The organism is Synechococcus sp. PCC 7502, assembly GCF_000317085.1.
Lineage (GTDB): Bacteria > Cyanobacteriota > Cyanobacteriia > Pseudanabaenales > Pseudanabaenaceae > PCC-7502.
On sequence record NC_019702.1, the window covers coordinates 1,837,083 to 1,894,753 of the forward strand.

59 protein-coding genes, 2 tRNA genes and 3 rRNA genes (1 of these 64 only partly in view) are annotated in these 57,671 nt (G+C 40.6%); 33 read left to right on the top strand and 31 right to left on the bottom strand.

From position 1 onward, the window contains the following. The 6 genes from SYN7502_RS08990 to SYN7502_RS09015 form a co-directional block, all read right to left on the bottom strand. Window positions 1-1,194 carry the start of a hybrid sensor histidine kinase/response regulator gene (locus tag SYN7502_RS08990; RefSeq protein ID WP_015168524.1) on the bottom strand. Its footprint begins 2,985 nt before the window's first position, so only the first 1,194 of its 4,179 coding nucleotides appear in the window; its start codon is at window positions 1,192-1,194; the stop codon falls past the left edge of the window. A gap of 50 nt (window positions 1,195-1,244) precedes the next feature. Beyond that, window positions 1,245-3,689, bottom strand: a complete 2,445-nt coding sequence (locus SYN7502_RS08995) for a methyl-accepting chemotaxis protein (RefSeq protein ID WP_015168525.1) — start codon at window positions 3,687-3,689, stop codon at window positions 1,245-1,247. A 91-nt stretch (window positions 3,690-3,780) separates the two neighbouring features. Then, entirely contained in the window at window positions 3,781-4,326 is a 546-nt protein-coding gene (locus tag SYN7502_RS09000; RefSeq protein ID WP_015168526.1) for a chemotaxis protein CheW, read from the bottom strand. A gap of 118 nt (window positions 4,327-4,444) precedes the next feature. After that, window positions 4,445-4,816, bottom strand: coding sequence for a response regulator transcription factor (locus tag SYN7502_RS09005; RefSeq protein WP_015168527.1), 372 nt, complete (start codon window positions 4,814-4,816; stop codon window positions 4,445-4,447). Between the two features lie 47 nt (window positions 4,817-4,863). Next, complete coding sequence (locus SYN7502_RS09010) at window positions 4,864-5,967, bottom strand: response regulator (protein WP_015168528.1); 1,104 nt, start codon at window positions 5,965-5,967, stop codon at window positions 4,864-4,866. Then, entirely contained in the window at window positions 5,967-6,440 is a 474-nt protein-coding gene (locus SYN7502_RS09015) for a DUF1499 domain-containing protein (RefSeq protein WP_371257755.1), read from the bottom strand. Before SYN7502_RS09015 ends, SYN7502_RS09010 begins: the two co-directional genes overlap by 1 nt. Window positions 6,441-6,673: 233 nt before the next feature. Between SYN7502_RS09015 and SYN7502_RS09020 the strand changes: the two genes are divergently transcribed. From SYN7502_RS09020 to SYN7502_RS09030, 3 genes are read left to right on the top strand one after another with little or no spacing between them, the layout of a single operon-like run. Next, window positions 6,674-7,507 carry an ABC transporter ATP-binding protein gene (locus tag SYN7502_RS09020; protein WP_015168530.1) on the top strand — a complete coding sequence of 278 codons (834 nt, stop codon included), beginning with the start codon at window positions 6,674-6,676 and terminating at the stop codon, window positions 7,505-7,507. Continuing rightward, the gene (locus SYN7502_RS09025) at window positions 7,507-8,694 is read left to right on the top strand and encodes an MlaD family protein (protein ID WP_015168531.1); all 1,188 of its coding nucleotides are present in this window, start codon (window positions 7,507-7,509) and stop codon (window positions 8,692-8,694) included. Before SYN7502_RS09020 ends, SYN7502_RS09025 begins: the two co-directional genes overlap by 1 nt. A gap of 59 nt (window positions 8,695-8,753) precedes the next feature. After that, a complete protein-coding gene (locus SYN7502_RS09030; protein WP_015168532.1) occupies window positions 8,754-9,410 on the top strand; it encodes an L-threonylcarbamoyladenylate synthase in 657 nt (218 codons plus the stop codon). A gap of 65 nt (window positions 9,411-9,475) precedes the next feature. On the opposite strand, the gene rrf is transcribed toward SYN7502_RS09030, so the two are convergent. From rrf to bioF, 8 genes are all read right to left on the bottom strand, one after another. Next, window positions 9,476-9,592: ribosomal RNA gene (gene rrf / locus SYN7502_RS09035) — 5S ribosomal RNA — on the bottom strand. A gap of 86 nt (window positions 9,593-9,678) precedes the next feature. Further along, window positions 9,679-12,497: ribosomal RNA gene (locus SYN7502_RS09040) — 23S ribosomal RNA — on the bottom strand. Between the two features lie 203 nt (window positions 12,498-12,700). Beyond that, window positions 12,701-12,773 (bottom strand) — tRNA-Ala (locus SYN7502_RS09045). Window positions 12,774-12,805: 32 nt separating this feature from the next. Beyond that, window positions 12,806-12,879: transfer RNA gene (locus SYN7502_RS09050), tRNA-Ile, on the bottom strand. A gap of 120 nt (window positions 12,880-12,999) precedes the next feature. Beyond that, window positions 13,000-14,483: ribosomal RNA gene (locus tag SYN7502_RS09055) — 16S ribosomal RNA — on the bottom strand. The 16S, 23S and 5S rRNA genes sit together here with 2 tRNA genes alongside, the layout of an rRNA operon. 207 nt (window positions 14,484-14,690) lie before the next feature. Continuing rightward, the gene (locus tag SYN7502_RS09060; protein ID WP_015168533.1) at window positions 14,691-14,993 is read right to left on the bottom strand and encodes a DUF3181 family protein; all 303 of its coding nucleotides are present in this window, start codon (window positions 14,991-14,993) and stop codon (window positions 14,691-14,693) included. Then, entirely contained in the window at window positions 14,990-15,226 is a 237-nt protein-coding gene (locus SYN7502_RS09065; RefSeq protein WP_015168534.1) for a hypothetical protein, read from the bottom strand. Before SYN7502_RS09065 ends, SYN7502_RS09060 begins: the two co-directional genes overlap by 4 nt. A 29-nt stretch (window positions 15,227-15,255) precedes the next feature. Continuing rightward, a complete protein-coding gene (gene bioF, locus SYN7502_RS09070) occupies window positions 15,256-16,398 on the bottom strand; it encodes an 8-amino-7-oxononanoate synthase (protein WP_246828996.1) in 1,143 nt (380 codons plus the stop codon). A gap of 154 nt (window positions 16,399-16,552) precedes the next feature. On the opposite strand from bioF, the gene SYN7502_RS09075 reads away from it, so the two are divergent. From SYN7502_RS09075 to SYN7502_RS09095, 5 genes are all read left to right on the top strand, one after another. Further along, window positions 16,553-17,701, top strand: coding sequence for an NAD-dependent epimerase/dehydratase family protein (locus SYN7502_RS09075; RefSeq protein WP_015168536.1), 1,149 nt, complete (start codon window positions 16,553-16,555; stop codon window positions 17,699-17,701). A gap of 424 nt (window positions 17,702-18,125) precedes the next feature. Beyond that, the gene (gene hpf / locus SYN7502_RS09080) at window positions 18,126-18,698 is read left to right on the top strand and encodes a ribosome hibernation-promoting factor, HPF/YfiA family (RefSeq protein WP_015168537.1); all 573 of its coding nucleotides are present in this window, start codon (window positions 18,126-18,128) and stop codon (window positions 18,696-18,698) included. A gap of 109 nt (window positions 18,699-18,807) precedes the next feature. Next, on the top strand, window positions 18,808-18,990 hold the full coding sequence (gene tatA / locus SYN7502_RS09085; protein WP_015168538.1) for a twin-arginine translocase TatA/TatE family subunit: 183 nt from the start codon (window positions 18,808-18,810) through the stop codon (window positions 18,988-18,990). A 24-nt stretch (window positions 18,991-19,014) separates the two neighbouring features. Further along, window positions 19,015-19,320, top strand: a complete 306-nt coding sequence (locus tag SYN7502_RS09090; protein WP_015168539.1) for an NIL domain-containing protein — start codon at window positions 19,015-19,017, stop codon at window positions 19,318-19,320. Between the two features lie 34 nt (window positions 19,321-19,354). Then, window positions 19,355-21,178 (top strand): N-acetylmuramoyl-L-alanine amidase, encoded by a 1,824-nt coding sequence (locus SYN7502_RS09095; protein ID WP_246828899.1) that lies wholly within the window; start codon window positions 19,355-19,357, stop codon window positions 21,176-21,178. Window positions 21,179-21,181: 3 nt separating this feature from the next. Here the strand turns inward: SYN7502_RS09095 and SYN7502_RS09100 are convergent, their stop codons facing one another. Continuing rightward, window positions 21,182-22,558, bottom strand: a complete 1,377-nt coding sequence (locus SYN7502_RS09100) for an MFS transporter (RefSeq protein WP_015168541.1) — start codon at window positions 22,556-22,558, stop codon at window positions 21,182-21,184. 73 nt (window positions 22,559-22,631) lie between these two features. Here SYN7502_RS09100 and SYN7502_RS09105 point away from each other — a divergent pair, with 73 nt between their 5' ends. The 7 genes from SYN7502_RS09105 (at window position 22,632) to SYN7502_RS09135 (ending at window position 27,312) form a co-directional block, all read left to right on the top strand. Beyond that, window positions 22,632-23,333, top strand: coding sequence for a DUF1345 domain-containing protein (locus SYN7502_RS09105; protein ID WP_015168542.1), 702 nt, complete (start codon window positions 22,632-22,634; stop codon window positions 23,331-23,333). Window positions 23,334-23,570: 237 nt separating this feature from the next. Continuing rightward, window positions 23,571-24,335, top strand: a complete 765-nt coding sequence (locus tag SYN7502_RS09110) for a hypothetical protein (protein WP_015168543.1) — start codon at window positions 23,571-23,573, stop codon at window positions 24,333-24,335. A gap of 90 nt (window positions 24,336-24,425) precedes the next feature. Beyond that, window positions 24,426-24,596, top strand: coding sequence for a YqaE/Pmp3 family membrane protein (locus SYN7502_RS18605; RefSeq protein WP_015168544.1), 171 nt, complete (start codon window positions 24,426-24,428; stop codon window positions 24,594-24,596). Window positions 24,597-24,629: 33 nt separating this feature from the next. Beyond that, entirely contained in the window at window positions 24,630-25,016 is a 387-nt protein-coding gene (locus SYN7502_RS09120) for a phage holin family protein (RefSeq protein ID WP_015168545.1), read from the top strand. A gap of 13 nt (window positions 25,017-25,029) precedes the next feature. Further along, the gene (locus SYN7502_RS09125) at window positions 25,030-25,467 is read left to right on the top strand and encodes a hypothetical protein (protein ID WP_015168546.1); all 438 of its coding nucleotides are present in this window, start codon (window positions 25,030-25,032) and stop codon (window positions 25,465-25,467) included. Between the two features lie 31 nt (window positions 25,468-25,498). Beyond that, complete coding sequence (locus tag SYN7502_RS09130; protein WP_015168547.1) at window positions 25,499-26,005, top strand: hypothetical protein; 507 nt, start codon at window positions 25,499-25,501, stop codon at window positions 26,003-26,005. Window positions 26,006-26,199: 194 nt separating this feature from the next. Next, window positions 26,200-27,312: an ABC exporter membrane fusion protein gene (locus tag SYN7502_RS09135; RefSeq protein WP_015168548.1), complete on the top strand. Its 1,113-nt coding sequence runs from the start codon at window positions 26,200-26,202 to the stop codon at window positions 27,310-27,312. Between the two features lie 54 nt (window positions 27,313-27,366). Here the strand turns inward: SYN7502_RS09135 and SYN7502_RS09140 are convergent, their stop codons facing one another. From SYN7502_RS09140 to SYN7502_RS09150, 3 genes are all read right to left on the bottom strand, one after another. Next, window positions 27,367-27,798 carry an EamA family transporter gene (locus SYN7502_RS09140; RefSeq protein WP_015168549.1) on the bottom strand — a complete coding sequence of 144 codons (432 nt, stop codon included), beginning with the start codon at window positions 27,796-27,798 and terminating at the stop codon, window positions 27,367-27,369. A 5-nt stretch (window positions 27,799-27,803) separates the two neighbouring features. Beyond that, a complete protein-coding gene (locus tag SYN7502_RS09145) occupies window positions 27,804-29,387 on the bottom strand; it encodes a Ppx/GppA phosphatase family protein (RefSeq protein ID WP_015168550.1) in 1,584 nt (527 codons plus the stop codon). A 159-nt stretch (window positions 29,388-29,546) separates the two neighbouring features. After that, window positions 29,547-31,802, bottom strand: coding sequence for a RelA/SpoT family protein (locus SYN7502_RS09150; RefSeq protein ID WP_371257828.1), 2,256 nt, complete (start codon window positions 31,800-31,802; stop codon window positions 29,547-29,549). A gap of 281 nt (window positions 31,803-32,083) precedes the next feature. Here SYN7502_RS09150 and moaA point away from each other — a divergent pair, with 281 nt between their 5' ends. Together moaA and SYN7502_RS09160 are read left to right on the top strand one after the other, a co-directional pair. Further along, window positions 32,084-33,064 (top strand): GTP 3',8-cyclase MoaA, encoded by a 981-nt coding sequence (gene moaA, locus SYN7502_RS09155; RefSeq protein WP_015168552.1) that lies wholly within the window; start codon window positions 32,084-32,086, stop codon window positions 33,062-33,064. A gap of 21 nt (window positions 33,065-33,085) precedes the next feature. Then, on the top strand, window positions 33,086-33,469 hold the full coding sequence (locus SYN7502_RS09160; protein ID WP_015168553.1) for a hypothetical protein: 384 nt from the start codon (window positions 33,086-33,088) through the stop codon (window positions 33,467-33,469). A gap of 97 nt (window positions 33,470-33,566) precedes the next feature. On the opposite strand, the gene SYN7502_RS09165 is transcribed toward SYN7502_RS09160, so the two are convergent. Then, the gene (locus SYN7502_RS09165) at window positions 33,567-34,445 is read right to left on the bottom strand and encodes a prohibitin family protein (protein ID WP_015168554.1); all 879 of its coding nucleotides are present in this window, start codon (window positions 34,443-34,445) and stop codon (window positions 33,567-33,569) included. A gap of 177 nt (window positions 34,446-34,622) precedes the next feature. Between SYN7502_RS09165 and SYN7502_RS09170 the strand changes: the two genes are divergently transcribed. Continuing rightward, window positions 34,623-35,444, top strand: a complete 822-nt coding sequence (locus SYN7502_RS09170; RefSeq protein WP_015168555.1) for a dienelactone hydrolase family protein — start codon at window positions 34,623-34,625, stop codon at window positions 35,442-35,444. On the opposite strand, the gene SYN7502_RS09175 is transcribed toward SYN7502_RS09170, so the two are convergent. The 5 genes from SYN7502_RS09175 to SYN7502_RS09195 form a co-directional block, all read right to left on the bottom strand. Then, window positions 35,441-36,121 (bottom strand): Crp/Fnr family transcriptional regulator, encoded by a 681-nt coding sequence (locus tag SYN7502_RS09175; protein ID WP_015168556.1) that lies wholly within the window; start codon window positions 36,119-36,121, stop codon window positions 35,441-35,443. The two genes, SYN7502_RS09170 and SYN7502_RS09175, sit on opposite strands and share 4 nt — an antisense overlap. 7 nt (window positions 36,122-36,128) lie before the next feature. Beyond that, on the bottom strand, window positions 36,129-36,905 hold the full coding sequence (gene fabI / locus SYN7502_RS09180) for an enoyl-ACP reductase FabI (protein WP_015168557.1): 777 nt from the start codon (window positions 36,903-36,905) through the stop codon (window positions 36,129-36,131). A gap of 50 nt (window positions 36,906-36,955) precedes the next feature. Beyond that, a complete protein-coding gene (locus SYN7502_RS09185) occupies window positions 36,956-37,219 on the bottom strand; it encodes a YggT family protein (protein ID WP_015168558.1) in 264 nt (87 codons plus the stop codon). A 91-nt stretch (window positions 37,220-37,310) separates the two neighbouring features. Then, window positions 37,311-37,607, bottom strand: a complete 297-nt coding sequence (locus SYN7502_RS09190) for a ssl2009 family thylakoid membrane protein (RefSeq protein ID WP_015168559.1) — start codon at window positions 37,605-37,607, stop codon at window positions 37,311-37,313. Between the two features lie 61 nt (window positions 37,608-37,668). Further along, window positions 37,669-38,457, bottom strand: a complete 789-nt coding sequence (locus tag SYN7502_RS09195) for a thiazole synthase (RefSeq protein WP_015168560.1) — start codon at window positions 38,455-38,457, stop codon at window positions 37,669-37,671. A 110-nt stretch (window positions 38,458-38,567) separates the two neighbouring features. On the opposite strand from SYN7502_RS09195, the gene SYN7502_RS09200 reads away from it, so the two are divergent. Continuing rightward, complete coding sequence (locus SYN7502_RS09200) at window positions 38,568-39,014, top strand: RrF2 family transcriptional regulator (RefSeq protein WP_015168561.1); 447 nt, start codon at window positions 38,568-38,570, stop codon at window positions 39,012-39,014. A gap of 125 nt (window positions 39,015-39,139) precedes the next feature. Then, window positions 39,140-40,093 carry a cysteine synthase A gene (cysK, locus tag SYN7502_RS09205; protein WP_015168562.1) on the top strand — a complete coding sequence of 318 codons (954 nt, stop codon included), beginning with the start codon at window positions 39,140-39,142 and terminating at the stop codon, window positions 40,091-40,093. A 28-nt stretch (window positions 40,094-40,121) separates the two neighbouring features. Here the strand turns inward: cysK and SYN7502_RS09210 are convergent, their stop codons facing one another. Both SYN7502_RS09210 and pyrE read right to left on the bottom strand, forming a co-directional pair. After that, on the bottom strand, window positions 40,122-41,366 hold the full coding sequence (locus SYN7502_RS09210; RefSeq protein WP_015168563.1) for a DUF58 domain-containing protein: 1,245 nt from the start codon (window positions 41,364-41,366) through the stop codon (window positions 40,122-40,124). 68 nt (window positions 41,367-41,434) lie between these two features. Continuing rightward, window positions 41,435-42,004, bottom strand: coding sequence for an orotate phosphoribosyltransferase (pyrE, locus tag SYN7502_RS09215; protein ID WP_015168564.1), 570 nt, complete (start codon window positions 42,002-42,004; stop codon window positions 41,435-41,437). A 283-nt stretch (window positions 42,005-42,287) separates the two neighbouring features. Here pyrE and SYN7502_RS20600 point away from each other — a divergent pair, with 283 nt between their 5' ends. From SYN7502_RS20600 to SYN7502_RS09235, 4 genes are all read left to right on the top strand, one after another. Then, entirely contained in the window at window positions 42,288-42,791 is a 504-nt protein-coding gene (locus SYN7502_RS20600; RefSeq protein WP_210391277.1) for a hypothetical protein, read from the top strand. A gap of 21 nt (window positions 42,792-42,812) precedes the next feature. After that, window positions 42,813-43,397, top strand: a complete 585-nt coding sequence (gene coaE, locus SYN7502_RS09225) for a dephospho-CoA kinase (RefSeq protein WP_015168566.1) — start codon at window positions 42,813-42,815, stop codon at window positions 43,395-43,397. A gap of 86 nt (window positions 43,398-43,483) precedes the next feature. Continuing rightward, window positions 43,484-44,125 carry a ParA family protein gene (locus tag SYN7502_RS09230; protein ID WP_015168567.1) on the top strand — a complete coding sequence of 214 codons (642 nt, stop codon included), beginning with the start codon at window positions 43,484-43,486 and terminating at the stop codon, window positions 44,123-44,125. Next, window positions 44,122-44,529, top strand: a complete 408-nt coding sequence (locus SYN7502_RS09235; protein WP_015168568.1) for a hypothetical protein — start codon at window positions 44,122-44,124, stop codon at window positions 44,527-44,529. Before SYN7502_RS09230 ends, SYN7502_RS09235 begins: the two co-directional genes overlap by 4 nt. 319 nt (window positions 44,530-44,848) lie before the next feature. On the opposite strand, the gene SYN7502_RS18290 is transcribed toward SYN7502_RS09235, so the two are convergent. Continuing rightward, the gene (locus SYN7502_RS18290) at window positions 44,849-45,097 is read right to left on the bottom strand and encodes a hypothetical protein (protein WP_051023609.1); all 249 of its coding nucleotides are present in this window, start codon (window positions 45,095-45,097) and stop codon (window positions 44,849-44,851) included. A gap of 704 nt (window positions 45,098-45,801) precedes the next feature. Here SYN7502_RS18290 and SYN7502_RS20605 point away from each other — a divergent pair. Together SYN7502_RS20605 and SYN7502_RS20610 are read left to right on the top strand one after the other, a co-directional pair. Further along, window positions 45,802-46,302, top strand: coding sequence for a helix-turn-helix domain-containing protein (locus tag SYN7502_RS20605; protein ID WP_015168569.1), 501 nt, complete (start codon window positions 45,802-45,804; stop codon window positions 46,300-46,302). A gap of 2 nt (window positions 46,303-46,304) precedes the next feature. After that, window positions 46,305-46,862 (top strand): IS630 family transposase, encoded by a 558-nt coding sequence (locus SYN7502_RS20610; protein ID WP_015168570.1) that lies wholly within the window; start codon window positions 46,305-46,307, stop codon window positions 46,860-46,862. Window positions 46,863-47,175: 313 nt separating this feature from the next. On the opposite strand, the gene SYN7502_RS09255 is transcribed toward SYN7502_RS20610, so the two are convergent. Continuing rightward, complete coding sequence (locus SYN7502_RS09255; RefSeq protein ID WP_015168571.1) at window positions 47,176-47,622, bottom strand: nitrate reductase associated protein; 447 nt, start codon at window positions 47,620-47,622, stop codon at window positions 47,176-47,178. A 14-nt stretch (window positions 47,623-47,636) separates the two neighbouring features. Next, a complete protein-coding gene (locus SYN7502_RS09260) occupies window positions 47,637-49,706 on the bottom strand; it encodes a M3 family metallopeptidase (RefSeq protein WP_015168572.1) in 2,070 nt (689 codons plus the stop codon). 316 nt (window positions 49,707-50,022) lie between these two features. On the opposite strand from SYN7502_RS09260, the gene SYN7502_RS09265 reads away from it, so the two are divergent. Next, on the top strand, window positions 50,023-50,499 hold the full coding sequence (locus SYN7502_RS09265) for a hypothetical protein (protein ID WP_015168573.1): 477 nt from the start codon (window positions 50,023-50,025) through the stop codon (window positions 50,497-50,499). A gap of 2 nt (window positions 50,500-50,501) precedes the next feature. Here SYN7502_RS09265 and pheA read toward each other — a convergent pair whose 3' ends face one another. After that, window positions 50,502-51,341 carry a prephenate dehydratase gene (pheA, locus tag SYN7502_RS09270; protein ID WP_015168574.1) on the bottom strand — a complete coding sequence of 280 codons (840 nt, stop codon included), beginning with the start codon at window positions 51,339-51,341 and terminating at the stop codon, window positions 50,502-50,504. 102 nt (window positions 51,342-51,443) lie between these two features. Between pheA and SYN7502_RS09275 the strand changes: the two genes are divergently transcribed. From SYN7502_RS09275 to SYN7502_RS09300, 6 genes are all read left to right on the top strand, one after another. Continuing rightward, window positions 51,444-52,037 carry a nicotinate-nucleotide adenylyltransferase gene (locus tag SYN7502_RS09275; RefSeq protein ID WP_015168575.1) on the top strand — a complete coding sequence of 198 codons (594 nt, stop codon included), beginning with the start codon at window positions 51,444-51,446 and terminating at the stop codon, window positions 52,035-52,037. Further along, window positions 52,007-52,705 carry an NUDIX hydrolase gene (locus SYN7502_RS09280; RefSeq protein WP_015168576.1) on the top strand — a complete coding sequence of 233 codons (699 nt, stop codon included), beginning with the start codon at window positions 52,007-52,009 and terminating at the stop codon, window positions 52,703-52,705. The genes SYN7502_RS09275 and SYN7502_RS09280 overlap by 31 nt, the downstream gene beginning before the upstream one ends. Window positions 52,706-52,732: 27 nt before the next feature. Continuing rightward, window positions 52,733-53,683 (top strand): PhoH family protein, encoded by a 951-nt coding sequence (locus SYN7502_RS09285; protein WP_371257830.1) that lies wholly within the window; start codon window positions 52,733-52,735, stop codon window positions 53,681-53,683. A 457-nt stretch (window positions 53,684-54,140) separates the two neighbouring features. Next, the gene (locus tag SYN7502_RS09290) at window positions 54,141-54,665 is read left to right on the top strand and encodes a hypothetical protein (RefSeq protein ID WP_015168578.1); all 525 of its coding nucleotides are present in this window, start codon (window positions 54,141-54,143) and stop codon (window positions 54,663-54,665) included. Between the two features lie 402 nt (window positions 54,666-55,067). Beyond that, window positions 55,068-55,556 (top strand): hypothetical protein, encoded by a 489-nt coding sequence (locus SYN7502_RS09295; protein ID WP_015168580.1) that lies wholly within the window; start codon window positions 55,068-55,070, stop codon window positions 55,554-55,556. 314 nt (window positions 55,557-55,870) lie between these two features. Beyond that, window positions 55,871-56,194: a hypothetical protein gene (locus SYN7502_RS09300; RefSeq protein WP_015168582.1), complete on the top strand. Its 324-nt coding sequence runs from the start codon at window positions 55,871-55,873 to the stop codon at window positions 56,192-56,194. 322 nt (window positions 56,195-56,516) lie between these two features. Here the strand turns inward: SYN7502_RS09300 and gshA are convergent, their stop codons facing one another. Continuing rightward, complete coding sequence (gshA, locus tag SYN7502_RS09305; RefSeq protein WP_015168583.1) at window positions 56,517-57,644, bottom strand: glutamate--cysteine ligase; 1,128 nt, start codon at window positions 57,642-57,644, stop codon at window positions 56,517-56,519. Window positions 57,645-57,671: the final 27 nt, after the last annotated feature.

The window sequence follows — 57,671 nt, forward strand, 5'->3', positions numbered from 1 at the left end:
CCCAAGATCGTCATCGGAAAAGCCAGTTGAAATATCCTGCTCAGGCAAAGAAACTTCAGCAGTGTCGGTAATTGTATCCTGTAATAAATCCTCTAAGCCTAAGTCTTCAAATCCAGCATCTTGTGGTATGTCAGAAGACAAATTAAATGTTTCAAAATTAAAGTCAGCCGAGCTTTCTGGGCTATTAATTGTTTCAGTCTCGGTTATGGAAAGATCTCCTGTTTCTTCATCTGCGATCGCTGACACACTTTCAAATAAATCTGATAGATCATCAAAATCCGAATTGCTTTCGTTACTATATTCCAATCCAGCATCACTGAATAGGTCATCCATAGAAACATCAGATGAATCAAAGTCTGATATGTTATCCATAAATACAGTGATGTCATCATCATCATTAAAGGATGCGATCGGGGCTGTAGTTGGAATTAAAGCTTGAAGTTCTGGAGAGATAGTAATATCACTATCTTTGCCTTGCAATACTAAATCCTGTGCATATTTTGTATCTTTAATAATAACTGGGGCAAGTACTCGGTAGGAATTATCCTCAAAGGCGATCGCCGCTTTTGAGGTCAGAATTAGCTGAGACCAGTTATGCAAGTTTAAATTGTTTCCAATAGTCAATAAATCTGAGCAAATGTTTTCAAGCTCTCGTCTTGAGCCAGCAGTATCATCCTGCTTAAATAACTGAAGCATATCCCGCAACTTATTAGCAACCTGTGATTGAAAAGTCGATACCAAGTTATCACTACTATCAGCCGCGTCACCCTCAACCAATCGATTTAAATAGGACTCTAGTTCAATAAATATCGGCTTAACACTTTCTAAGGCAGAGCTAGCAAGCTCATCGGAAATCTTATAGTTAGTCTCTAATTGCTCAATAAGTTCCTGTAGGCGATCAAAGCCAGCCAAAAATAAGCTCTTTAATCTTTCGTCAACCTGAATATTATTATGCTCTTGAAGAATCTTAAAGTAATCTTCCAACCTGTGGGATATATGTTGCACACTCACAACACCCAACATTGCGGCACCACCTTTAATGGAGTGAGCTGCCCGAAACATCTCATTGGTCATTTCTGTATCCAGCAAAACATCCTGAAGATTCAGTACGCCTTGTTCAATAGTATTAAGGTGATCCTTGGCTTCCTCAATGAAGTAGCCCATAATACGTTGTTGCTGTTGTTCTGTGTTCATGGCGGGTTCTTCTTATAGAGATATATTTGTAAGGATTGAATGACTAAGGCTTAAGCCTTGCCTCCAGTTGTGTATTCAGAGTCAACTCGGAAACGTTCCACAGACTCTTGTAAGCTCCGAGCAACACCCACAAGATTTTGAAGTGAAGCAGACACCCTTTGTGACTCCTGAGAAGTCTCTTGGGCTGTAAGCTCAACTGATTGCATTACCTGCGCCACAGTTCTTGAGGTTTCGGTTTGCTTGATAGTATCTTCCGTGATTGATCTTACTAATCCATCAATTCTCTGTGACACCTGAATAATATCAACCAGTGATTGTTTTGCTTGCTCTGCCCGCTTAGTACCATCAATAACCTGTTGTGTACCTTTATCCATAGCCTGCTGCAATGAACCCGTATCACTTTGAATTTGTAGTACGATTTTTTCAATTTCCTTAGAAGCCTTAGCTGCTCTATCTGCAAGTTGCCTAACTTCATCTGCAACAATCGCAAACCCCCTGCCAGCATCTCCAGCCCTAGCAGCCTCAATACTAGAGTTTAATGCTAATAGGTTAGTCCGAGAAGAGATGGCAGAAATAAGTCCTACAATCTTAGAGATTTCCTGAGATGACTCACCCAGTCGTTTTACCTTACGAGTTGTTTCCGCAACTGTTTCTCTAATATCCAGAATACCTGACACCGTCCTTTCTACAGCCTCTCCACCCTTGAGTGCAGTTTGAGAAGCCAATTTTGCAACTTGCTCTGCCTCTCTAGCATTTTCTGCCACCCGTTGAATTGACTCCGTCATTACCTGAACTGAATTCAAGGTGACACTTAATTCTTCGGCTTGACGCAGCGCATCGGAGGATAAACTCCGAGCAAAGCTTTCATTTTCTTTAGAACCCTCGCTAACCTGTCGTGCTGCCAATTTTACCTGTTGAACAATTTCTCTTAGGTTTTGAATAGTTAAGTTAAATGAATCAGCTACTGCACCTAATACGTCCGCAGTTACCTCTGCCTGTACAGTTAAATCTCCTCTAGCAGCACCTTCTACATCATCTAGCAATCTAATTACCTGACGCTGTAAGTCTTCTTTTGACTGTTCTTGCTCTTCGGCTTTACGTTGTGCTTCAAGGGTACTATTCAATATAGATTGAATCATCTGATTAAAACTAGCTGCCAACTTACCAAACTCATCAGCGGAATAAATTACTGCTCTTGGATTCATATCACCCTTGATTACCAATTCAAATTGGGTTTGTAGGTTATCAGTGGTTCGTTTAACTAATCCTAAGGCTCTGAGGCTAATTAAGAGGGTAATTATACTACTGCTTAATCCGGCTGCTAAAGCCATTGTTAGGCTAAACTTAGTAACCCTAGAGATAACTTCCTGTTTGGGAATAGATGGCTGGTCTTCCTTGGTGATCAAATCAGTAACTGCAGAAGTCGCCACAAAAGTTATAGCAGAGACCGCCGCCAGACCTGACAGGAAAGAAATAAAGAGTGATTTACTCTTTAGGGGCATATTATCAAAAAAAGAAAATACACCTTTTTTACCATTATCAATAGGAGCAGAGATTGCAATGGGAGTTTTTGGAGAACCAGTACTTGAACTAAACGTTTTTGATGATTCCTTAATATCCAGCTGGTTCTTAGGCAAAGGCTTAGCACCGACATTAAAGCCACTAACCTCTCCACCTGTTACCATCTGGGTAGCTTCAGAGTCATCAAATGCACCAGGGAAACCAGAAACATCAGATAGGTTGTCAAAGTCGTCAAATTCATTGATAAATACAAGATTATTATCGTCTTTATCAACTGATTGGGCAGTTTTAGGTTCTGCAATCACTGCTTCAGTAATATCTGAATAGTCAATATCTTGATCAAGATCATACTGATTTGCTTCGTCGAGGGTTAAGCTGTTAAAGGTAAAATCATCGCTGTTATCAAAGCTATTAAACTCAACCCTAGATTCTCCAGCATAGGTATCCCCAAGTGATGATTCGGCTGCTTCGATCTCAAGCTTAGTAGGGTTAGCCTGAGAACTAGTGCGAGGACTAGACTGAATACTAGTTGCTTGGGTAATAAATTCATCTTGCCCAAGGGAAAATGGATCGTCAATCTCGTCATCAGGAAAATTATCAGCAAATTCATTAAATGCTTGATTAGGCTCTGGAAACTTTTCAGAGTTATCTGAATAAGAGTAAGATGGCTGTTCTTCTGTGTCATCTTCCTCATCTTGTCTTAGTCTATCTACTGCAGTCTCCATTCCCCAGTTGGCATTTTCGATGATTGCCATATCATTTGTAAGCTGTAGGACTATTTGGTAGTCATCAACTGCAGATTGGTACTTTTCCAAAACCAAATTAATATGCCCATTGAGTAAGCGATAAGTTGCATTATCAGGTGATTCTTTAACCAACTTTTCTGTCATTGCTGCCGCATTTTCATAGTCACCTTGCATATATGCTAAAGACGCTTTCTCGTAATCTTTTTGGTTTTGAATGCTAGGTGCCATTTACTTTCTCCTGAGTCTCATACCTATATACATATTAATTAAAATGCCCGAATTACTATAAGGTGTGTATTAACCATTATTCCCTATTATTTTAAGATGCCCAACGTGCTGAGCGTAAAATGCTAACTTGGTCTAAAAGTTTAAGGGAGTGATTGCCATTATCTATAATCCATTCTCCTTTAATAAAAGGTGCCATGCTGTCAGGGAGAGTTTTAGTAGCTTTAAGCTCGTCTGGATCAAGCCATGCTATAACTCCAATTTTCTCTATGGCTAAGCCCAGAATTAAACCTTGATCTTCTACAGCAATAATTGAAACATCATTACGATCAATGCTAAGAGGGGTTGATTCGCCTAGGAGTTGTCCCAGATCACCAACCCAAACTACTCTACCTCTTAAATTAATTGTGCCTAGAAGCATTGAAGAAACGTTAGGCATGGGATTAATTCGATCTGGAGAGTATTCCAATACTTCCTTGATTCCTACGGCGGGCAGAGCAAATTCGATACCAGAACCCACAAAAAATCGTAAGTGTAACTCTCCTTCTGGAACTTTAACTTCAACTTCTTCTGGAGCCTCAACTTCCTGAAATGGCGGTTTTTGGTCTTGATCGATCTCTAGTTCTGAATTTTCTACCATAATCTAAAAGTTTTATTGAACGATATTGGATTTGTAGCTATGACTTGAGGGATTTATTGAATAACCACTGCTAATATCTAACAGCAAGTAAATGATTAAATCAACTCAAATTAACTATTTAGTTTGAATTTCTTAGTAACTTTCTGACTGTACCCACGAGTTCCTGTGGTTGAAATGGCTTAGCTATATATGCATTAGCTCCTTGGCGTAATCCCCAATAGCGATCAAACTCTTCTCCTTTTGTCGAACACATAACTACTGGTAGTTCTTTGGTCTTAGGATTATCCTTGAGTCGGCGACACAGTTCATAACCATTCATTCGTGGCATAACTATATCTAAAACCACAATATCTGGGCAGTCTTGCTGGATTTGTTCTAATGCTTCTACCCCATCACTAGCTGAAGTCACATTTAAGCCACTATTTTTTAATAAGGAAGAAATCATTTCTCTTTGAGGTGGACTATCTTCAACTACTAAAACCTTACTCATATATCTTCTCCCAGATGCTGAGGCTAATTATGCCCAATATTTTAAGTTTACTTACTTATTGTAGATTTATTACTACCTAGGTATCTCTCAACCACAGTTAAAAGTTCTTTTTCTCGAAACGGTTTAGTTAAATATTCAGTGGCTCCAACCATACGTGCCTTAATCCTGTCAATAAACCCATCCTTACCTGTCAGCATAATAATCGGTATTTGTGAAAATGCAACAGATTTTCTAAGCATTGCACATAATTCATAGCCATCTAATTCAGGCATGGTAATATCACAAAAAATTAGATTTGGTTTTAGCTGAAAAACTAGGCTTAAGGCTCTAACTGGATTAGAAATTGATGTAACTTGATAGCCATTAGTTTGCAGAATGTACTCTACGGCGCGGCAAATAGTTATACTGTCATCTATACAAGTGATTCGTAATCCTGCTGAATTGTGTTGGTGATTTGTCGGTAATCCTGCTTGAGAGATAGCTAGATGACCTTGCTTTACCTCTGTAAAGATTATGGTGGCGATTTCGAGGGAAGTTTGGTTTAAGTAGCGAGCTATTTGTCTGATTGATGTTTTTCCGTCAATCCATTTAAATAAGCTTTCAGTTAAAGAGTGATTTACTAATAAATTAGGGTTAATAATTTTAGGAAATTGATCAGGGGATTGAATAAATTGATATAGTTGTTTCCACTGTTGAGTTTGCCTAATTATATCTCCAGAAATTAAATCAAATTTAATGTTTATTAGTTGAGGCGATAGGGCGATCGCCTGATTGAAGGTAAAAGTAGCTTCGGATAGGCTTGTTAGATCAGTTAGTACTTCATAAACCATATTGGTAAGAATCTTGATCGCTTGATTAGAAGTAAGTGTACCTGATTCCAGCAAAGCCCATATTTGTCCGTATTCTAGTAAGTTAAAACTAAAGTTCAATGGGTTTACCTGATTTAAAGCTTGATCAAGTCCTAGGGCTTGTAAGTACTGTCTCAGTCTTTGAGTTTCAGTGGAAGTAGCATAGACAATATTGCCATTGAGAAAAAATATGAACCAAGAAGTCCCAGTATAAGATTGCACTAGTAGTTCACCAGTACGTTGACCAAGTTCAATTAACTTGAGAATACTCCATAGGTCTATTTCTTTGAGGGTACCTTGCATCAGTTAAGACCATGAAATTTTAATCTAATTTGCTCAATTCGCTGACGATTAACACCAAGGTCGGACTCTCCTAGACGTGATGCCGATCGCACCTCAATTAATTGAGTATCAGGACGGAAGTAAAATTCTACATCATCAACAAATCCCATGAGTCGGCTGGTAGTTTGAGCATATATGTAATTATCAGTTTGAGCAATAATTTGAGTACGCTTCTGTGATTCTACTAATTGCTTGAGTTTACTGTAGGCTTCAGGATTAGAAGATTGATACTGAATTGGGGCTATATAGTGCTGTGGGTCGATCGCCTGACTAGATACACAATTGGGACTAGAAGGGCAGGCAGCTAATTTATTGTCATTGATGCCAAGATTAGTAGGTGTAACTCCAGTTAAGGCAAATAAAGGCTGATCCCCACTTGACCAAAATAGATATAAACAAGCGATTGCCACTAGAAATAACGAAACTATAGTCAAAGAGATTTTCATCATGTTGAGGTTTGATACTAAGATTAGCCGTATATCCCATAGGAATTTAACTATATCAAATTCGCAAGATCAAATTCGTAAGTAGTAGGTCAAGGATATGAAGCACAAGGTAAATTTATCTTAAGTTCTTTAGAAGTTCTTTAGAAGCCTAGTCTAATTGCCTAGGGTAATGTAAACTAAATTTCAAATTGTTCCCTGTAGATTTAAGTGAAGTAATTTAAGTGGCAGAGTCATCCTTAGATAAGCAATATCAGCAGTTAGATAACCTTTCCACTCCTATTCTAGAACTACAAGGTATTCATAAAAGCTTTGGTAATACAGTAATTCTAAATGGTATTGATCTAAAGATATATGACGGGGACGCTGTTGCCATAATTGGTCCTTCTGGTACAGGCAAGTCAACAATTTTGAGGATTATCACTGGTTTATTGGCTCCTGATTCGGGTCAGGTTTTGGTAAATGGTAAACCTTTGCATAGCATTGCTGGCACAGATGATGATGTTCATATTGGCATGGTATTTCAACAGGCTGCCTTATTTGACTCTTTAACCGTAGAGCAGAATGTTGGTTTTTCTTTATTTGAACATTCACATCTTTCCCATCGTGAGATTGCAGAGATGGTTCAGCAAAAGTTAGCATTAGTGGGTTTGCCTAATATTGGCGATCGCTATCCCAGTCAACTTTCAGGAGGAATGCGAAAACGGGTAAGCTTTGCTCGGGCAATTGTGGAAGACGCTACTGAAAAAGCTAAAAAGATTCTGCTCTACGATGAACCCACCGCAGGACTGGACCCTGTAGCTTCAACCATTATTGAAGATTTGATTCGTTCGTTAAAAACTGAACAACAGGTTTGTGATAGCTACATAGTCGTTACCCACCAAGAAAGCACTATTCGGCGTACTGCTGATCGAGTCATAATGCTATACGAAGGAAATGTGCGTTGGGAAGGAACTATTGATGAAATTGACAGTACAGATGATCCTTATGTGCAACAATTTCTAAGTGGCAGTAAAGATGGTCCAATCCAAATTATAGCTAAGGAGGTACAGGTATAATGCAAGCAAAGACTCTAAGAGAAGGCTCCCTCGGAATACTAATTTTAGTGGGGATAGGAGTATTTGGCGCAATTGTTCTATGGCTCAAAGGCTTTAGATTGGGAGAGACTGGCTTTACCTTTGCGATCAAATTTCCAGATGCCAGTGGACTCGATGTAGGATCAGCAGTGAGGTTTAGAGGCGTTCAGGTTGGTAAGGTACAGAGTTTAAATGTGCAGAACGATGGGGCAGTAGTAACCGTAGCAATCTCTAACCCCAATCTGATTATCCCTCGACAATCAATTATTGAGACTACTCAAAGTGGTTTTCTAAGTAGTACGGTCATTGATATTCTGCCTCAATCTGATCTAATGGCTAACAGTAGCAATAATCCTTTAAGTGAAAAGTGTAATAATCAAATAGTTGTCTGTAGTGGCAAAAGTATTGATGGTGCTGTGGGCGTAAGCTTTACCCGATTATTAAGACAAACATCGGCAGCATTACGGCAGGTCAATGACAGTAAATTGATTGAAACTCTAAGCAGTACCCTAAAAAGTACCACTGAAGCCGCAAAAAGTATTAAAAAATTATCTGATCGCGTAACCACAGTCGCCTCAGGAGTGGATAAGCAACTTGATCGCTTTGGTGAAACTGCAGGGCAAATTAGTAATGCCGCCGTAAGTGTAGGTAAAACCGCTAATACCGCCGAAAATTTTTTAACATCTAACCGTGAGAACTTAGCAAGTACTTTACAAAGTATCAGTAACACATCTAAAGAAGCACAGGCTTTATTGGCAAGTGCTAAGCCACTTTTGGCAAACGGAGAATTTATCGAAAATCTAAAAAAATTATCTGAAAGTGCAGCCGAAACTGCTAACAACCTTCGTATTGCCTCTAAGGAAATTAATAATCCTGAAACTATTGCCTCCCTCAGAGCTACTCTCGATGCTGCTCGTATCACATTTGCTAATGCTCAAAAAATTTCCAGTGACCTAGATGAACTGACGGGTGATCCTAAGTTTCGTTCTAACATTCGGACTTTAATTAATGGATTGACTGGTTTAGTATCTTCGGGTTCAACTCTGGGCACAACTTTAGAGTTTGCTGCTCAAAAAACTACTCCTAATAAGTCTGATGCGGAAAAATTAGTAACTCCAGAGCAGTTACGAGACAAAAAGATTGCGGCTGAGACTAAATCCGATAAGTAGTGGTTAGACCATAAAGATTATCCCCAGAATAGAATATTATTGTCATCCCTTTCCAATCCATGGCGGAAATATATAACCTCAATCCCGAAACACCACAAACTCGCACAGTTAATCAAATTGTATCGGAATTACGATCTGGGGCGGTTATGCTTTATCCGACTGATACTGTATATGCGATCGGGTGCGATCTTAACTCTAAATCGGCGGTAAAGAGGGTTAGGGAGCTTAAAAAAATTTCTAATGATAAACCTTTAACATTTTTATGCCCTTCGTTATCAAATATTGCCATGTACGCACAAGTACATGATGTTGCCTATCGATTAATGCGGAGTTTAATCCCTGGTGCTTATACTTTTATTTTACCAGCAACCAAGCTAGTACCAAAGTTGGTGATGAATCCAAAGCGTAAAACAACTGGAATTAGAGTACCTGATAGCCCTATTTGTTTAGCTTTATTAGAGTCATTGGGAAATCCAGTAATTTCTACATCTGCCAATCTGATTGAGGTAGAAATGGATAAATTTGAATCTTTAGATATTTCCAACCCTTCGCAAATTGAACTCTTTGATCATTTTAGTAAGTTAGTAGATGTGATTGTTGATAATGGGCTAGAACCAAGGTACAAAGTTTCAACTATTTTAGATTTAACTGAAGTTGAACCTAAAATCATCAGACAGGGATTAGGTAAATTACCTGATTATTTGAATATCCATTAAGTCTACAAAAGGAAAAACAGAAAAGAGGTAGTTATGTTTTACTACCTCTTTTCGTTAAATATTAAGCTTGGCACCGAGCTATTTTCCCATAGAGCTACCCCTAAAGTATCTTCACCGTAACAGCATTTCACACCTGAGTTCGGGATGGATCAGAGTGGTTCTACTGCACCATAAGCACCAAGCAAATCACTAAGGCTTAATTTACCCAAAACCTTAAAAGCTGCACAGTAATAGTCATGTAAATTAAATGTATTAGCTAACAATTATTGAGGACAAGCCCTCGGTCTATTAGTACTTCTTGGCTACATACATTACTGTACTTCTACCTAAAGCCTATTAACGGGTATTCTGCCCGTGACCTTACTGACTTATGTCATGAGAGTACTCATCTTGAGGTGGGCTTCCCACTTAGATGCTTTCAGCGGTTATCCACTCCGCACATGGCTACCCAGCGTTTACCGTTGGCACGATAACTGGTACACCAGCGGTGCGTTCCTCCCGGTCCTCTCGTACTAAGGAGGAGTCCTCTCAATACTCTTGCGCTTGCACCGGATATGGACCGAACTGTCTCACGACGTTCTGAACCCAGCTCACGTACCGCTTTAATGGGCGAACAGCCCAACCCTTGGCACGTACTTCCGCACCAGGTTGCGATGAGCCGACATCGAGGTGCCAAACCTCCCCGTCGATGTGAACTCTTGGGGGAGATCAGCCTGTTATCCCTAGAGTAACTTTTATCCGATGAGCGACGGCCATTCCACGCTGTGCCGTCGGATCACTAAAGCCGACTTTCGTCCCTGCTCGACTTGTTGGTCTTGCAGTCAAGCTCCCTTATGCTTTTGCACTCTGCGGCTGATTTCCGACCAGCCTGAGGGAACCTTTGCGCGCCTCCGTTACAATTTAGGAGGCGACCGCCCCAGTCAAACTACCCGCCTGAAACTGTTCCTCTCCCAGATTCATGGGTAAAGGTTAGAATCCTAGCCTCTCCAGAGTGGTATCTCACTGTTGACTCCGATATCCCCACAAGGACATCATCATAGTCTCCCACCTATCCTGCGCAAGAGAAGCCCGAACCCAATTCCAAGTTATAGTAAAGCTTCATAGGGTCTTTCTGTCCGGGTGCAAGTAGTCCGTATCTTCACAGACAATCCTATTTCGCCGAGTCTCTCTCCGAGACAGCATCCAAATCGTTACGCCTTTCGTGCGGGTCGGAACTTACCCGACAAGGAATTTCGCTACCTTAGGACCGTTATAGTTACGGCCGCCGTTCACCGGGGCTTCGGTCGCCAGCTTCACTTGCGCTGACCGACTTCCTTAACCTTCCGGCACTGGGCAGGCGTCAGCCCCTATACATCGTCTTACGACTTAGCAGAGACCTGTGTTTTTGGTAAACAGTCGCTTGGATCATTTCACTGCGACCCACGTCTTAGGTGGGCACCCCTTCTCCCGAAGTTACGGGGTAATTTTGCCGAGTTCCTTAGAGAGAGTTATCTCGCGCCCCTTAGTATTCTCTACCTACCCACCTGTGTCGGTTTGGGGTACGGGTGTATGTTTTCATCGCTACCTAGCTTTTCTTGGCACTATCTTCACCATGTAGAGTTCGTAAACTCTTCCCAATCCATTAAGGGTATGGCTTATCATCATGCGTCCCTAGTTTGCTCCAACATATCAGTCAGGGAATATTAACCCTGTATCCATCGACTACGCTTTTCAGCCTCGCCTTAGGTCCCGACTAACTCTACGTGGACGAGCCTTGCGTAGAAAGCCTTGGGTTTTCGGGGCATTGGATTCTTACCAATGTTTGCGCTACTCAAGCCGACATTCTCACTTCTGTTTCGTCCACATCTGCTTACGCTAATGCTTCTCACTATTACAGAACGCTCCCCTACCGATTAATAAATTAATCTCACAGCTTCGGTGCATCGCTTAGTCCCGTTCATTTTCGGCGCGGGAACACTTGACCAGTGAGCTATTACGCACTCTTTTAAGGGTGGCTGCTTCTAAGCAAACCTCCTGGTTGTCTCTGTATTCCTACCTCCTTATCCACTTAGCGATGTCTTGGGGACCTTAGCTGGTGATCTGGGCTGTTTCCCTCTTGACCATGGAGCTTATCCCCCACAGTCTGACTGGTTGTGTGTGCATCTGGTATTCAGAGTTTGATTCGATTTGGTACAGATCTCTCCGCCCGCACCGAGTCAGTGCTTTACCCCCAGACTATAATCACAACCGCTATGCCTCAACATATTTCGGGGAGAACCAGCTAGCTCTGGGTTCGATTGGCATTTCACCCCTAACCACAGGTCATCCGCTGATTTTTCAACATCAGTCGGTTCGGACCTCCACTTGGTGTTACCCAAGCTTCATCCTGCCCATGGTTAGATCACCCAGGTTCGGGTCTATAAACAGTGACTATCGCGCTTTTCACACTCGCTTTCGCTTTGGCTCCAGCATTCCCGCCTTAACCTGCCACTGCCTATAAGTCGCCGGCTCATTCTTCAACAGGCACACGGTCAGACGTTAAATCGTCCTCCCATTGCTTGTAAGCTTACGGTTTCATGTTCTATTTCACTCCCCTCTCGGGGTTCTTTTCACCTTTCCCTCGCGGTACTGGTTCACTATCGGTCACAGATGAGTATTTAGCCTTACCGGGTGGTCCCGGCAAATTCACACGGAATTTCTCGTGTACCGTGCTACTCAGGATACAGCTAGCTCAACTTAGTTTTTGACTACGAGGTTTTCACTCTCTATGACTTGTCTTTCAAACAATTCGTCTAACTTTGTTGATACATGTTGCTGTCCTATAACCCCAGTTAGTCATGCCAACTGGTTTGGGCTCTTTCCCGTTCGCTCGCCGCTACTAGGGAAATCATTATTTATTTTCTCTTCCTCCAGCTACTAAGATGTTTCAATTCGCTGGGTTTGCTCTTTCCCGTCTATGTATTCAACGGGCAGTATATAGGGTTGCCCCATTCGGAAATCTTTGGCTCAAGGCTTGTTTCCAGCTCCCCAAAGTGTATCGTCGGTAACCACGTCCTTCATCGCCTTCCTGTGCCTAGGTATCCACCGTAAGCCCTTTGTAGCTTGACCACAATTTGCTTTGTTCGCTTTACATTGATATCTACTTGCTTGTTTTCATTTTGTTCTTTCTAGTTACCCAGAAAAGAACTTTTTGAAAAGTTACTTTTGACTATTACTATGCAGTTTTCAAGGTTCTGACTGGAATTTTCCAGCAGTCTGTCTTGTTTTCACAAGATTAGTTGCTGTACATTTTACTATTGCCTATGTTTCAGTGGAGGTAAGCGGACTCGAACCGCTGACATCCTGCGTGCAAAGCAGGCGCTCTACCAACTGAGCCATACCCCCTTTAAGAAGTTTTATGTCTATCACTTCTTTAGTGGGCCATCCTGGACTCGAACCAGGGACCTCACGGTTATCAGCCGTGCGCTCTAACCAGCTGAGCTAATAGCCCTCTTGTTAGTTGAACTAGACATAGTTTGAAAGCTTTGCTGTTGACTTCGACCGACCTTGGGATTGCTTACTACTGACTTATTACTGTATTGTTTCGGTCTAGTAGAAGTAGGTCTCCCTAAAAGGAGGTGATCCAGCCGCACCTTCCGGTACGGCTACCTTGTTACGACTTCACCCCAGTCATCAGCCCTGCCTTAGGCGCCTTCTTCCTTGCGGTTAGAATAACGACTTCGGGCGTGACCAACTTCCATGGTGTGACGGGCGGTGTGTACAAGGCCCGGGAACGTATTCACCGCAGCATTCTGATCTGCGATTACTAGCGATTCCGCCTTCACGTAGGCGAGTTGCAGCCTACGATCTGAACTAAGACTGGGTTTACGAGATTAGCTTGTATTCGCATACTTGCGACTCTTTGTCCCAGCCATTGTAGTACGTGTGTAGCCCAAGACGTAAGGGGCATGCTGACTTGACGTCATCCCCACCTTCCTCCGGTTTGTCACCGGCGGTCTCTCTAGAGTGCCCAACTGAATGATGGCAACTAAAAATGAGGGTTGCGCTCGTTGCGGGACTTAACCCAACATCTCACGACACGAGCTGACGACAGCCATGCACCACCTGTCTCTATGCTCCCGAAGGCACTCCCACCTTTCAGCAGGATTCATAGGATGTCAAGTCTTGGTAAGGTTCTTCGCGTTGCATCGAATTAAACCACATACTCCACCGCTTGTGCGGGCCCCCGTCAATTCCTTTGAGTTTCAATCTTGCGACCGTACTCCCCAGGCGGGGTACTTAACGCGTTAGCTACGGCACTGAGAGGGTCGATACTCCCAACACCTAGTACCCATCGTTTACGGCTAGGACTACTGGGGTATCTAATCCCATTCGCTCCCCTAGCTTTCGTACATGAGTGTCAGTTTTGGCTTGGCAGGACGCTTTCGCCGCTGGTGTTCTTCCCAATATCTACGCATTTCACCGCTACACTGGGAATTCCTCCTGCCCCTACCATACTCTAGCTCACCAGTTTCTATCGCTTTTACGGAGTTGAGCTCCGCGCTTTAACAACAGACTTGATGTGCCACCTGCGTACGCTTTACGCCCAATAATTCCGGATAACGCTTGCATCCTCCGTCTTACCGCGGCTGCTGGCACGGAGTTAGCCGATGCTTATTCTTCAGGTACCGTCATTATCTTCCCTGAAAAAAGAGGTTTACAATCCACGAACCTTCATCCCTCACGCGGTATTGCTCCGTCAGGCTTTCGCCCATTGCGGAAAATTCCCCACTGCTGCCTCCCGTAGGAGTCTGGGCCGTGTCTCAGTCCCAGTGTGACTGGTCATCCTCTCAGACCAGTTACTGATTGTCGCCTTGGTGTGCCGTTACCACTCCAACTAGCTAATCAGACGCAAGCTCATCTACAGGCTATAAATATTTCACCTCTCGGCACATCGGGTTTTAGCGACCATTTCTAGCCGTTATCCCCGTCCTATAGGCAGATTCTTACGCGTTACTCACCCGTCCGCCACTAAGTATTGCTACTCCGTTCGACTTGCATGTGTTAAGCATACCGCCAGCGTTCATCCTGAGCCAGGATCAAACTCTCCATGATGTTGTTGAGTTGAGTTGCTCGTTTTTTGCGTTTCTTAAACGCTTTTTTGCTTGAATTTCTTCAAATTTTCTTTGACGAAGTTTTCTTGCTTGGCTTTCAAACTATTGAGTTGTCTATGGTTCAGGCGTTTCGGCTTTTCTTAACCGTTTTGCGCTTATTGAATATAACAAAGCTAATCGGCTTTGTCAACTCTTTGGCTAATTGTTTTTAAAGTTTTTTGATAAAGTCATCTAAGATTATCCCTAGCCTTGTCTGAACTTGGTTGGGAATGAAATCTATAAGGGAAATTTCTTGTTTGCCTGCCCCGATTTTTACTTTGGCATCGGTCAAGATCTTAGTGATTTCTGCGGGCGTGATTTGATGTGAGTCAGTCACCAGCCTATAGAAGTTTTCAGCTAAAGGGATATGGAGATGGGCATCATTTAGGTAGAGGTGCCAATTGGAAATGTCCAGATATATTTCTTCAGCAATTGTTGCTGCAAGTTGTTCGATCGCTTTAGAGTTATTCATGATTTTCTTTCTTTAGTAATTAGCCAACCTGCGTGTCCGATTAAAAGCATTATCCATAGACTTGTTAACCAAGGTGTCCATTCCCAGTCAGCATAGGTAATAGCTCGAATGAACCATATACAGGAATTACTGGCAGTAAATATACCTACATGTAGAGCGAAGTTAATTCGTCTTTCCAGTTGCTGATATTCGGGATCATTGGGGTCGGGGGGACGAGATAGTTTTGGCGGCATAATTTTAATGATGCTTTTGGGCTACAAAGTTAGTCTAGCTGATGAATTGCCGTTTTGAGTTTGCTTACTAGGGTTTGAATCTCTGTTGAAGTATGAGTTGCCATTAAAGTTAGACGAATGCGGGGGGTGGGAACCGTGGGGGGACGGATCGCAGGAGCAAAAATATTTTGGGTATTTAGGTATTGAGAGATCGCTAGGTTTTTTTTAGTATCGCCGACTGTTATTGCTAGTATCTGAGACGTAGTTGGTAAAATGCTGATCTCAGTTTCAGTGAGGGCTGTTTTCAACAATTTGACGTTTGCCCAAAGATTTTGACGAAGTTGCGGTTCTGTTTGCACAATCTCTACGGCTTTAAGGGCAGCAGCAGTATCTCCGGGGGATAAACCAGTTGTATAAATCCAAGTGCTGGCACGGTTTTTCAGGTAATCAATGAATTTAGCTGAACCTGCTACATAACCGCCAAGACTTCCCAAGGCTTTACTTAAAGTTCCAACTTGAATTATGGGGTACGTTACCCCTAAAGCACTAACTACGCCACCGCCATGATCGCCAAATACACCAGTAGCATGAGCTTCATCCACTAGAACCATACATTCAAACTCTTGAGCTAAGTCCACAATATTTTTTAGGGGACAAATATCTCCATCCATACTAAAAACTGTATCGGTGATAATAAGACAACGGCGGTGATGACTACGGTTTTCTTTAAGCTGCTGGCAGAGGTTTTCATGATTTCTATGGATATATTCAATTACCTTGGCACCACTAAGAATTGCCCCCTGTTTAAGACAAGAATGATTATAGGCATCGGCAAGAATTAAATCTCTGGCTCCCACAAGTGCAGAAATGGTTCCAAGGTTTGCTAAATAACCTGAGCTAAAGACTAGGGATGATTCAGTACCTTTAAGTTTTGCTATGGCTTGTTCGAGTTGATCGTGAATTTCCAGATGTCCTGATACTAGTCGTGATCCCGTGGCACCTGCACCATATTTCTGGGTGGCGGCGATCGCTGCATCAATTAGTCTTTGATCTTGGGCTAATCCTAAGTAATTATTACTAGCAAACATGAGCATTGACGGCTGGGGAGTTTGAGGTGATCTATACCAATTTGCTTTTTTAATGGTGGCGATCGCTGCATCGATCCAGTCATAGGAACTAGTCATGGCACGGATATGAAAAGGTGAATAACTTGGTGTGTTAACTTAATCTGGATTTAATCTGGGAAATTCGCCCCCATAACTGATAATCTAAATTTTAGGTGTTACCTTTTGGTTTTGCCATAGAGTTAGAAACATAAACTAAAGTTAAGTAAGCGCGTAAATTTGCATGAAAGTTCTGGTGATTGGCGGCGATGGTTATTGTGGTTGGGCAACAGCATTGCATTTGTCTAAACTCGGTTATGAAGTTGGTATTGTTGATAACCTAATTAGACGGCATTGGGATCAAGAGCTTGGTGTAGATACCCTAACTCCGATCGCATCTATTCAAAAGCGGATTGGTCACTGGCAAGCGATCTCAGGTAAAAAGATAGACTTGTTTATCGGCGATATTACTAATTACGATTTTCTGTCTAAAGCATTTCGTCAGTTTGAACCTGAAGCATTAGTTCACTTTGGGGAGCAGAGATCGGCACCCTATTCCATGATTGACCGAGAGCATGCTGTATTGACTCAGGTTAATAATGTGGTTGGCACCTTAAATATTCTCTATGCGATTAAATCTGATTTCCCTGATTGCCATCTGGTCAAGCTTGGCACTATGGGCGAATACGGTACCCCTAATATTGATATTGAAGAGGGGTATATTACGATTGAACATAATGGGCGCAAAGATACTCTACCCTATCCTAAACAACCAGGTAGTTTTTACCATGTCAGCAAATGTCAGGACTCTTTAAATATTCACTTTGCCTGTCGGATTTGGGGATTAAGAGCCACGGATTTAAATCAGGGTGTTGTCTATGGGGTTTTGACCGAGGAAACAGGCATTGATGAGGTTTTAATCAATCGTTTAGATTATGATGGGGTATTTGGTACAGCCTTGAATCGTTTTTGTATCCAAGCTGCCATTAATCATCCCTTGACTGTCTATGGTGCTGGTGGGCAAACTAGGGGTTTCCTTGATATTCGTGATACCGTGCGATGTATTGAGTTGGCGATCGCTACTCCCGCAAAAGTAGGAGAATTTAGGGTGTTTAACCAATTTACAGAACTATTTTCCGTGGGAGATTTGGCACTAATGGTGCAGAAAGCGGGGACATCTTTGGGGATGAATATAGAAATCAACCATATTAATAACCCTCGGGTGGAGAAAGAAGAACATTACTTTAATGCCAAAAATACCAACCTTTTGGATTTAGGGCTTAAGCCGCATTTCCTTTCTGATGCTTTGCTAGATTCTTTACTAAACTTTGCGATTAAATATAGCGATCGCATTGACCGCGAACAAATATTACCTAAAGTTTCTTGGCGCTAGTACATTAGTTATTTTTTAGTGCTTAATTCGATATTTGCGATCATGATAGGCTCAGGAAAAATTGGCAATTTATTTTAATAAATCATCGTAACAAATCACAGAAATTGTCTTTCCTAACTTTTTTTATTATGGTTTGTAGTATGGTTCAGAAAAATCTATTGATCGATTGACAACACGCCCCTGAAAGAGTACTAATCCTGATACTAGTTAATTTATGCCTAATCTGTATAAATATTAAGAATAGACTGCTAATTAGTTAATTTAAACTATCAAAATGTTATCTTAAGTTTAAGAATTAGTTAGCCCTATTAGTTACATTTAAAGTTCTAGGCATTGAAATTAACTTAATAATTAATTAAGCGATCGCTAACTAATACTTGTAAATATAAATTTAAATATGTACTGAAACAGGCGAGGTACCCCTATGAAAATCATAATTCAGGGTAAAAATATTGAAATTACTGACGCAATCCGTGAGTATGTCGATCAAAAAATCGAGAGGGCAGTTAATCATTTCAAATCTATTACGACGGCTGTAGATGTGAATCTTTCTGTGGCGCGTAATCCCCGAATTATTTCTAGTCAATCGGCTGAGGTCACTATTTACGCCAACGGAGCAGTGATTCGAGCGGAAGAAAGAAGTGAAAGCTTGTATGCCAGTATTGATTTGGTAGCTGATAAAATCGCCCGCAAGTTACGCAAATTTAAGGAACGCAAAACCGCCAAAGTTGCCCCTAAAACCGCTTTAGCAGTTACAGAGCAGCCTCCGATCCCACTACCAGATCAAAATCGTGTACCTGAGTTGCCTGCTCAAGTTATTCGTAATAAATATTTCGCCATGCTGCCAATGACTGTGGAGGAAGCTGTAGAGCGTTTAGAAATGGTTGATCATGATTTCTTTGTATTTCGCAATGTGGCAACTGATGAAATTAACGTTGTCTATGAACGTAATCATGGGGGGTATGGAGTCATTCAGCCCCACGGAGTTAAGGGCTAAAAATCACTAAAGTAAAAACTAAACTAAATTAGAATGCCATTGTGAAATAGTGTTGTGATCGGTTAACCTTGTTATGTCTTGGTATCTAAATTTGTATTAGAAAATAAGTATGTTTGGTCTAGGCTTACCTGAAATGATTATTATCTCTGTGGTAGGGGTAGCTATATTTGGTGCTAAACGAATTCCAGAGCTTGGTAAGTCTATAGGTCAAACAATTCGAGGATTTAAACAGGGGCTAAAAGAAGAACCTGATTTGCCTGGGCAGCCATCTAAGACTGACAATAATAACTAAACTTTTGGTGAATGAGGTCATAAGATGAACAACTCGAATGAGAATCTATTACCAGATGCTGGGGACAATGACAGGTTAACCACAGCCCGAATTACAATGCGTGTACCCCAAAATTATCACAAGGAGCCAATTATTTCCCGCTTAGTGTCCGATCATGGTCTGACCGTGAATATCGTTGCGGCAATTTTAGGGGAAAATGCTAAAGAAGATGGTTGGTTTAATTTAGAACTAGAAGGCACGAGTCATCAAATTCAAAGCGCATTAGTATATCTTGAAGAGCTAGATCTAGAAATTTGGGATAAGAGTGCTTCCGATGATGATACTTGGTAAGATTATACCTAGAATCAAAAGGCTGCTTAAAAACTTGGTTTTAGTTTTATTAGTGGTGGTGCCTTTTTGTCTGGTTATATCGCCTAGTATTTCCCAGAATAATCCCAAAAAACTCTACGTTGCTTATCCCTCCCCTAATCATCAAACTCAAAGTGATCACATATTTCTAATTGGTACTGCTGCCCCAGATGGAGATGTGCGGGTTAATGGGATGCCGATTAAACGTTCGCGATCGGGGAATTTTGCCCCCAGTTTCCCTTTACAGTTAGGACTAAATACTTTTAAGCTCAGGTATAAAAATCAAAGTCTCGATCTCAGGGTTAGTCGGTTACCAGATTTCATTGAGCTGCCCAAAGATTTAGGGTTTCTGCCTACATCGCTTATGCCTAATGTCAATATATCAAGGCTACCCAATGAGGACATCTGTTTTGAGGCGATCGCTACTCCCCAAGCAAACATCCAAGTAAAGTTATCAGACTTTGTGATTCCCTTGGCGAAAAATGAGCAATTGCAGCTACCGCCTAACTCCGCAATTCTTACCAATACTAATCTGCCTTATCCCAGTGCCAATGGTTCCTTCCGAGGTTGCACACAATTTCCAGAATCAGGGAATTTAGGTAAACCAGAATTTATAGCGACTTTAGGCGATCGAATAATTTCGCAAAAAAGTGGTGGGAATATAACTATTCTGTCTCCCCAAAAAATCGAATTGGCAAAAGTGATTGTAGAATCGGGGGTAGCTCGTAGTGGGGCGGGATCTGACTTTTCTCGACTAACTCCTTTACCCAAAGGTACGGTAGATCGCATAACTGCAAGAAAAGGTGACTGGGTACGTTTGAGCTATGGCGGTTGGATTGATACAAAGTCGGTGCAAATTACTAATGCTAGTGCTGTTCCCAATTCCTTAGTGCGGAGCTTTAACACTCGCAAAGTCACAGGATGGACAGAGTTAATCATTCCTTTACAGATACCTGTACCAATTACGATTACTCAGGGTGATCGCAATTTCATTTTAACCCTACATAATGTTACTGCCCAAACTGATACGAACCTAGTTAATGATGATCCAGTGGTTGAGCGTATAGATTGGCAGCAAAGAGAACCTAATAAAGTCGAATATACAATTAGGCTTAAATCTACTCAGCAGTGGGGATATAAGGTTAGATATGAAGGTACGAGTTTAATTTTATCTCTTAGGCATCCACCCCAAATTAATTCGCAACTAAATTCGTCAGTTAATTCACAACTTAATCGACAGGGGAATAAATTTATTAATTCTACTGATAAGAGATCACTACAAAACCTCAAAATTCTCCTTGATCCTGGACACGGTAGTAAAGAAGACCTTGGAGCCAGAGGCGGTAATGGCTACCCTGAAAAAGATGTAACTTTAATTGTGGGTAAGCTATTAGAGCAGGAATTACTAAAAAAAGGTGCAAAAGTAACTTTAACCCGTAGGGGTGATGATGATATTTATCCCCAGACAAGGGCAGAAATGATCGAAAAACAAGAGCCTGTGATCGCTATTAGTCTGCATTACAATGCTCTTCCCGATCAGGGGGATGCCGAGAATACTAAAGGTATTGGCACGTTTTGGTACCATGCCCAAAGTCATAGTCTAGCTATGTTTATCCATAATTATTTAGTTAAAGATTTGAATCGCCCTTCCTATGGAGTATTCTGGAATAACTTGGCATTGGCTCGTCCCACAGTGGCACCATCAGTACTGTTGGAATTAGGTTTTATGATTAATCCTGAGGAACTTGAGTGGATTATTAATCCCGTAGAGCAGAAGAAACTGGCTAAAAGTTTATCAGATGCGATCGCTCAGTGGGTGGTTACAGGAGAGTCAAAGTAATTATCAATGCTCATGAACACATACTAAAGGAATAAGCGCAACTAACCGCAGAACTGTGGAGATAAAAAAGATGCCAAAAATACCTTCATAATGAGCGGATTGGGCTAAAATTCCACCTACGGTTGTTCCTAAGGCACTACCTATACCCGCTACGGCGGCGGCGATCGCAAAAAAAGTGGCATGATGTTGAATCGGAGCGATCCCAATCTGAATATTGTTAATTCCTAGATCAATTGCTGCCCAAGTTCCTCCTAAAAACAGATGAAATATCAATAGATAAATCCATAATTGAGATTGTACTTGTTCAATACCTGTAAATAACCAAAATAGCGGTGTAATAGAGATTGCTAACCCTGCAAATATTAATAAAGGTCGATTACCCATGCGATCGCTTAATCTTCCCCAGACCAAAAGCATTAGCATATTGGCTCCACTTGATAGACTGCTAAACAGACTCACCCAAGTAATATCAACATTGAGATTATCCAGCATATAAAGATTAAAAAAGGGTGTACTGAGGTTAACTGCAAAGCCCCAAAGAGCAAAATAGACCAGAAAAATAATCAGATTACGATCTTGAAACGGAGCAATCAGATTCTCAAATAAACTTTTAAATAGATTTTCCAAATGATTTGCTAGATGATTTCCTGAGCAATTTTTAGGTTCCTCCATAGTTACTGCAACTGGAATCGATTCGACTAGAAGCACAGATTGATATTTTTGAGGATTAATATCGATCATGAATTGCTGACAGAATAAACTGGCTAAACCCGCTAAAATACTGATGCTTAGAACAATGCCATAACCTGAGATCGCCCCATCTTGCCAATTAGAAATTATAAAACTAGCGATCGGTACACAAAGTAACCCTGCCAAATTACTGATAATATTGCGAACACTGTAATAGCGACCCCGTAATTTTGGTGGAACTAATGCTGCCAGCCAACTCATCCAAGAAGCACTACCTAATGCTGCTAATATATTGGAAACTATGACCAAAGTTAAGGCTAAATACACCATTTGTGTAGAAGAATCAGTATTTGCCCCTCTTAAAATAATGGCGATTAATAAAACCAACCACAGTAATCTTGATGGTAAAAATATCAAAATCCCATAGTCGTGGCGACTACTAAAGCGATTAGATAATAATGCCCCAAGGGGTTGTAAGAGATTAGCAACCATCGGTAAAGAAGCAACCATCCCAATTTCAAAGGGATTTGCCCCCAGGTTCAGTAAAAAGCTGCTGAGTAAAACCCCGCCAGTGACATTACTAAAAACTGTCGATAAGCCACCATCTACGGTTGAAGCTATGAGACTAGTCCGAACGGATATTCTTGGAATAGGGATTAACTCTTCTTGAGAAGATATTTCGATGATCAAAATAAACCTACAATGATACGGAGAAAGCACTTTTCTCGACTACTATGTCCTAACCCTCGGTAAAGTATTGATCATGACCTTACCTCAAAAAAATATAAGAATTAAAGTTAAAGATAAACTTTCACACCGATGGAGAGTTCGCTCTCGCTTAATCTTATCTACCCTATTTTCTTTAATAGTATCGTTTCTACTTCCAGTTTGGTTTAGTTTATCTACAAAGATTCTCTGTGTATGGAATGCTGGGATGATTAGTTTCTTAGTCTCAACTTGGGCGCTAATGATCCAAGCACAACCAAAAACAATGCGCCGTAATGCTCAAAGTCAAGATGAGGGACGCTTAGTAATTTTAAGCTTAGTCACTGCAGCTGCCTGTGCCAGCATATTAGCGATCGCTTTTATTTTGAGAGAAGCAAAAGGTAAAGATATTAGTATCGTAATTTTTCATATAGTTCTAGCAGTAGTGACAATTATTGGATCATGGCTACTTGTACACACGATTTTTGCCATGCACTATGCCCATGAATATTATCAAGATCACCAAACCCAGAGTGATTGTAAAGCGGGAGGATTAGACTTTCCTGAGGATATTGAACCAGACTATTGGGACTTTTTATATTTCTCTTTTGTAATTGGGATGACTAGTCAAGTTTCAGATGTCCAGATTACCTCGCGATCCTTGCGGCGTTTATCATTACTCCACGGTATTCTTTCCTTCTTTTTTAACACTGCGATTGTTGCCATGAGCATTAATATCATTGCTGGTTTAATTCAATAACCATCAAGATTTAATCAAGAATTACGACATTCTCATGCAATTCAAGCAATTAAAACAATTTGCAAATTATAGATATACATTATTTCACACGCCTATCTGTCAGATTAGAACAAGTTTGAAAAGCTGATGACATTCTGTTTTCTAAAAAATATTAGTGTCAATATCAGCAAGAAGTATTCAGAGAAAAAGAACTTCTCCTAAGTTTTAAACTCTCTAATCAGTATGGAAATATTAACTATGTCTAACCCAGTTAAAGAGAAGATTTCTAGCAATCTTGACAAAGCTAAAAAGAAAGGCAAGATTAGAACTGAAAACATTCAAGAAATTGTTAAAGATGCGGTTTCACAAACAGTTGTGGAACTAAAGGAAGGCGCAGATGAAATTCGCACAATTATCAAAGATGCGATTTTTACTGTAATTACTGACTTAAAAGGAAGTAAGCAGGAAAATACAGAAATAATTACTGCTTCTATTCAAGGAGCGATCGCAGGAAGCACTTCTGCCCGCCAACAGGAACTTGCTCAACAACGGGCAAAGTTAGCAGAACTTCAAACCTTACTGGATCAAAGACAGCAAAATTTAGATCTAGAAATTAGTGAAGTCTTACTAGATATTAAAGCCATTTCACCTGATTCCTCTGACATTAATTCAGAAGCGATTAGTATGGCTGTTAAAACTGTTCAAGACCGTCAAGAATCTCAAACATTTCAAGAACAGTACTTTAATCTACAATCTCAACTAACAAACTTAGATCAAAAGTTAGAAGCTCATTATGGCGATCGCTATAGTGAAGTTAAACAGCAATGGCAACATGCTAAGGCTTGGTATAGTCAAAAAGTGAGTGAAGCGGAAGCAATTGAGAATACTCCTTTACAAGAAAAGAACTCAGAAATCGAAAGTAATTTGGGTGATTTTGGGGCGATAGTTGCCCGTAAAGAAAAGGAAATAAAAGAGAAAGTTCAAAAAATATGGGGAAATAAGGGCTTTGGTTCTAAGTATTGATTTCAACCAGATTTCAAGCTGAAAACAAGATTAGTCCTAGGTTTAGACTCCATACCATCTCCGTATCCATCTAATTAACAAACAAAAAATATGAAATTAATTCTCGGAATTCTGCTCCCACCCCTTGGTGTATTTCTAACCTACGGCTTTAGTTCAACTCTGCTCATAAATATTGCCTTAACTCTATTAGGTTGGATTCCCGGGAGTATTCACGCTGTGTGGGCAATTACTAAGCATCAAGAACAGGAAGCAAATATTTAAAGCGTAAAAACTAAATTATTACAGGAAAAAAATATGTTGGGATACTTTGTAACTATATTGGCGACTGCTCTAGGACTGCTCGTAGTGGATATAGTGGTACCGGGAGTTGATATTGCTAACTTTCCCGCCGCAATTGTGGCAGCGATCGCCATTGGCTTAGTGAATGCTTTTATCAGACCGATTCTGCAACTTTTATCTCTACCACTAAATTTCTTGACTCTAGGCGCATTTTCCTTTGTTGTGAATGGAATCCTATTTTGGTTGGCTTCAGTTTTTGTGCCTGGCTTTACTGTAGGCGGACTAGTGGCACTAATTTTGGCTCCCATAGTTCTATCTTTTAGTAGTACTTTTCTGAATAAGTACTTTGCGGAAAGAGGAATTGGGCAGATAGAAAGCAATAAGGCAGTAGATAAAGCTTAACCAGAAAACGAATATGAAGACTGTACACTCTGTTTCTAAGACCATATTAATGTTGGCTTTAATCTTAAGTTTAACTTTCACAACTGCCTGTGGCATAACTAATACTCAGAATCCTAATCCTGTAAAAATTAGTCAAAAGTCAGAATACGGACAACTATCCAAGGGCAATTCTACGGCTGGTCAAGATTTTGGGAATTGGGTAATTACAACTAGTAAAGGCTTGATTAAAGATGCTTATGTCCGTGATGGCAATAAATTGGGAGTCGTCATCTCTTCTCAAGTTCTACCCACTGATGTTAAAAACTTAATTCAATCCCTAGCCCAAGGTTTTCGTCATAATTTTCCGAATCAAGACTTGACTGTTTTAATCTATGCCCCTGATAAGAAGTTAATTCTAACAGCACGCTATGATAATCAATCCAGACAAATCGACTATCAGCAGGCATCTTAACTTAATAAACAACTTAATAAACATAAGAGCTATGACAAGTACAAGTGATGAATACAAGCGTCAGATCATGAAAGATTTGGCGGGAGGGAACAAAGAAATTCTCCCCGATGAGTCTGAGAATTTTGATAAATTTGATGATTTTGCCCAACGTTCAACCCATGAAGAACGCCGTAATATATTTAGTAATCTGTTTCAGCCTGATCGCATTTCCTCCGCAGAAATGGAACCAGAACTCCAAAAAGCGATCGCCAAGATTCAACCAAACCAGAGAGATGATGTTGCTAGAGAATTTTTTAGCCATCTGAAAAAACGAGGTTTGAGCGATCGTGAATTAGAGAGACAATTAGGTTTATCTAGTCGTGATCCTAATCGGATGAAACCTGATGATGTTGCCAAACTAGCGGGTTTTGCCTATCACTCTTATCCTGATATTTTTCATGAGGTTCTAGCAGATCAGCCTGCCTTAGTAAAGTTTCTTAGTAATCCTCTGGTCGGTGCAGCTATAGGTGCGATCGCTTCTAAATGGCTTCATAAATAAGCTACTCCCTTCCTACTAAGAATACAGTTAATTAAATGGGGTGAAACCCCTTACCCCCTGTTACTATAGGCATTATTTGAATTTGTCACTATTCTGACTCAAGCAGCGATTTTAGCTACAAATTTTACTGATTTTGTTAAGCTGAATTTGTTTAGATTAAGATGATTAGGTAAATAATGGCATAAAAACTCTGCATGGATACTCCGTCTAAAAATCTGAGCAAAAATAAATGGCTGATAGCTGCAATTTGTATAGGTCTTGGGGGCTTGGGATTTACGGCAATTTATGCCATTACCCATGTAAGCAACGGGCAACCTGTTGAGACCACTGCTCAACCGATCGCTGCTCCAAAGCCAGAACCCCAAATTAGTGCTCTAGGACGCTTAGAACCAGAGGATGAAGTAATTAAGGTTGCATCTCCTTCGGCATTAGGAACTTCTAGAATTGTAGATTTATTGGTTAAGGAAGGCGATACAGTACAGAAAGGGCAAGTGATTGCCAAACTAGATAGCTATGATCGGGCGATCGCTAGTTTAGAGCAGGTAAAAGCTATAATTCCCCAACGCCAAAGCAACTTAGAACAGGTTAAAGCTGGAGCAAAAATCGGGGATATTGAGGCACAAAAAGCTAACTATATGGCTAAAAATGCAAATGTATTAAGGTTAAAGCAAGAACTAGATAGTGCCATTCGGGATGCCCAAAGGTATGAAGAGCTATTAAAAGCGGGAGCCACATCGGAATTTACCCGTGATAGCTATGTGATCAAGGTAAAAAGCTTACGGGAGCAACTGGCACAGGCAAAAGAGGAGTTAACCCAAGCTGAAGGTTTACTTAAAAGCATTAAAGAAGTCCGTCCCACCGATGTTAGTATTGCTCAAGCTCAATTAGACGCTGCGATCGCCGATGTTAAAAGAGCCGAAATTGATGTGGACTTATCTCAAGTTAAAGCACCGATCACTGGACAGGTACTAAAGGTTTATGCTAAGCCCGGTGAAACTGTTGGTACTAACGGCGTAATCGAAATTGGTAATACCAAACAAATGTATGCTGTTGCCGAAATTTATGAGACTGACATCGGGAAGGTCAAAGTTGGACAGAAAGCGCAAATTACCAGCGAAGTTTTTAATGGTGAAATTTCGGGTAAGGTTGATCGAATTGGCTTAAAAATTGCTAAAAATGATGTTTTAGGTACTGATCCTGCTGCCAAAACTGATGTCCGCATAGTAGAAGTCAAAATTCGCCTTGATGATAGCTCTAAGGTTTCGGGACTAACAAACCTGCAAGTTAAAGTCAGAATTGATAGTTAGTTTTAATAGTTAACTTTAAAAATATTAACATGGCAAACTTATCTGGGGGCTTTGCTATTTAATTGCTAAGACAATTACGCCAACTGCGACAAGACCAATGCCGATCCAGTCCGTTGGAGATGGTCTTTCCCCTAGGAATCCAGCTGCAAAAATTGCCACTAGCACAAGGCTAAATTTATCTACAGGTGCCACTTTGGAAGCATCGCCAATTTGTAACGCTCGAAAATAGCAGACCCAAGAAACTCCTGTAGCGATCGCCGATAGTGCTAAGAACAACCAAGTTTTACCTGAAAGCACAAAGGGATTGCTCCACTTTCCTGTATAGATAACAAAGCCTGCCAAAATAAATACGATAATGATCGTTCTGATCAGCGTCGCTAAGTCTGAATCTACGTCTTGGATGCCAATCTTGGCAAAAATAGCTGTCAGTGCAGCAAAGATGGATGAAAGTACCGCCCAAAAGAACCAGTCAGTAGATGAGTTCATACTAATTAGCTTAGCAAATGGGATACTAGGGTCAGTTGATATTTAGCCTCTAGTGCCTCTTTTTTAAAATCAAGGCTCCATAGTTCTAGGGTACAGGGATCGTTGGGTTCTACGGGAATAATTCCTAGGTGAAACTGTTTAGCCTTGCTATCTATCTTGACTTTGACACCTTTAACAGCCCCAATTTGACGGCGATCAAGTGCCACTGCTAAACGTAAAAGTGGGTTAATCTCATCTACAAATTGACGATAGCGTTTATTGGTGAGCTTCCGATAGGTTTCATGTTTTTTCTTGGGTTCGCTGCGCCGATGGTATCTTGCCAAATTAGCGATCGCTTCAATCTGTGCTTCGGTATAACCTAAAAGTTCCCCATTACGAATGAGGTAGTAAGAGTGTTTATGATGGGAGGAATGGCTGATATAGCAACCTGAATTGTGCAGAATTGCTGCGGTTTTTAATAAATCCCGTTCCTGTTCTCCCCATTTATGTAAAATTCCTTGGGTTTGATCAAATAAACTGAGAGCTAGACGGGCAACCTGTTTACCATAGTCTAAATCAACGTTATATTTTTGTGCCAGCTTAATCACGCTGCGATCGCGAATAGACCCTTGATATTGCAGACGATCAGCAATTAAACCATGCTCAATCATCCAGTTGACAATTAAACCTTCCCTTAGTGATCGCTGGCATATAGTTAATTTGCCAGCATTGAGTAATCGCATTGCTTCCCATAGAATCATTGCCCCAGCTAGGATAATTTCTCCTCGTTTTTCTTTAGCCAGAGCAGTGCGTTGTGCCAAGGTCATTTGTCGCAGTTGTAAAACCACATTTTCCACATCGGCGATCGAGATTTCATAGCCCTGTAGTGGTTCGGGAATAGTGCCTAGGGTTTGCTTAGCATGGATCATTGCCACTGCCTCAATGCTCCCAGAGGTACCAATTAGGCGGACTGGCTCATTACCAAGATTAAGCTTAAGTTCATCGGTAGGGCGTTCCAGCATTCCCCGAATATAAATTTGTAATTTCTCAAACTCGCGATCGCTAATGGGGTCAGTAGTAATATATAAATCACTTAGGCGCACAGCCCCGACTTTAGTACTGCTGAGATAATCGGGATCATGACCATTCCCTAAAATTAGCTCTGTGGAACCGCCGCCAATGTCAATAATTACATGGGGTTGATTATTTAGCTCAAGGGCAGATAGGACTCCCAAATAAATCCGCCGTGCCTCTTCCTGTCCCGAAATTAAATCTACGGTTAACCCCAGTTTCTCTTCGATAGTGTCAATAAATTCCTGTCCGTTGGGAGCCTCGCGCACGGCACTAGTGGCAACACTAATAATTGCCTCAGCATTAAAACTACGACTGATTTCCAGACATCGAGCTAAGGCTAATAGCGATCGCTCCATTGCCTCTTTAGTGAGCATTCCTGTTTTGGCACAACGCTCTCCCAGCCGAACTGTGGCTTTTTCGGTGGCAATGACATTAAAGCTGGGTAAAGTTGTCTCTATGCGTACTACCACCATGTGGATGGAGTTAGTGCCAACATCAATGGCGGTGATAATGCGCTCGTTTGCTACATCAGTCATGTTTTGGTTTCTTAGGAAGACCTCTAGAAATTTAGAGGCTAATTTACAAGCTCAAATATATAATCTAAATTTACAAACTGAGGCATGAGGTAATTTACTTTTCTATTCTTACAGAACTTCGGTGTCGCTGCATATTTATTGCTAAATTATTGCTAAAACCTAAGGCTTTGCCTCAGTAGCTACCGCTTTATTCAACCGCCGTACCGAGACAATATCTGCCATTTTGTTCACCTGACTACAAATTTTTTCAAACTGACCGCGATCGCTAATATCAATGGTCATAGTTATAAATGCTGTTTTACCGGGGGCAGTCTTGACCGAAGCATCACGCACATTAATTTTATGGTCGGCAAGGCGAGATAGAATATCCTTAAGTACTCCCACACGGTCGATCGCTTCCACTTGAATATCCACAGGATAGGTAACAGGTCGATCGCATTTATCAGTCTGGTTCCAACGCACGGGAATCAAGCGATCGCTTTGCAGGTTAATAAAATTGCTACAGTCCTGTCTATGAATGGAAATACTGCGATTACCACCGAGGGTCACAACTCCAATAATTGGCTCACCGGGTAAGGGATGACAGCAACCAGCAATATGATAAACCATACCCTCGACCCCTAAAATTGGGGATTTAGATGCTGGGGATAGGGGTTGGCTAGGCAGCTTAATACTAGGTGGATTAGGTGATTGCTCCCGCAGCTTATTGGTGACGATATTTACGGAAATCTCACCATAGCCCAAAGCCGCTAATAGGTCATCGGTACTGTGGTAATTACATCGCTCTACAACCTTGAACATCTGCTCAGACTTTAGTAATGTGTCTAAACCAGTTTTACCTAATTCTTTTTCTAGCAGTTCACGCCCCCGTGTAATATTTTCTTCTCGATGCGATCGCTTGTACCATAGACGAATGCGATTTTTGGCGGTGCTAGTGGCAACAAAATTAATCCAATCCAGGCTGGGGTGAGCATTATTTTGTCTGAGAATAGTAACAGTATCGCCATTTTGGAGCTTGCGATCTAAGCTCACCATCCGCTGATTCACTAAAGCCCCAGCACAATGATTACCAACTTCAGTGTGAATCCGATAGGCAAAATCTACAGGTGTAGAGCCACGGGGCAGACAATGCACATCCCCTTTAGGGGTAAATACAAAAATTTCATCATTAAATAAATCCTGCTTCAGTGACTCTATATATTCTTGGTCATCTTTAATGTCTTTTTGCGACTCGACCATCTGTCGCAGCCAATTAAATTTCTCACTATCATTATTATTAAGACCGCCATTACTGTTAGGGTTGGAATTAGATTCCTTATATTTCCAATGGGCAGCAATGCCATACTCAGCCACATGGTGCATTTCCCAGGTGCGAATTTGGACTTCGAGGGGCTGACCATCTGGACTAATTACGGCTGTGTGTAAAGACTGGTAGCCATTAGGTTTGGGTAAAGCAATATAGTCTTTAAATCTACCCGGTACTGGGCGAAAACAATCATGGGCGATCGCTAAAATTCGATAGCATTCATCAGTATTATTAACAATTACCCGCACAGCGGCAATATCATAGATTTCCCCGTAGGGTTTTTGCTGCCGATGCATTTTTTCATAAATACCGTATAGATGCTTAGGTCTGCCCGTAACTTCAAAACCTGTAATCCCAATTTTCTGAATACGCGATCTTAAAATTTCCACAGCCTCGGTAATTCTGGCTTCGCGATCACTACGGGTTTCTGCCACCAAAGCCTTCATTTCTCGATATTGCTCAGCTTCGAGGTACTTAAATGCCAAATCTTCCAGTTCCCACTTAAATTGTCCAATTCCTAAACGATTGGCAAGGGGAGCAAAAATATCTCTAGTTTCACGGGCAATTAAAACTTGCTTATGGGGAGCTAAATGCTCTAGGGTACGCATATTGTGTAGGCGATCGGCTAATTTCACCACAATTACCCTGATGTCTTCTGCCATATACAGAAACATCCGCCGGAAATTTTCGGCTTGGCGTTCGGTTTTACTATTAAAGTTAATTTTGGATAACTTTGTTACCCCTTCTACCAGTTGACGTACTTCAGCCCCAAACTGTGCCTCTATTTCTGCTAATGTTACAGAGGTGTCTTCGACCACATCATGGAGAAACCCAGCCGCAATCATGGCACTGCCGCCACCTAAATCTCGTAGTAGGTTTGCCACCTGAATGGGATGGAGAATATACGGCTCACCCGATGCCCTAGTCTGTCCTTGGTGCAACTTATACGCTAGTTTAAAGGCTTGACAAACTATATCCTCAGATTCCTCTTCACCTGTTTGTATCTGCTTCCAACAGTCTTGCAACCATACAGGTAGCCAATCCTGATTGCTCTCGGGGTTGACATCGCTGACATTGCTATTATTATCCAGATCGGCGATCGCAGTTATCATTTTAGGTTAAGCCACGACAATTTTTATACTCTTCCATAATCCTAACTTAAACTTTTAGTTATGGAAGTTTACACGCTATTTTCATTAGATTACTCATTAAATAACTAAGGTTAGGCACTACATTCTCTTAATTTAATTTCAGAATTATTTAACTTTAATAACTCTGTCCATCAAACTATGGATTCATGATTTTCCATGCCTAAACTCATAATTTCTTAGGTAGGTAGGGTTATAGTACAACTAGACCTCAAAAACTTATAAGTGTTTGTGAATTATCTGTGAATGTAATTGATTACTTACGAATTAGCCTGATCGATCGCTGTAATTTTCGGTGTCGGTATTGTATGCCCGAAGATGCCGAATTAGACTATATCCAATCACAGGAAATCTTGAGTAATGACGAGTTAATTGCTCTGATTGATCAAGTATTTAGACCTTTAGGATTTAATAAATTTCGCCTGACTGGTGGTGAGCCACTTTTAAGAAAAGGATTAGTAAGTATAGTAGAGCAGATTGCTGCCCATCCTCAAACCCAAGATTTATCCCTCACAACTAATGGCTATTTACTCGCAGATTTGGGGCGATCGCTTTATGATGCAGGGTTAAGGCGTATTAATATCAGCCTAGATTCCTTGGATGCCAATATCTTCAGACAAATTACAGGACGCAATCATTGGCAAAAAGTTTGGGATGGAATTTTGACCGCTTACAATCTGGGCTTTAATCCTTTGAAACTTAATGTAGTTGTAATTCCAGGTGTTAACGATCAAGAAATTTTAGATTTAGCAGCCTTGAGTATAGATCGGGCTTGGCACATTCGATTTATTGAATTTATGCCCATTGGTAATACAGAATTATTTGAGTATAAAGGTTGGATTGATTCAGTATCTCTGCGTCAACAAATTGGCGATCGCTTTGGGTTAGAGTCCAGTAATTGCTTAGGTAATGGACCAGCAGATGTATATAAAATTCCCAATGCTAAAGGCACCCTAGGATTTATTAGTCAAATGTCAGAATGCTTTTGCGATCGCTGTAATCGGGTACGTCTATCGGCAGATGGGTGGCTGCGTCCTTGCTTATTAAATGAATCGGGACAAATCGATCTTAAAACTGCACTACGCTCTGGAGCAGATTTTTTGCACTTACGACTACAGATAAAAGAGCTTTTAAATTTGAAGTCAGAAATTAATTTCAAAGACCGCGATCGCGGCAACGCAGACAAAACCTATCACCGCACTATGTCCCAAATTGGAGGATAACTAAAAATCAACTTACGAATTATGAATGGAGATGAAGAACTTTATTGCAAAATTTATATTGATTGTGACTTGACTAAAGATCAGCTAATTCTGATTCTTGCTGATTTGCTAAAAGGTAGTATTGATCTTTGGAGTATTGAAACTTCTAATTTCATAATTGATGTAATGAAGAATAAAGATTTTGATCACCTCAAACGTCATGATTCTCTGGATGGATTTCTCTACTACTCTTATTACCTTGATATAGAACCCATAGAGAGTGTAGCTTCGGTGTTATATAAGGATAGCATTGGTAAACTTTTAGAGACTGTATGGCTTAAAGGTTATTTGGCTGTGGCTGCCTGTGATTTTGAGGAAGAATTACCTAGAAAAGGCGGTTACAAATGGCAAGGGACTTTATCTTGATATTTACTAAAAACCAAAACTAAAAAATAAAAGAGCTTAGAATTAACTATCCTAAACCCTCAAATTTTATAAATTTTGTTTAATTTAACTTAAGAAATTAGAACTTGGGATCATCATTCAAGCTAAACAGAAAGGGAACACTACTCTTATTATCACCACCGATTACTAAAACCTTAGGCATTTGTGCACCACCTGATCGCCAAGCTTCGATCGCTTCTTTTTGTAATACCAACTCTCCACCCTGAGCCTTCAAAGTTTCTGCTAATAATCTTTGTGCCTCAGCCCTACCCTTAGCACGGTTAACATCTGCTTCTGCTTCTTGGGATGCTTCTTGAGCAATATAAACAGCCCGTTGCGCCCGTTGTTCAGCAATTTGTTTTTCTTCTACCGCTTTAGCAAATTCGGGGGAAAAATTTAAATCAACTACGCTAGTATCCAAAATTACGATCCCGTATTTATCGAGGCGTTCGCTTAAGGCTGCATCAAAATCAGTTTTCAACTCTGAACGGCGGGTAATTGCTTCTTCAACAGTTCTGCGGGCGGCGGCAATTTTGAATGACTCTTGGGTCTGCGGTGCAATAATTTTAGACACAATATTTTGGAGAGTACCTTGCTTACGGCGAATTTCCACAACTTTGCTTGGATCAAGGCGAAAGTTAATGGCAAAGCTGGCAGTTAAACCTTGTAAATCCTTCGTTGAACTTTGAGCAGGAACTTCAAACTTCTGCACGGTCAAGTCATAAATATCTACCTTAGAAATACCCGGTGGTTTTAAGTGAATTCCTTCGAGTAAAGCTCCGTCTTGAGCAGAACCTAAAACACTGATTACACCTGCTTCCCCGGGGTTAATAATGATAAAAGAATTAAGACTGATAATTGCTAATAGGGTTAAAACTATGGCAGCGATCGCCGTTTGAATTCCCTCTGATTGCTTACCTTGAAACACGTTTTTGCCTTTATTTTCTACATGCTCCATTATAGGAGGGAACCTACACTTAAATTAGATTATAAAGACGATACTGATTACTAGGAACTTGGTGATAACTATCGAAATTAGAACCAAGTCTTAAGGTCATTTTCACAATACAGCATTTGTATAGATATGTTATGACTGTATTTTCCCCGCTGTTTAGCTAAAAGTCTAGTAACCGCCATGTCTATTACCCGTCGTGAATTTATGCTTACTTCTGGACTTTCTGTGGGCTTTGCCCTAGCTACAATTCCAGTTTCTGCTCAAACCATTAAAACTGATTCCCTAGGTTTAATTGCAGGGGAAGTAAAAATCCCTGTGGATAAGCTTGAAATTCCTGCCTATCGAGCCATGCCATCCCTAGGAGAGAATTTCCCTATAGTTTTAGTAATCCAAGAAATCTTTGGGGTTCATGAGCATATCCAAGATATATGTCGGCGCATTGCCAAATTAGGTTACTTGGCGATCGCCCCAGAATTATTCATCCGTCAAGGTGATGTTTCTAAACTTAGTGATATTCAAGATATTCGCAAAGTTGTCAACCAAGTTCCAGACCAACAGGTATTTTCCGATCTTGATGCCACTGTCAACTGGGCAGGCAGGTCTAAGGGAAATATTAACAGATTGGCAATTACTGGTTTTTGCTGGGGTGGACGTATTGTGTGGCTATACTCAGACCATAACTCCAAAGTCAAAGCAGGCGTGGCATGGTACGGCAAACTAGTGGGAGATGCTACAGAGTTAACGCCTAAACATCCCTTAGATATAGCTGCAAACCTAAAAACACCCATCCTAGGTCTATATGGCGGTGCAGATACAGGAATTCCTAATCAAACTGTTGAACAAATGCAGGCAGCATTGAGAGCTAATAATCCAAAATCACAAATCATTCTCTATCCTGATACCCCCCACGCTTTCTTTGCAGACTATCGCCCCAGTTATCGGGAACCACAAGCAAAAGATGGCTGGCAGCGTTTAGTAAATTGGTTTAAGGAGTTAGTTTAATTAGCAATTAGTTGGGAAATCTGCTTATGATTTGACAGGATTAGAAGTTGCTCTTTTTTGTCAATTTGGATCCAACCCTTTTCGCCCATGCGTTCTAAAACCTGTTCCGTATCTTCAAGGTTTACCCCTGCTAAGTCAGATATTTCTTGGGATGAGAGGTTAAATATTTCTAAACCCAAAGTTGTATCAGTTCCATAGGTTTCACTCAAATCAAGTAGAATATTCGCAACCCGCACTAGGGGAGCTTCCTGAGCTAACTGTAATCTTTGATTAACCTTACGCCATCTTTTAATGATCAGTTTCAACATGCGATGGTGAACTTGGGCATCTTTAAACAAAAATTGCAGAAACCTCTGGGCGGGTATGCTCAATACATTAGTTCTTGTCAAAGCGATAACACTGGTAAATCTTGGAGCTTCATCTAAAACCGCAGTTTCCCCAAATATCCCCCCCACACCCAAAACATCAAGGGTTAGTGAATCACTTTCTCGTTGTTGGCAAACTTTTACCCAGCCTGACAAAATAAAGTAAACAGCATTGCCCCAAGTATCCTCAGTGATGATTTTTTGCTTTGGAGCATACTCTTTCTCCACCGCCACACCTGTGAGCCACTCCAGGAGTTCTGGATCGGCTATATCAAATAAAGGAAAGGTCTCGCTGAGAGTTTCAATCTCCATGCAAATTTTAGGCACCCATTATTTCATAACCACAGTCAGCATAAATAACCTGTCCAGTGATGGCACTAGAAAGATCACTTGCTAGAAAGGCGGCAACATTCCCAACTTCCACTTGGCTAACTAATCGCTTTAGGGGTGATACTTCTTCCACATGGTGGAGCATTTTATGAATATCACCAATCGCCGCCGAAGCCAAAGTCCGAATTGGTCCTGCCGAAATCCCGTTAACTCGAATGTTTTGCGAACCTAAATCTTGAGCTAGATAACGTACATTCATTTCCAGCGCAGCCTTAGCTATACCCATGACGTTATAATTTGGTACCACTTTAACCCCACCAATATAAGTAAGAGTAATTACACTACCGCCATCGGTCATTAATGGTCTAGCTCCTTTGCAGAGGCTAATCAGAGAAAAAGCACTTACGTCTAAGGCTAACTTAAAACCATCCCTAGAAATGTCAGTAAAGTTACCACTTAGCTCTTCTTTCTTCGCAAAAGCCAAGCAATGGATCAGAATATCTAACTTTCCCCAAGATTTTGCGATCGCCCCATACATTTCATCAATTTGGGTATCATTCTGGACATCACAGGGCAGTAAAAGGTCTGGAGATAGAGGAGATACTAAATCCTTAACCTTTGATAGAGTTCGATCTCGATCATCAGGTAAGTAGGTAATAGCTAACTTGGCTCCCGCTTTATGTAACTGTTGGGCAATGCCCCAAGCGATCGAACGATTATTAGCAATTCCAGTAACTAGAGCAGTTTTACCACTCAAATCAAGCATATTATTTATAGGTTTGTAAGCATTTTTGTAGGCATATTTCTAAGCCTAAACTAAAAGACCCCAATGGCACTAGCCAAAGTTCTTTGCAGTAAGCTTAGCACTAAAAATGCCAACATTGGCGAAAAATCCATCCCACTTACAGGCGGAATAATAGAGCGAAATACGTTTAAGTAAGGATCAGTAACTTGACTCAGAGCAGCAAAGGGCTGACTAGACCAGTTAACATTGGGAAACCATGTCAAAAGTACCCGAATAAATAACAAAGCCAAGTAGATACTAATGAAAGAAAGCACTGTCTGTAGAATAATTTCCATATACCTATCCAAATAACTTCAACCTGATCTCTATACTTATCTTTATATTAGTATGCCTAGACTAAAATTTTTCTAACTAGAACTTTTGTATCTAGAACTTTTCTAGCTGGGGAGATTTGCCATTGGTTTCAGAAGTAGATAACTCTTTGCTAACAGCATCGATCGCCGCATTGAGTTGAGCAATCTTTTGTTCTAGCCCTAGTTTAGTTTTTGCAGCAATTTCTTCCGCAGTGGCAGGGGCGATCGCCTGATCCCCAGGATTATCATTATCTTCTTGGGCTTGATCGAGTACTTGGTTGACCTTAGAGCCTAAAATTACGCCTAAAGCACTACCAACTATAGTACCAAGAATAAACCCTCCCAAAAAGCTACTAGACTTTTCTGCCATATCCTTAAAAAGCTTTAAATTAAACTCACTTAACTCTCATTGCCAAATATTATACCGAGTTTTAAGTAATCTTACCCGTAGTTGGAGAACTAGCACTAGCATAATCTTTAACTGGAATCCGCCCTGCTAAGTATGCCATTCGACCTGCTAAAGTTGCCATACCCATCGCTTTACCCATAGTTACAGGATCATGTGCCTGGGCGATCGCTGTATTAATTAATAAAGCATCAGCACCTAACTCCATAGCATGTGCCGCTTCACTGGGTACACCAATTCCCGCATCAACCACCACAGGAATCTTGGCTTGCTCAATAATTATGGCAATATTGGCAGTATTTTTTAAACCCTGTCCTGAACCAATCGGTGACGCTAGAGGCATTACCGTAACACAGCCAACTTCTTCCAATGCCCTTGCCAACATCGGATCGGCATTAATGTAAGGCAATACCGCAAATCCCTCTTTAACTAACTGTTCAGCCGCACGATAGGTACCAATTGGATCGGGTAATAAATACTTGGGATCGGGAATTACTTCTAACTTGATAAAATTATTATCTTCTTGTCCTAAAATTTTTGCCATTTCTCTGCCCAGTCTTGCCACTCGTACCGCCTCATCCGCAGTAGCACAACCTGCTGTATTCGGTAAAAGCCAATATCTTTGCCAATCTAAAGCTTCGCCCAGTCCTTCATGCCCTTGTACACTAGCTTGAACTCGACGCACTGCCACGGTGACAATTTCACTACCACTAGCTGCGATCGCTTGACGCATAGTCTCAAAGTCAGCATATTTACCCGTTCCTGTCATCAGGCGCGAATTAAATTTTTTTCCAGCAATTTCTAAAATGTCCATTGAAAAATTTCTTTAAATTTAGTTTTATATTTCTCATCTCAGAATTTTATAACTAACAATCATCGACAGCATACCGTAGTATCATAAAGTAGTAGTTGTTAAACGTTAATGTGGAACTTTCACTAAAGAGCGAGTACGCAATCTTAGCATTGGTAGAACTAGCAACTCATTTTGAACTAGATCAGCCCTTGCAAATTCGCCAAATTGCCAGTCAACAAAATATACCAGATCGATATCTTGAACAGCTTTTAGCTACATTAAGAAGGCATGGATTGGTTAAAAGCCAGCGTGGTTCTAAAGGAGGATATATTCTAGCAAGGGAACCATGGCGAATTAATGTTTTAGAGATTATTCACTGTATGGAAGGGAAAGACCCAACCATGGGAGATGACCGCCTTTCTAACGAAGCAGAGAAAACTCCCACTGCCTCAGTAGTCCATAATATGTGGCAATCAGCGCAGACAGCCGCAGCTAATGTTTTAAAAAACTGTACCCTCAAAGACCTGTGCGAACAGGAAAAACAATTCAAGCTCTCTACTGCTATGTACTATATCTAAGAATTATTTCTAGGAATTATCTAAGGGTAGTTTTGGAGCTAGATAAGTAAAGACATTAAAAATTGGGGCAGTAAACCTCAATTCACGCTAATTCAATCACTAATTATTTTATTCACTGATTATTTATGAAAATTGCCCACAATGTTACCGAATTAATTGGTCGTACTCCTTTAGTCCAACTTAACCGTATCCCCTATAGTGAAGGCTGTGTCGCTACAATCGTTGTCAAACTTGAAAGCATGAATCCTTCGTCGTCAGTTAAAGATCGAATTGGGATCAACATGGTAGAGGATGCCGAAAAGAAAGGCTTAATTACTCCTCACAAGACAGTTTTAGTGGAGCCAACCTCTGGAAATACAGGGATTGCTTTGGCAATGGTGGCAGCAGCTAAGGGCTATCGACTAATTCTGACTATGCCTGAAACCATGAGCTTAGAACGACGGGCAATGCTTCGTGCCTATGGAGCAGAGTTAGAGCTTACGTCTGGCAGTGAGGGTATGGGCGGAGCAATTCGTAAGGCTACGGAATTAGTGGAAAAAATTCCCCATGCCTATATGTTACAACAGTTTAGTAATTTGGCTAATCCTGCTATTCACCTAGCTACTACGGCAGAGGAAATTTGGACTGATACCGATGGCAAAGTAGATTTTTTAATTTCGGGTGTGGGTACCGGTGGCACAATTACAGGCGTAAGTGAAGCTTTAAAAAAACGTAAACCCGAATTTAAAGCGATCGCCGTTGAACCAGCTAACAGTCAAGTCTTAGGGGGAGGTAAGCCAGGTCCCCATCGGATTCAAGGAATTGGGGCGGGCTTTGTTCCTCAAGTACTGAAGCGAGATTTAATTGATGAAGTAATTGCTGTAACTGATGATCAAGCGATCGCCTACGGCAGAAGATTGGCAAAGGAGGAAGGATTACTATCGGGTATTTCCAGTGGGGCAGCCTTGTATGCCGCCATTCAAGTAGCTAAAAGACCAGAAAATGCGGGCAAATTAATTGTGATGATTCAACCTAGCTTTGGGGAACGTTACTTGAGTACGCCTTTATTTCAAGATATCGAGTTGGTAACTTCGAGCTAGAAATTAGCAGTTTTTTATTGGTTTTTTATTAAAAGTAAGCTTGTGAGCCTATCTGCTTTTGCAGTTGTACTTGCAAGCTTTTAAACTGATTTTTACTATAAGTTTCGTCTGGATTACCCTGAATCACTAATCCCGAACTATTAGTTAAATTTTGTGAATTTACTTCGGATTCTGCCCATAGTAACCAGCGACTTTGAGAGTTGAGTTTCCCTAAGCTATCTTGCCGATGGGTAAGCCATACTGAGGGTAAATCTAATGGCAAAGAACTCGGATTGCTAGGGCTAGGATTAACACTGGCTAAGGTTTCTAAAACTTGCTGTTGTCCTTGAATAATGCCACTTTCATATGTCCATAGTCGGACATTTATATTTATCCCTTGGGCATAGAAGTATAAAGATGCTGCTGCTACTACCGCCTCTTCAAATTGGTAATCCTGCCATCCCGAAGATGTATCTAAGGCAATAACTAAGTCTTGTCCACCTAGGGTAATTTCTAGTTCTCTAATTTTAAGTTCACCGAATTTAGCACTGCTACGCCAATGAATTAGCCGAGTTGGGTCACCCCATCGGTAAGTTCTTAAAGCTTTGGTTAAACCCTCGTTGGCATTGGCATTTATATATCTTTGACTATAGGTTTTGGGGGTTTCTTCGGTTCCTATTTGATCAATTAACGGACATTGGGACAAATTTAAAACATGGGGATAGACAATTAATTTTTGGGATAATTTTGACGATATTTCCGTATTTGTAAGCGATCGCCTGCTCCGAAATAGACCAAAAGGGCTGGCGGTAATCAAATCAACTCGGTCAAACCAAAAAATGCCCCGTTTTTGAGTATCAAGAGTATAAGTCCATCTTAGTTTTTGCTGCGGTAATAATTCCTCAATTACTTTATGAGGTAGTGAATTAAGAGGTGTCAATAAATTTTGAGAATTATGATCGGGTATTAACTGCTTGGGAACAAAATCATAAACCTGAACTAGAGATTTAGTGTCTTTACCGATATTAACTATGACTAATTCCACGGTGATCGCATCTCCAGCACTCACAGCAGGTATAGGCGATCTAATGACTTCAATATCCCTAAGAACTCGGCGGGGTAAAATTCCCCCAATTAGTAATAGCGCAAAACTCACGCCACTAATCACATATAGCCAGCCCGATAAAGTATTAGTTGCTGCCGCAAAGAAAAACCCAGAAAGCATTAGCAACATTCCACCCGCAAACTCTGGTACACAGAAGTAAAACTCTAAGTAACGAAATAACTTTTTCATAGAGGTATAACTGGCTAAGGTTAGGGTAGTACTAATTTCGGAGTCCAAGTATCAAAATTAATATTAGACTAAGCAATTTGAGCCGCACGATCTTGAATCTCGGCAATTGTAAATACTGCCTTAAAATCTAAGCCAGCTGCAGCAAAACACTCTGCCCCACCTTGTAAGCGATCGACAAGAGTTAATACTAGGTTTACCTGATAGCCTGCTTCTTTAAGTTTCTCTACGGCAAGCATAGCTGAACTTCCTGTTGTGACGACATCCTCTAATACCACAACCTCAGAATTAGGCGGTAGAACCACACCTTCAATCCATGCCTGAGTTCCATGCGCCTTTACCTGTTTACGGACAATTAAAGCCGAAACTGGAGTATCTTGATATGCCGAAACTACACTAACGGCACTGACAAGCGGATCAGCACCAAGGGTAAGTCCAGCTACAGCCTTAACCCCCTGCGGTAACATAGACAGCAAGATTTGACCTGTCCACAATGCCCCATAGGGATGGAGTGTAACCTGCTTGCCATTAATGTAATAGGAGCTAGGCTGCCCTGACGAAAGAATGAAATTACCACTTTTATAGGCAAGGGTGCAGATTAAATCTAACAGCTTAGTTCTAGCTTCTGTGATTGCAAGCATGAAATTTTAAGGAATTTATATGTGATTGAGATTTAAGTATATTAATTTATGATCCTGTAAAAACTTAAATTACCTAAGGCTGTTCAACACATATTCAGGATATATTCACAGATTAAAATTCTTACCCAAGGACAATAATGGAAAAAATCTGGAATTAGACTTATATATCTGTTAACTTATTGCCATACTGTTTACGAAATTTACGAGATTTCTGCTAAATTATTACTAGATAATTGTGAGGGTTTATACTATGAGCTTGCGGTATTCTTTCAGGTCTGGTTTATTGGCTGCCACATTAGCGGCATTTTCATCTGTCCTAGCATCACCCAGTTTTGCTGAGCCTTCCTATACTTTCAATAGCTTAATGTCTGATCAAGATGTCTATCCAGTTAACTTGCCTTATACCTATAACGCTGCTCAAACCCTAGTTTTAGATTTGAGTTCTGATGGCTTTATTGCGCAGCCCTATATTCAATTTGACTATCCCGATCTAGTTGCTGAGAGACAACTAAACGGTTTCCGTAGCATAATTCGTGAAATGTACGAACGTCAGAGTCTTGATACTCCAACTATTCGCACTAGAGACTTACCTAGCGCTTACACCACTGCTTTATCCGAATCCTGTGGCTACTATTTAGTTACTGGTGCTGCATACCCGATCACGGGAACCCCCAATGCTACAGAATGCACACCCCCCGCCCCTGTGAGTGTGGCACCTGAGCCTCCTGCTCCTACCCCTGCTCCCCAGCCAGTAGCTCCACCTCGTCCAGTTCCTGCTTTATGGTAATTGATTAACCTTGGGTCAATTTTGAGGCAACGTGTTATTGGCTTAACAGGTGGAATTGCAACAGGTAAAACAGTTGTAGCTAAATATCTAAGTAGCCATTATCAACTACCAGTCCTAGATGCGGATGTATTTGCTAGGGAGGCAATTACTCCCTCTTTTTTAGAAACTTTGCATGATCGCTATGGCTCAGAGATTTTTCATGGCAATCGCACTCTTAATCGCAAGAAATTAGGAGAAATTATTTTTAGTAATCCTCAGGATCGAGTTTGGCTAGAAAGTCAAATTCACCCTTTTGTTCGTGATCACTTAAAGTCAGAGGCACAAAGACATAGTCCTGATCCAGTGGTTATGGTGATTCCATTGCTGTTTGAGGCAGGAATGCAAGACCTTGTCACAGAAACTTGGGTGGTAAGTTGTAGTTCAGAACAAGAACTAAAAAGACTGATGGAGCGAGATCAATTAGATATTCAATCTGCCCAGTTACGAATTAATAGCCAAATGCCGATGGCTCAAAAAGTAGCGATCGCAGATTATGTCTTAGATAACTCTAGGACTTTATCCGAATTATTTAAGCAAGTTGATAAGTTAATAGGCACTAACTGCTAGACTCATGTATTAAATTTGTAAGCTTAATTTCTTAAACTTTAATTTATTAAATACGCTTCTTAAATATACTTTTTGCGAGCATTAGCGTGAATTCATCCAAAATTTTAGTTGTCTTAAATGGTAAAGGCGGAGTTGGCAAAACCACAACAACCATTAACCTAGCCGCAATGATGGCTGAAAAAAATTCTGTACTTTTAGTTGATGCTGATCCCCAAGCTTCAGCAACCTGGTGGGTAGAGCAGAGTGGAAAAAGTATGGGATTCGATCTATCTCAGGAAAATAACCCCGAATTACTAGGAAATTTAAAGTCAATTACAGGTTATGACTTAATTATTGTGGATACTGCTCCTGCTTTGTCTTCTAAGTCTTTGTCGAGTGTCGTGGCGATCGCTAACTATTTGATTCTACCCACACCTCCTGCCCCTATGGATTTGACGGCATTAATTCATACTGTTAAAAATGTTGTTGCCCCTTCAGCAATTAGTCATCGAGTTTTATTAACTAGGGTAAATCCCCGTGGGTCGGCAGAGGCTAAAGATGCTCAATCAACCTTATCTGAATTAGGAATTCCATCTTTTAAAACTTTTATCCGTGCATATAAGGCACATGAAAAAGCTACACTAGAAGGAATGCCTATTTCCCAATGGCGCGGTAGAAATGCTCGTGACGCTGAGGCAGACTACAGAAATGTAATTGCTGAAATATTAGAAGATTGGAGAAACCTATGACTAGAAAAAATCTGTCCGATTTAGTGCGAAAGGAGGCACAAAAGCCCGTAGATGAAACCGATCCTACGACCCCAGAAGATGTTGATAAAACTGAATTAGAAGCTCTTACCTCTAAGCTAAAAGATGTTACCGCAGAAGCTAAGCATAGGGAAGATGCCTTGGAAAGTGAGGTTAGTCGACTTAAGGAAGAGCTTTTAGACCAAAAGAAACATATTGTTAATCTCCAAGCCGAACTAAGTACATTTGAAAAGCTTAAGCAAGACTTTGCCGAGGCTAAAGCCGTAATTCTTAAGCTAACTGAAGCTAATCAACAGGCTATAACTCCTATCCCTGAAGAAAAGTATTTTTATCCACCAATGCCTAAAGCCAATTCAGAATCAGATATTGGTTCTTGGTTAGGTTAATTTCAGTATAGGGAGTTCTTTCATAAATTAAAAAGGGGGTATTCACCCCAGTTTTAACCACACTCTTAGTTAAATAGCATATAGAATAACTTTCTGATAACTTTAGAAACTACTTTAGATCGAACTAATTTAATCGGTACGCCCTTCTGTTTTAGAGTGTCATACATTTCCCCTAAACCCTTGCATATCTCAGTCTTAGGGCGTGATTTCCTAGGTTCTATCCTAGTAAAAATCCATTGCCACAAGGCCGGCATAATTTGGAACCACCGTTGATCCAATCTTGGCTTTTACCAATGAAATACCATGCCATGCCCTAAAGCTAGTCTAAAGCTTGCCAGTGACCTATGACGCTTGGATGTACGAGGTTAAGTACATTCTCTACTAATGGCTTGCCATTCTTATCTAGGTAAGCTTGGATCGGGTAGATGGTTGAGAGAATTAGCGATCGCACACGGGAGCCGAAACCAAATTGATCAAACACTTGTTTATATTTGGCAAAAATCGGATCATTGACCAGCATTGATAGACCACGCTCGATCTCAATTTCCTGCCTGTGAATGTCGCACAATCTAACAGTATGGTATTTGGTGAATGTACTAATTCCAGTGCCGATACTTTTAGCTTTAAGTTTGTCAAAACGGTTTTGACTCTGAGTGCTAATCTTTTCACCTGCAAGGTATCTGTAAAGTGGAGCGGGTAAACTGTCTGATCGCTGATTACAATGTTCGGCAATTTCTGGGAACTCATAGGCTCATGATTGCCGTAACCTGTTAGCTATGGGTGACTGTACCCTATTTAAGTGACCTAACTGTAGGCATAATTGTTTGATGTCACCCTGAGCAGAGAATGGATCGAACTTCACAAAGTACTCAGGTTTATCTAAGTGAGTTAACCCATAGTGTGCCAGTGCTAAAGGTGGTATCTGTTGCATCGCCAAAGGTACTTTAGATGACTTGTGTAAAAAAGTATTCAGGTAAAAAGTGGCAGATTGAAAAAGCCTTGAATCTCTATTAAATGAACTGAACAGACAATTAAGTACTGGTCAGGGTAGCGATTGCTGTATTGATCGACAGCTTAAAGGTATCAAAAATAATTCTGATACTGCCAGAATTGCCAGACTTGAAAAAGTAGTAGATAGCATTCTCAAGTCTGCGACAGCTTTGCAGTCGAAACTTGATAATGATTTCCGATACTTGGTCAAGCGATTTATACCAAATCGAAGAGTATAGGCTACAGATGGTATAAATATATAAACCGAGTTCAAAGAAATAAATGGCAGGAGTATATAAATTAGAGATCAGCGAAAGTGAAGAAGAGCTAAAACATATGCTGAGAGTGCAAAAGACCACATCAGATAAAGAAAGAATTCAACTGCTGTATCTGTTAAAAACAAAACAAGCAAGCACAATCCAGACAGCATCGACAATACTGGGACGGCATCGAGTTACATTGCAAGATTGGTTAGGGAATTATCGGAAAGGGGGATTAGCAGGACTATTAGGACATAAACCGAGAACAGGGCGAAAACAGAGTATTCCGCAATGGGCGCAGAAAGCAATGATAAAAAAGCTGGAAGAACCAGAAGGATTTGAAAGTTATGGGCAGATCTGCCAATGGTTAGAGAACCAATTAGGAATCAAATCAAACTATAAAACTGTGCATCATCTAGTCCGATATCGGCTGAAAGCCAGACCGAAAGTGACACGTCCAGTCAGTGCAGGAAAGTCAGAAGAGCAAGTAGAAGCATATAAAAAAACCTTGCCAGTAATATAAGCATGATTGCATGGTTCGGCATTAATATAATCGGACTAAATGGCAAAGTGAGATTCTTTTGTCAAGATGAAACACGAATTGGGTTAAAGACAATCAGTGGAAGGAAGATCACAGCAAGAGGGGTTAAACCTAAGGGTAAAGTCCAGTGGCAGTTTTACCTCTATGGAATAGTAGAACCATCAACAGGGGAAAGCTTTTTCTATGAATTTACCCATCTAAATAGTGAATGCTTCCAAGTATTTCTGAACTTAGTAAGCGCACATTTCCCAGACAGCATAATCATTATGCAAGTGGATCAAGCAGGAGCACACAGAGCAAAACGGTTAAAGATTCCTCAGAATATTATTTTGCTATTTCAGCCTGCCCATGCACCTGAGACTAATCCCATTGAAAGAGTGTGGCAGCATTTCAAATTAGGGTTGAGGTGGGAATTACCAAAAGACCTTGATCAGTTACGGGTATTGATGCGGGAAAGGTTAGAAGAAATGACTCAGGAGGTAATTGCTGCGATTGTTGGTTGGGATTATATTTTAGAGGCTTTATCTGTAGCTGCTATTTAATGATTTGGTATAAATAGGCGTAAATATGAAAGAAATTTGTTGAACTCTACTCTCTATGGATAGGAAAATGCCCGCACTTTTAAGCCTGGTTGTGATCGGCTTTTGCCTGTCGGTGATTCTGGTTAATGGGTACCATGATCCATACTGGTCATGTATGATGTTTATCCAGGGCTACTGGTTGCCTAAATTCATTGAAGATTCTCTTAACTGGGACACTTTCATCACATAGGTCAATGCCATCACCTTTTGAGTCTCAATACCAAATCCTAACCACCAAAGTAAAGCTAATACACTGGCTGAGGATGAATTAAATTTAAATCAGTTCAAATTCCTTCAAAGCAGGTAAAAAATTCTGGTTTTCGTGGTGAGAACGACTCAGTTTCACAAGGGCAAAGCGTTGTAGCCTCGAAAGACCTATCCACTGATGTAGGGTGATTGATATTCCCAAGGATTCAGCCTGTTGGCAAACTTCTAAGGGGATGCGATCGCTATCATTCCACACTGGCTCAACTTGAATGAAAAGGGATTGTAAGTCTTGAGTATTTTGAGCAATTAAATCTAATAAAAACTGGCGATAGGTATTAATTTCTGTGGGGCGATCGCAGGGTAAGTCTATTAATCGCTGCCGTTGGGCATGGCTAAAATGATGCCAATGGGATAGCTTTAACTTAATTCCACAGGTATCGAGCTTAAGCCTAACCTGCATGGGAATACAGCGTAGGGAATCCACAAAGTCTGCTTCAAATTTAAAGAACGCCATTGGGAATTTATAGACTATGCCGCTTGTACTAATCCACTATGCCTGAGTAAAGGGGTTGTAATTGGTTCTCGTCCTCTAAATGCCTTGAATACTTCTAAGGGATGCTTACTACCACCTAATGCTAAAACCGTATCTCGGTAGCGTTTTCCTATCTCGGCGATCGCCATCTCATTATCTAAGCCTGCATCTTCAAAAGCAGCAAAGGCATCGGCACTCAAAACTTCTGCCCACTTATAGCTATAGTAGCCTGCGGCATAACCACCAGCAAAAATATGTCCAAAGCTACAGAGAAAATTATCCTCAGGAATCGGCGGAATGATCATAGTAGTCTGTGCCAAGCGCGATCGCAGGTCTGATAATGTTTCTGTGCCATCATAGCGATGGTGAAGTTCAATATCAATCAAGCTAAAGTGAATTTGACGGAGGGTAGCACTACCAGTCATATAGTTTTTGGCACTTACCAATTTTTGATAGTAATGTTCGGGTAAAACTTCCCCTGTTTGATAATGTCTTGCCATTCCCGTCTTAGCATCTAAAAGGGTCGGGCGATCGTAGCACCAGTTTTCCATGAACTGACTGGGTAACTCTACGGCATCCCATTCCACGTTATTAATCCCTGCGGCGGCGGCAAAGTCTACCCTAGTCAGCATGTGCTGTAACCCATGTCCAAACTCGTGAAATAGGGTTTCTACTTCGGAAAAAGTCATTAAACTAGGCTGATCCTCGGCTTGATCTTGATTTTGATCTTTGATTGGAGGAGTCTGATTACAAATTAAATAGGCGATCGGTTTCCGCACTTCACTACCCAGCTTGGCACGTCCAATGCAATCATTCATCCATGCTCCGCCTCTTTTTTCCGCAGGACGACTGTAGGGGTCTAAATAAAAACTAGCAATATGTTGATCTTGATCCCAAATCTCAAAAAATCTGACATCCTCATGCCACACAGGAGCCTTACCATCGGCGGGTTTAACCGTAATGCCAAATAAACGCTTGACTAGGCTAAATAACCCATCTAAAACTTGGGGCAGGGGAAAATAGGGACGTAATTCTTCATCGGTGTAGGCAAACTTTGCTTCTCGGTATCTTTCCGCCCAAAAGCTGATATCCCAAGGTTTAAGCTCACTTTTGCCTGAAAATTCCTTTAAGGTTTCCAAGTCTTGCAGAGCGGCTGCATAGCTAGGTAATCGTAGTTCCTCTAGGAGTTTTTCCACAGCAGCAACTTCGGGTGCCATTTTGCTAGCAAGGCTAAGTTCAGCGTAGCTATTAAATCCTAAAAGTTTTGCCTTGGCTTGGCGTAGTTCTAAGATTTTGGTGATTATGGGCTGATTATCTAGGTCACCGCTAGAGGCACGACTCAGAAAAGCTTTATAGAGTTGTTCCCGCAGATCGGCACGGGTGCTGTGCTGCATAAATGGCACATAGGATGGATAGTCGAGGGTAATTTTCCACTTCCCTTCTTCCCCAGCAGATTGAGCCGCCAGGCTGAGTAAACTCGGGGGTAATCCATCTAGTTCTTCGGGTGTGGTTAGGACTAAGCTAAAAGCCTTAGTGGCATCGAGGACATTGTTAGCAAATTTGGTGGAAAGCTCGGCGAGGGCGATCGCTATGGTATTAAACTTCTCTTGATCTGCTCCAGTTAGACCTATTCCCGATAGCTCTGCATCTCTGATTGCTGATTCCACAATGCGGTGTTGAGCAGGCTCCAAATTTTGCCATTCGCTACTAGATTTTAGCTTTTTAAAGGCTTGATAGATCGGTACGCTTTGACTCAGGCGCGTAAAAAATTTCACAACTTCTGGTTGCATAGTTTCTTGGGCAGTACGCAGTTCGGGGCTATTTTTAACACTGAGTAAATGTCCAACTGCTCCCCATGTCCAAGTCAGGCGATCGCCCAATCGATCAAGGGGTTCAACTAAATCTTGCCAAGTGGGATGCTCTAAACCATTTAGCTTATTTTCTAGGCTTTCTAACTCCAACTCTAGTTCTGGTAATAGCTGGGTAACCGCAGGTACCACATGCTCAGGGAGAATTTCTGGAAATGGAGGAATACCTTGACCAATAAGAAGAGGATTATTAAGCATGGAAAAATCACGAAGTTCAGAGACTATTATAACAAGCTCGGAAGCAGTTAAAATTGCCCTGCCAAGGTTTAGTTAAGACTTAAGTTTGGTGAATATCGTGGCTACCGAATATTTTTAAGGTTTCGGTAAATTCCTTTAACTCGGCGATCGCTTTTAAAATTGGAGCTTATTGATGATTCACTATAAATTGATATACCTGAAAGTGGGAACTTGATCTTAGCTTTTGAGCTTTAACCTTTGACGGATGGTCTTTTGACTTAGGAGTTTGGACTAAGGGATAATTTGGGGCTGAATTATTCAATAAAATCCTTAAACCATGAAAATCAAACTTATTTTGGGTAGTCTAGCGATCGCTCTATCTACTGCTATACCCTCCAATGCTCTGAATACTTTGCCCGAAAGCGTTAACCTACACTTCCCCATTAATACTCTTTTGTCCCATAACGATCATGATCATAAAAAAATGGAAGTCCCCAAAGGTCAGCCCATTCCCACGGTAAAGTTGATAGTTACTCCCGATGCCCAAAAAGGTTGGAACCTCGAACTTAAAACTACTAATTTTAAGTTTGCACCAGAAAAACTAAATGCCGAATCCATGACTTCTAATGAAGGACATGCCCATCTTTTCATTAATGGTAAAAAAATTACTAGACTCTATAGCTCTTGGTATTATCTGGAAAGCTTACCTAAAGGAAATAATAAAATTACAGTTACCTTGAATACTAATAACCATGCTGACATCACAGTCGCTGATCAGCCTGTCTCTGATACTAAAGTGATTACAATTAAGTAACTTTAACTTGGCTGAATATTCGGCTGGATATGAATATCGTAGCTACCAAAAATTTTTAGAGTTTCGGTAAACTCCTTTAACTCGGCGATCGCTTCGGTAATTTCTGGAATAGATGCTTCAATATCTATGAAAAAAATATAAGGGTTGTGCGATCGCTTCGATGGTCGAGACTCAATTCTGGTTAAATTAATATGACGCTTGGCAAATACAGCAAGGGGATTAAATAAAGAACCCGGCTCATTAGACTTAGTAGTAAATGCCAAGGAAGTATGTTTACCCTGATCGGTGGGAACTAAACCTAAAACCCAAAACCTTGTACAGTTATCAGAAAAATCATTAGTCGGGAACCTGAGGATCGGTAAATTATAGAGTTTGGCAGCACTAGGGGAAGCGATCGCCGCTAAATGGAGGTCTTGGCTAACATCTTCCATTTTTTCCGTATTAGAATTACCAGGAATTAATTGTGCCTGCGGCAGAAACTGCTCTAACCAATTTTGGCACTGCGCTAGAGATTGGGGATGGGAATGCACAGCTTGAATCTGCTCAAGGGATTGGGCATGGGTAATTAGGGCATGTTGTACAGGTAAGACTAAAGCCTCTTGAATTTGCAACTGATCCCACAGCCAAATACTATCTAAGGTCATGGTTACACTACCTTGGGTTGAATTTTCCACTGGCACGATCGCCCGATCAATTTCCCCTGTCGCCACGGCTTTAAGTGCTTGGGGAATCGTAGGATAAGAACATAGTTGGGAATCTGGTAAATGATGCAGTTGACAGTAAGATAGAGCGGCTAACTCAGCATAGGTTCCCGTTGGTCCAAGGTAAGCAATAGAAGTCATTGATTTTAATTTCCAGCTATATACTTAAATTGCCATAAATATATCAGCTAGGTGATAGGAATAAGGTTTTGATCTGCCGAAATATCCCCAATTATCATTAATATGAATATTGCCTTATTTGGTACCAGTGGTGATCCTCCTACGATTGGACATCAAAGAATACTGGAGTGGTTAAGCGATCGCTACGATCTTGTGGTTGTTTGGGTTTCTAATAATCCATTTAAATCCCATCAAACCAGTTTAGAAGATCGGATCGCCATGATGCGGCTCTTAATAGCTGAAATCATTGCCGAGAGCGATCACCCCAACCTAGAACTACACCCCGAAATTAGTAATCCCTATAGCTTGATTACGGTGAAACAGGCACAAAAAATCTGGCAAGGTGCTGAATTTACCCTTGTGATTGGTGGTGACTTGATTGAGCAAATAGCCAATTGGTATCAAGCAGAAGAACTATTACAACAGGTTAAAATTTTAGTGGTTGACCGCCGTGGTTATCAAATTTCTGAGTCACACCTAACAAATCTCCAAATTAAAGGAGCCAAAGTAGCGATCGCCGATCTTGTGGTTCCTGAAATCTCTTCAACAAACTATCGTAAAAACGGTGATCAGTCAGGCATAATACCTTCAATTGCCCAATACATTTACACCAATAATCTGTACCAATGGGAGGAAACAAACCCCAATACCCCCTAGCTCAATTTAAAGTAGGAGTTGACAACGTAATTTTCGCTGTGGATACAGATCAAAATCGACTCCTAGTCCTTTTAGTCATGCGGGATGCGGAACCATTTCGAGATAGTTGGTGTCTCCCCGGCACTTTGGTGCGTCAGGGAGAATCCCTAGAATCCGCAGCCTATAGAATATTAGCTGAAAAAATTCGGGTGCAGAATCTCTATCTAGAACAGTTATTTACCTTTGATCCAACTCCTAATTCAGATTTGCGGTACCTATCCGTCAGCTATTTTGCCCTTGCCCGCCAAGCCGAAACCGAATTAATTGCCGAGGGTGTAAGTGGTATTGCTTGGTATCCAGTTAAGCAAGTTCCCCCATTAGCATTTAATCATAACCAAATCTTAGAATACGGACATCGCCGCCTTTGCAATAAATTAGAGTACAGCCCCGTAGCCTTTGATGTGCTTCCAGAATTTTTCACCCTAGGCGATCTTTACCAACTCTACACCACGGTTTTAGGCGATGATTTTTCTGATTACTCCAACTTCCGTTCCCGACTCCTAAAGCTAGGGTTTTTACAGGAAACGGGTGGTAAAACCTCACGAGGTGCAGGCAGACCAGCCACCCTATATCGGTTTGATGCCGAGGCATTTGCTCCATTCAAAGATAAGCCTATGGTTTTTATCTAAAATTACTAAATAAATTCAAATTCCTAAATTATGGAGGATTACCAAATTATTAACCTTCCCACCCCCAGCAGTGCCATACGATTAGCAGGCAGCAAAGAAGAAAATCTGAAACTCATAGCTAGTTTGACTGATACAAAACTAGTCCTGAGGGGACAAGAGCTTCTGATTAGTGGTACTGAGGCAGCAGTGAAACTATGTCAAGACTTAGTCTATGGGTTAAAGCCTCTGTGGTCTCAGGATCGAGCGATCGCCTCTGTGGATATTGTGGCAGCAAAACAGGCAATCGATCAAAATCTTAGGGATGAGTGGAGCGATCGCCCTACGATGATGCGAAATCGGCGGGGAGATATGATTCAACCACGTACCTTTAAGCAAAAGCAGTATGTGCAATTTATGGAAACCTATGACCTCACCTTTGGCATTGGACCCGCAGGCACAGGAAAAACCTATCTAGCAGCAGTTACAGCCGTGAAAGCACTGCAAAGTAATCAATTTGAGCGATTAATTCTCACCCGTCCCGCCGTTGAAGCTGGAGAAAAGCTAGGATTTTTACCCGGTGATTTACAACAAAAAATTAGTCCCTATTTACGACCGCTCTATGATGCTTTGCATGAGTTAATCGATCCCGATAAAATTCCGGCGATGATGGAGCGGGGTATCATTGAACTGGCACCTCTGGCATATATGCGGGGACGTACTCTCAATAATGCTTTTATCATTGTCGATGAGGCACAGAACACTACCCCTGCCCAAATGAAGATGGTACTGACAAGATTAGGCTTTAATTCTCGTATGGTGGTAACTGGTGACATTACCCAGATTGACCTGCCTTCCCATCAACATTCAGGTTTGATTAATGTGAAAAATATTTTGGCGGGAGTCGAAGGGGTAGCGTTTTCCTACTTTAATAAAAGTGATGTAGTTAGGCATCCATTAGTGCAAAGAATTGTTGCCGCCTATGAAAGTGATGAAACTTAGCAATGACTTTAGGCTCAAGGATTAGGCAGATGGAAGTCTAATAACTTATAAAATCTAAAAAAACTATAATTACAGTTATTTTTATAAGACTTTTTGTTATCCCAAAAACTAGATTTCATAAATATTTTCCTGTGTTGGTATTTGCATATTTGCGATAGATAATTATCAACAATAGCTTTGTTTTTCAAATTATTGAGTCTAGATTGCAAATATTATTAGTAGATAGACATGAATATATTTATGAGAATTAATATAAAACTGATTCTTTGTATATTGATACTATCTTTATCTATTTTTTTTTTTTAGTATGAACTATTCATGATTTTGTTTTACGAAAGGTAGATATTTGACTGGCGAAGAAAAAAATTCATATTGTATTTGAGAAGCTCAATAACAGAACCATATTAAATATCTAAAAAAAAGTGGGATGATTTAGATTTAAACTTGGAGGTAAAAGTTGAAAATCCTTAAAACTACAGCAATAATTTTAACAATATCTTCTGTATTAGTTGGAGCTTTTTCCTTATTAAAATGGTCAATCAGACAGAAACAGTTTGAAGATTGGTTACCTGCAAAACTGGAATTTGTTGGGTCAATCACAACTGCTGATGGAAATGGTATTCCGTTTGGCTGCTTTTTTGGAGTTTATAAACTATCAGACAAAACATTAGCTGGTATAAATAGAGATAAGTTGAAATTCTTTGAGGATGCAACTAAAGCCCGAGCCTATAAACAATATGACTACAATATGTATAATTCATACCAAAAGTGGCAAAAAACACCAATTGAATATACTAATAACAATAGAACATTTGGTGCAGGAATAGAATGTGCAAGGAGTGAAGGATTAGATGAATCTTTGGCTAAAAAAATAGAACTTGCAGCTTTTTCCGAAGGCTCGTTTTACACGGGACATCCTGAGGGGCAGCTACTTGTAATACCTGATCTTGGCATAGCAGTACTTTCTGGAGTTGGAGATTAAGATTATTCTACTAAGCATCTGGCTAAAACAAAATATTAATGATTCAATTAATTTTAAAATGCAAATAATTTTAGGAGCTTAGAGGTATTAAAGATAGCAGATGCTTACAGAGGGATTGAAATTACTAAATTATTTGTATTTGGCACAAAATTCCCCAACTAAGATGATTGTAATTCTTATATTTAGACCTGAAAATGCATCAAATCCATCTTTATTTAGAGTATTTTTAGCATCATGCATATATATTTATCTATTGAATAGAGTGTGATTTTACAGTTGTAAATACCAATGTTTTAATGCAACCTTGAATTGTTAGTACCTACTATTATCAAAAATGCTAAAAAATAAGCTAATTGGAGATAGAAGTTGAAATTTCTTAGAACTATAGCAATAATTTTAGCAATGTCTTCTGTATTAGTTGGAACAGTCTCCTATTTACTATGGGCAAGTAGACAAAAACAGTTTAGAGATTGGTTACCTGCAAAACTAGATTTTGTTGGGCATATCACAACTGCTGATGGAAATAGTATTCTGTTTGGTTGCTTTTTTGGAGTGTATAAATTATCAGACAAAACATTAGCTGGTATCAATAGAGATAAGTTGAAATTCTTTGAGGATGCAACTAAAGCCAGAGCACATCAGCAAGATGACAACAGTATGTATAATTCATACGAAAAGTGGCAGAAAACCCCAATTGAATATACTGATAGCAATACAACATTTGGTGCAGGGATAAAGTGTGCAAGGAGTGCAGGACTAGATGAATCTTTGGCTAAAAAAATAGAACTTGCAGCTTTTTCAGAAGGCTCATTTTATACAGGACATCCTGAGGGGCAGCTACTTGTAATACCTGATCTTGGTATAGCCGTACTGTCTGGAGCGGGAGGATAGGGTATTTTTGGCAATTAAAATATACTATCTTTTTCATGTAGATTCAGTTAATTAGAAAATAATCTAAGGGGTATTAGAAATGGTAGATGCTTCAAGAGGAATAGAAATCACTAATTTATTTGTGTTTGGGGAAAAATTCCCAGATCAAAATGACTACAACACTCATACTAGATTTATCTAAATCATCTTCTCCTCTATGATATGAAGTGATATATGGACAAAGGTTGCGCCAGTACCAGTATTCAAGGTGGACTAATTTAGTCCCTATGTGTTAAAACTTTTTTTAAGATCAGTAATTTAATTTTACTAATTACATGGAAATTAAACTTACTAAACGCCATATTATTTTTGGCTTAGTAATAGTTTTAATTTGTATACCACTCGCCTTTAATTATTCTGGGTTCTGCTTTGAAAAAGGAAGGTACTTAACTAATACGGAAAAGTTTCGTGCAGTTTTTGAAGAAGTAAATCAATATGGAAAGCCAAGTATGTTTTTTAGTGAGGGAAATGATGATGGTAAACTTATATCTATGCTTCCATTTGGCAATAATCGAAAGTTGATAGAAGTAAAATATATTTCATATAAGAATTTTGAAGAGTTTTTAAGATTAAATCCAAATTGTTGTGATGTAGGTTAAAGAGATGATTATGAACTTCCCTTGCCTAATTTATGGGATCAACTAACTGGATATTATTCTAATGAGATGGTTAGTTTAGTATTTAAATATAGATATTATGTCAATGATAACTATTCTGAAAGACAAATTAGGTACAAAAGGCTTATGACAAATTGTGGGAATATAATCAGACATTAGTTTATAACCTGCATATATTGCAGAACTAAGAGTGACGTAGTTAGGTATCCATTAGTGCAAAGAATTGTTACCGCCTATGAAAGTGATGAAACTTAGCAATGACTTTAGGCTCAAGCATTAGGTACATGGAAGTCTAAAAATATAGCTAACTCAATAAGTTATTAGCAAGGTCTTGTTCTTGTGCTGCTACCTCTGCGATCGCCGTCGTTAAAACTTCACGGGGAGTTAAACCATTACCTACCTGTGCCAACCATCTTTGTGCTTCATTACCTTGATTCAAGATTTTCTCTAAAGGTGATAAAAAGCAGCTGACTCCCTGAGCAGTTGCCCTAGGCTTAACTTGATGATATTGATTCCAAATCCAATCTCTAGCAATTACTTTTTCACCTGTTTCCCAGTTAATTAATTCCGCATCCAGACTATTACGGGCGGCAGAAATTTCATTTTGATCGGCGATCGCCATTAATTCATCGGGACTAAATTTCTTAGATAGAAGTGGATCAAGATTTTGATCAGCCAGCAGCATCTGTAACCGCATTTCCAATAAAGTCGTAATTGCCAAAAGTGCCAATGGATCAATAACTAAATCACAAATCCGCAACTCCAGCCGATTTAGATCGTAGGGACGATTATCCCCATTCGGACGCACAGCCGACCACAGATGTCGCACATTTTGCATCACCCCCAGTTGAATTTGGTGATTTGTCCAATCAATAAAATGCCTATGGCTGCTGAATAAAGGCACATGGATAGGGGTTTTAGGAAACATTTGCCACCTTGTGGAGTGGGAACCAGTGACTTCACCATTTAGGAAAGGCGATGATGCACTTAAAGCTAGATACAGGGCTGCTTCCATTCGCACTAACCGACAGGCTCTAATCAAATCTTCAGTATTGGGAATGCCCACATTAATATGAATACTCGCAGTTACGACTTTAGTGCCGTAGGTATTTTCAATATAGCCATGATAAGGATTCTGGGGATCGGAGCGATGGAATGATTCACTCCCACCTAGGGCAAGGGTACTGCCGGGCATAACCGTATAATCACCAAGCGATCGCAGGTACTGCCGTAATTGCCGCCGAGGTTCTAACAATGCTATACACAAAAGCTCATATTTTGTTAAAGGTGGGGTTGTATATTCCACATTGCGACTGTCTGGTTCTCGGACAAAGCCCTGCAGATCGGCAACAATCTGATCAGAAAAGCCAACGGCATCGCCTGTGGGAGTACAGGTATAAATCTCAACCTCAAATCCCTTTGATAAAAGCACCAATCAATACCGCCTAAAGATTCTAGT

Excerpts from the sequence above, each read along its gene's own strand:
- SYN7502_RS08995 (WP_015168525.1), bottom strand. The coding sequence starts at position 3,689 with ATGGCACCTAGCATTCAAAACCAAAAAGATTACGAGAAAGCGTCTTTA.
- SYN7502_RS09000 (WP_015168526.1), bottom strand. The coding sequence starts at position 4,326 with ATGGTAGAAAATTCAGAACTAGAGATCGATCAAGACCAAAAACCGCCA.
- SYN7502_RS09005 (WP_015168527.1), bottom strand. The coding sequence starts at position 4,816 with ATGAGTAAGGTTTTAGTAGTTGAAGATAGTCCACCTCAAAGAGAAATG.
- SYN7502_RS09010 (WP_015168528.1), bottom strand. The coding sequence starts at position 5,967 with ATGCAAGGTACCCTCAAAGAAATAGACCTATGGAGTATTCTCAAGTTA.
- SYN7502_RS09025 (WP_015168531.1), top strand. The coding sequence starts at position 7,507 with ATGCAAGCAAAGACTCTAAGAGAAGGCTCCCTCGGAATACTAATTTTA.
- SYN7502_RS09030 (WP_015168532.1), top strand. The coding sequence starts at position 8,754 with ATGGCGGAAATATATAACCTCAATCCCGAAACACCACAAACTCGCACA.
- SYN7502_RS09060 (WP_015168533.1), bottom strand. The coding sequence starts at position 14,993 with ATGAATAACTCTAAAGCGATCGAACAACTTGCAGCAACAATTGCTGAA.
- SYN7502_RS09065 (WP_015168534.1), bottom strand. The coding sequence starts at position 15,226 with ATGCCGCCAAAACTATCTCGTCCCCCCGACCCCAATGATCCCGAATAT.
- SYN7502_RS09075 (WP_015168536.1), top strand. The coding sequence starts at position 16,553 with ATGAAAGTTCTGGTGATTGGCGGCGATGGTTATTGTGGTTGGGCAACA.
- hpf (WP_015168537.1), top strand. The coding sequence starts at position 18,126 with ATGAAAATCATAATTCAGGGTAAAAATATTGAAATTACTGACGCAATC.
- tatA (WP_015168538.1), top strand. The coding sequence starts at position 18,808 with ATGTTTGGTCTAGGCTTACCTGAAATGATTATTATCTCTGTGGTAGGG.
- SYN7502_RS09090 (WP_015168539.1), top strand. The coding sequence starts at position 19,015 with ATGAACAACTCGAATGAGAATCTATTACCAGATGCTGGGGACAATGAC.
- SYN7502_RS09105 (WP_015168542.1), top strand. The coding sequence starts at position 22,632 with ATGACCTTACCTCAAAAAAATATAAGAATTAAAGTTAAAGATAAACTT.
- SYN7502_RS09110 (WP_015168543.1), top strand. The coding sequence starts at position 23,571 with ATGTCTAACCCAGTTAAAGAGAAGATTTCTAGCAATCTTGACAAAGCT.
- SYN7502_RS18605 (WP_015168544.1), top strand. The coding sequence starts at position 24,426 with ATGAAATTAATTCTCGGAATTCTGCTCCCACCCCTTGGTGTATTTCTA.
- SYN7502_RS09120 (WP_015168545.1), top strand. The coding sequence starts at position 24,630 with ATGTTGGGATACTTTGTAACTATATTGGCGACTGCTCTAGGACTGCTC.
- SYN7502_RS09125 (WP_015168546.1), top strand. The coding sequence starts at position 25,030 with ATGAAGACTGTACACTCTGTTTCTAAGACCATATTAATGTTGGCTTTA.
- SYN7502_RS09130 (WP_015168547.1), top strand. The coding sequence starts at position 25,499 with ATGACAAGTACAAGTGATGAATACAAGCGTCAGATCATGAAAGATTTG.
- SYN7502_RS09135 (WP_015168548.1), top strand. The coding sequence starts at position 26,200 with ATGGATACTCCGTCTAAAAATCTGAGCAAAAATAAATGGCTGATAGCT.
- SYN7502_RS09140 (WP_015168549.1), bottom strand. The coding sequence starts at position 27,798 with ATGAACTCATCTACTGACTGGTTCTTTTGGGCGGTACTTTCATCCATC.
- SYN7502_RS09145 (WP_015168550.1), bottom strand. The coding sequence starts at position 29,387 with ATGACTGATGTAGCAAACGAGCGCATTATCACCGCCATTGATGTTGGC.
- SYN7502_RS09160 (WP_015168553.1), top strand. The coding sequence starts at position 33,086 with ATGAATGGAGATGAAGAACTTTATTGCAAAATTTATATTGATTGTGAC.
- SYN7502_RS09165 (WP_015168554.1), bottom strand. The coding sequence starts at position 34,445 with ATGGAGCATGTAGAAAATAAAGGCAAAAACGTGTTTCAAGGTAAGCAA.
- SYN7502_RS09170 (WP_015168555.1), top strand. The coding sequence starts at position 34,623 with ATGTCTATTACCCGTCGTGAATTTATGCTTACTTCTGGACTTTCTGTG.
- SYN7502_RS09175 (WP_015168556.1), bottom strand. The coding sequence starts at position 36,121 with ATGGAGATTGAAACTCTCAGCGAGACCTTTCCTTTATTTGATATAGCC.
- fabI (WP_015168557.1), bottom strand. The coding sequence starts at position 36,905 with ATGCTTGATTTGAGTGGTAAAACTGCTCTAGTTACTGGAATTGCTAAT.
- SYN7502_RS09185 (WP_015168558.1), bottom strand. The coding sequence starts at position 37,219 with ATGGAAATTATTCTACAGACAGTGCTTTCTTTCATTAGTATCTACTTG.
- SYN7502_RS09190 (WP_015168559.1), bottom strand. The coding sequence starts at position 37,607 with ATGGCAGAAAAGTCTAGTAGCTTTTTGGGAGGGTTTATTCTTGGTACT.
- SYN7502_RS09195 (WP_015168560.1), bottom strand. The coding sequence starts at position 38,457 with ATGGACATTTTAGAAATTGCTGGAAAAAAATTTAATTCGCGCCTGATG.
- cysK (WP_015168562.1), top strand. The coding sequence starts at position 39,140 with ATGAAAATTGCCCACAATGTTACCGAATTAATTGGTCGTACTCCTTTA.
- SYN7502_RS09210 (WP_015168563.1), bottom strand. The coding sequence starts at position 41,366 with ATGAAAAAGTTATTTCGTTACTTAGAGTTTTACTTCTGTGTACCAGAG.
- pyrE (WP_015168564.1), bottom strand. The coding sequence starts at position 42,004 with ATGCTTGCAATCACAGAAGCTAGAACTAAGCTGTTAGATTTAATCTGC.
- SYN7502_RS09235 (WP_015168568.1), top strand. The coding sequence starts at position 44,122 with ATGACTAGAAAAAATCTGTCCGATTTAGTGCGAAAGGAGGCACAAAAG.
- SYN7502_RS20605 (WP_015168569.1), top strand. The coding sequence starts at position 45,802 with ATGGCAGGAGTATATAAATTAGAGATCAGCGAAAGTGAAGAAGAGCTA.
- SYN7502_RS20610 (WP_015168570.1), top strand. The coding sequence starts at position 46,305 with ATGATTGCATGGTTCGGCATTAATATAATCGGACTAAATGGCAAAGTG.
- SYN7502_RS09255 (WP_015168571.1), bottom strand. The coding sequence starts at position 47,622 with ATGGCGTTCTTTAAATTTGAAGCAGACTTTGTGGATTCCCTACGCTGT.
- SYN7502_RS09260 (WP_015168572.1), bottom strand. The coding sequence starts at position 49,706 with ATGCTTAATAATCCTCTTCTTATTGGTCAAGGTATTCCTCCATTTCCA.
- SYN7502_RS09265 (WP_015168573.1), top strand. The coding sequence starts at position 50,023 with ATGAAAATCAAACTTATTTTGGGTAGTCTAGCGATCGCTCTATCTACT.
- pheA (WP_015168574.1), bottom strand. The coding sequence starts at position 51,341 with ATGACTTCTATTGCTTACCTTGGACCAACGGGAACCTATGCTGAGTTA.
- SYN7502_RS09275 (WP_015168575.1), top strand. The coding sequence starts at position 51,444 with ATGAATATTGCCTTATTTGGTACCAGTGGTGATCCTCCTACGATTGGA.
- SYN7502_RS09280 (WP_015168576.1), top strand. The coding sequence starts at position 52,007 with ATGGGAGGAAACAAACCCCAATACCCCCTAGCTCAATTTAAAGTAGGA.
- SYN7502_RS09295 (WP_015168580.1), top strand. The coding sequence starts at position 55,068 with ATGTCTTCTGTATTAGTTGGAACAGTCTCCTATTTACTATGGGCAAGT.
- SYN7502_RS09300 (WP_015168582.1), top strand. The coding sequence starts at position 55,871 with ATGGAAATTAAACTTACTAAACGCCATATTATTTTTGGCTTAGTAATA.